We start from the raw sequence: 57,671 nt of genomic DNA, 5'->3' as shown, positions 1-57,671 counted from the left end.
TGCTGCGTCTGCAGGACGGCACCCAGGAGCGGGACGCCGGCTCGCCGGGCGGCGGCACCGAGGGCAACGCGGGCAGGATCGTCACGCCGAAGCAGGTGACGCTTACCTTCGAGGGCAACCCGCGCAGCAAGGTCACGGCCATGCCGCGCTTCCTGCGCATCATCACCGGGGACGCCAAGGCGTTCGTCAACGGCCCGGCCAACGCCAACGCCTCCTGGAGCTGCACCGGCTTCGAGGACCGGCAGTTGAAGGACAAGTACCCGCTGTGCCCGCAGGGCAGCAACGTGGTCCGCACCTTCCGGTTCCAGAGCTGCTGGGACGGCCGGAACATCGACAGCGCCAATCACCGCACACACGTGGCCTTCGCCGACGCCGACGGCAACTGCCCCGACGGATTCCGGGCCATCCCGCAACTGGTGCAGCGCATCGTCTACGACGTCGCCGCGCCCAGCCTGCAGGACGCCGGCCGCACGACGCCGCTGTTCGCCGTGGACTCCTTCCCGGAGCAACTGCACAAGCCGGTCACGGACCACGGCGACTTCATCAACGTGTTCGACGAGAACCTGATGAATGAGATGGTCGACTGCATCAACGGCGGCCGGAAGTGCGGTTCGGATGCGGGCCAGGGCGGATCGGCCCCGAGCGAGCAGCCGCAGCCGCCACAGCAGTCCCAGCAGCCGCAGGACCCCCAGGGGCAGCCGACGGCCGGTGCCTCCGAGGGCGGCAGCGGCGGTGCGGGCACCGGTGACAACGGCGGCGCGGGCACCGGTGACAACGGGGCAGGGCAGTCCGCCGAGCCCACGGCCGGTACGCCCGACGCCCCGTCGGCTCGGCCGTCGAAGGGCTCCCAGGACGGTTCCGCCACGGTCCCTGGCCCGGCCCCCGTCACGGTGCAGCCCAAGTCCTACACCTCTCCCTCGGCGGCGAAGGGGTCCGCCGGTGCCGCGTCCGCGGGCGGCTCGGACGGGAAGAGCGGCGGCGAAGTGGGCACGCCCACCCAGACCCCGGTCCCCGGTGGGAACGGCCAGGCGGCAGGGTCCGGAACCGAACCGCAGACGGCCGGCGGCAACCTGGCCGAAACCGGTGCCCAGTTGTGGCCGGCGGCCGCCGGTGCGGTTCTCGTACTCGTGGGCTTCCTGCTGCTGCGCCGGATCAGGCGCGGCGCCATGTGACGTTGCCCGGACCGGGACCGGGACCGGACCTGGACCAGAACAACAGCGGCGGCAGGCCCGGCCGATTGTGCCGGTCCCGCCGCCGCTCCTTTGTCATCTGGGGTGGGCGAGGCCTCTGCGGGCGTTGTTGTACACGCGTAGCAGGTGCTTGGCCACGGCGCACGGAACGGCGTCCACGTGACACTGGCGGCAGGTCTGCATGTGGTGCTGATAGTCGGAATGCGCTTGCTGCAGAGCATCGTCCTGCGACGACATGGGGAACCTCGCACGGGGATGTTGGAAGCCACGGGAACCACCCCACTTGACTGTAGGGGGCATTCAAGCCAGAGTTGATCATGTTACTGGCGGTAGTGGAAAGCCCCTGTCCGACCACAGAGGGCGACAATCGGCCGTCGGCTGTCGGCCGGCCGCCTCACGCCCTCCTGGGGCCTCCGTCGTACGGAGTGCACCCACCAGTGGCCCTACGTCCTTCCCGCGCCGTTGCACCCAGCAGCGCCCGGCACCCGCGCCCAGCGCGCAGTGCTCTCCGGGCCGGACCGTCCGGCCGATCTCACTCGGGGGGACGGAAGCAGGCGATGACGGTCTTGCCGTGCGGGCAGGGGCGCGTCTCCCAGGTGTCGGCCAGCGCGTCGACGAGGAACATGCCCCGGCCTCCGATGCGTTCGGTGCTCGGTGTCCGGGGCGCCGGCACCTCGCTGGAGGAGTCGTGGACGGCGATGTGCAGGCAGCGGTTGTCCCAGGTGAGGATCAGCTGGGCGCTGCTGTGGGCGTGGGTGTGGGCGTTGGTGACCAACTCGGAGACGGTCAGCAGCACGGCGTCCACCGTCTGCGGGGCGCTGGTCGTCCAGCCCAGGGTCTCCAGATGTGCGCGTGCCCAGTCGCGCGCCGTCTTCACTTCGCTGTCCATCGGCAGCGAGCGTGCCCAGCCCACCGCTCGAAGCGACGTCTCGTCCACTGTCAGCCCTTCCCTGTCGTGTCCGGCGCGGTGTGCCGGTGGTGTCACGTCTACCCACGGGGCGGGAGGCGACGCAGGAGGGGGGCACGGCCGGTGTCCTGTCATGCAGGCGGAGGGCACGGTCGCCGGTGTGACGCAGCCGGACGGCAGGGCCGAACCGGTGTGACGCAGCCGACAGGGATTCGGGGGGCATGCGTGGCCGGAACGGGGGTACGTGCGTGCCGTGAACAGGGTGGTGAAGGCGGTTGCGATGGATGTCCTCCTCGGAGGTGCAGGAAGGGCCTCGGATGCCGAAGTGATACGGGCAGCGGCGGCCCTGGACGGGGACGGCACCTGCATCGCCGAGGCCCGTCATCTCGCGGCCGGTTTTCTGACCCGGGTGCAGGCCGAGTACGGGCTGCCGGTCTCCGACCGGGCCATGGACTTGACCCAGCTGGTGGTCAGCGAGCTGGTCACCAACGCCCGCAAGTACGCGTCGGGTCCCATCCTGATGGATCTGCGGGTCGTCGGCGACGCGGTGGAGATCGAGGTCTGGGACAGCGATCCGGTGCTGCCGGTGGCCCGGGCCGCCGATCCCGGCCGGGTGGGCCAGCACGGTCTGGAGATCGTGATGGCCGTGGTGCAGGCGTTCGAGGTGCGGCGGGAGCCGGTGGGCAAGCGCATCACCGCCCGCATCGCCCTGCTCGACGTCCCGGGCGGCGACGTCACGGCGAACCGCCCGAATCATCCTTCGTAGCCGGCGACACCGGCCGTGCAGCCGTGCAGCGGTGCGGAAGTGCAGCCGTGCTGCCGTCAGGCCTTGAGTTCCGCAGCGTCCCCCATCACCACGACCGGGTGCTGCCGGGGATCGAGGGTGCGCAGCAGGTACCGCATCGCCGGCTCGGACATGCTCACGCATGCCGAGGTGCCGCTGCCGTGGTCCATGTGCAGCCAGATGCTGCCGCCCCTGGACTGCCCCAGGGGTCGCGTCGGGTCGTTGGGCGCGGTGCCCCTGACCCGGTTGTAGTCGATCGCGATGACGTAGTCGAAGTCGTGCCAGTAGGCCTTGTTCCAGTAGTGGGGCGCCTGGAACGAGCCGGACTTGCTGTACGGCAGCTTCGCCCCGGGGTCGTTCAGCACCCCGCCCGCGTCGCTCAGCGTGAACACCCCCACCGGGCTGCGCTGGTCGCCCTCGTGGTGGTCCGTGGTCCAGCCCTTCCTGCCGTTGTGCGCCGCCCAGGAACGCGTGCGCTCCCACGTGGAGCCGTGCTTGGTGAAGAGCTCGACGGTCGAGTCGGGGGAGTGCGGGCCGGCGCCGTAGACGGCGACGACCTGGCGGGAGCCGGCCGGCACGCGCTGCCACAGCCGGTCGCCTATGCCCGGTATCCGCTTCCACACCGTGGACTGTGGCGGTGCGTCGTCCGTTCGCCGGCCGTTCCCCGCGGCGCCCGTGTCACCCGAACCGCCGCAGGACGTCAGGGACATCGCCACCGCACCAAACGCCGCCACCATGGCCGCCGTCCGTATCGCACCGCTCTTTCGCATGGGCGCCATGATTCCATCGCGTCCCCGCCGTCCGGCCCCCGGCCCCCGGCGGAGCCTTGCCGGCCGTGTCACCCGAATGGTCGTCCGTGGCTGCGTGGCTGAGGCCCATTCGGTGTCTCCTGGAGTAAGAGAGGCGTCCATCAAGGGAGCCGATCATGTATGAGATGTGTGCAGGAGTCGAAAAGCCCGGCGGCGCCCTGGTGTGGCACGTCATGGCCAAGCACACGGCCACCACCTTGTGCGGCCAGAGGCTTGGCCGACACGTCGACGGGGCGAGCGCACAGCGGGCTGGTCACTGTTCCACCTGCATGGCCTTGTTCGGGAAGCTGATGACCGCACCACCTGTCGTCACCTCCTCGGCCGCCACGGACCGCTAGCGGTCCCGGCGGAAAGGTCACCTCATCAAGAAGGCCTGCTCGTCCGGGCGTCGAAGTACCGTGGCGCCCACGACGAGCAGGCCTTCGGGTGCTCGGCGCGGATGACCGCCGGACGTGGACGGCCGCGGGGCGCGGATGGGCGTGCGACGGCTGTGACCGCGGAGCGTGGTGGGGCCGTTGCCGGTCAACGATTCGACCATGTTTTGGCAACATGGCCCCATATCGCATTCCGGCAGCGGGCGATGGGTAACACTGAGCGGCGGAGGGGGGACGAGTGCGCGGCGCTGCGCCGACGCACCCATCCCGAAGTGTCGCGCCGATCTTGGGGAAGGCGGCGCGGGGACCAGCGGGGGGATGCATGACGCAGTCGCTTCCGGGGCAACACCCTGCCCGCGGGGAGGCGTTCAACGGGCACGCCGGGCTTCCGGTCGTGGTGGTCGGCGCGGGCCCCTACGGGCTGTCGGTCGCCGCGCATCTGCGGGCCGCGGGAGTGCCGGTGCGCATTTTCGGGGAGGTGCTGGGCAGTTGGCGGCACGCAATGGCGACCGGGATGTTCCTCAAGTCCACCCCGGCGGCCACCGACCTGTCCGCGCCGGAGCCGGGCGGGCGGCTGGCGGACTTCCTCCGGGAGCACGGCGAGCCGGAGCTCACCGAGCTGACACCGATCCCGTGCGACGTGTTCGTCCGCTACGGGCAGTGGTTCCAGAAGCGCTACGTCGGTGAGGTGGAACCGGCCCGCGTGTTGGCCGTCGACCGGGCGGCGACGCCCGGCTCCGCCTTCACCGTACGGCTGGACGACGGGCAGGAACTCACCGCCGGGGCCGTCGTCGTGGCCACCGGCCTGAACGGACTGGCCCACATTCCCGGAACACTGCGACGACTGGCGCCCGAGGGCCCGGGCACCGGAGCGCTGGTGTCCCACACCAGCCACCACACCGACCTGTCCCGTTACGCGGGCCGACGCGTCGCCGTGATCGGCGGCGGCCAGTCCGCGCTGGAGAGCGCCGCACTGCTCCACGAGGCCGGAGCCGAGGTGCGGGTGCTGGTCCGGGAGCGGCGGGTGCTGTGGGGTACCACTCCTGACCTGGTGCGGCCCTGGTCGCAGCGGATCGCCAAGCCGGCCTCGCCGCTGGGTACCGGCTGGATCCTGGCCGCGGTCTGCGGGGCCCCGGGCGGTGTCCGGCTCCTGCCCGCCGCGGCCCGGCTGCTGCTCTTCCGGCGCGCGCTGGGACCGTCGGGCGGGTGGTGGCTGCGGGAGCGGGTCGAGGGCGTCGTACCGGTGCGCACGTCGTGCCGGGTGATCAGGGCGGAAGCGGCCGGGGCCGGAGCCGGCGTCCGGCTTGACGTCGCCGGACCGGGCGGCGCGGTGGAGTCCCTGGACGTGGATCATGTGCTGGCCGCCACCGGGTACCGACTGGACCTGGACGCGGTTCCCTTCCTCTCGCCGGGGGTGCGCGGCGCGCTGAGCTACGTTCCCGGCTCGAAGGCGCCGCACCTGACGGGGAGGTTCGAGTCGTCGGTGCCCGGCCTGTACTTCACCGGGTCACTCGCAGCCCCGATGTTCGGCCCGATGATGCGCTTCGTCGCCGGCACGGAGTACGCCGCCACCCGCATCGCCCGGGGCGCTGCGGCGTCGGCAGCCGCCACGCACCCATGACCGTGGCCCGCGGCGCGGAAGAAGGAAGAAGAAGGAGTAGGCGGAAGAAGGAAGAAGAAGGAGCGATGGAGAAGGAGTGACCGGGGCCCGGCGGTGTGTCTGGGCCCCGGGCGTGCTGCGGTGGGCCGCCGGTCCCGGGCGTGCTGCGGTGGGCCGCCGGTCCAGGCGTAGTCGTTGTCGGGGAACGAGGACCCCTGGCAGGTGCCGGCGCAGGAGCGGTCCCGGCCGCTCGGACCGGCGCCGGGCTGCCCGCAGTGCCCGGCGGTGGCGAAGCCGCCGTGCGCCGAGAAGCCGATGGAGCAGCCGACGTTTCCGGGGTAGTAGGGGACGCCGCCGACCGTGCCCGCCGCGAGGGCCCGCGCCGCCGAGGCGACCGGGTGCACGGTGGCGGGCCCGGCCGCGCGGGCACGGGTCAGGAAGCGTACGGCATCGTTGTCGGAGCGCCGGCCACGGATGACTTCCACGACGATGTTGTTCGCGTTGCGGGCCCTGGGTCCGGGCGGCCGTGTGGCGGTGCGTTCCGCCGCCGGCCGTGTCTTTGCCCGCCGCGGCGTGAGCCCCGGGTCCCGCTGCATCGCCCGCAGCAGCCCTTGTGAGGTGGACGGCGCGGCGGCGGGTGCGGCCGGGGTGGCTGGGGTGGTGGGGGTGCCGCCCGGACCGGCGCGGTTCCCGTGGTGGCCCGGCCGCCGGGCAGGACGGTTGCGGCAGGGCGACGTGCCACCTCATGCGTCTCTCGTCGCCGATGCCGCGAGGTCGGCGCCGAGCCTCTCGGCGATCGCTCGGTGATCGCTCGGCGATCTTGCCGGACCGGTCCGGCGGTCCGGGAGTCGGTCACCGGGCTCCGGGGATCGGAAGCGGCGAAGATCCGGTCGGCAGGTCCCGGCGACAACCTTGTCAGGGCTGTGTCGCCAGGGCTTTCGAGGCGTCCCGGCGCTGTCGGAAGTGGCCCCCCCGGGGAAGGATCATTAGAAGGAGTCGTGACGATTTGGTCCTGGCAATGCTAGAAAGGCCGGATGGCAGACCGTTTCTCCCGTCTTCGACGTATATCGTCGCGGGCGCTGCTGGGAAAGAGCCTGCGGAGCGTCGCCGGACAGGTGTTCGTTCTGCAGGTGGCGCTGGTCGTGCTCCTTGTGGCCTTCGCCGTCTTCGCCCTCCTTCTGCAGTCGGAGCGGGACACCGACGCCGAGGCCAAGCGCCGGTCCATAGCCGTCGCCCAGACCTTCGCGCACTCCCCGGGCGTCCTGACCGCGCTCCAGGCCCCCGCGCCGTCGAAAGTGCTCCAGCCGCTGACCGAGGCGGGGCGCAAGTCCGCGGGGGTCGACTTCATCGTCGTCATGGACACCAAGGGCATCCGCTACACCCACCCTCTGCCGAACCGGATCGGAAAGCGCTTCGTCGGCACCATCGGGCCGTCCCTGGCAGGCCGGGTCTACACCGAGAGCGTCCACGGGCCGCTGGGCCACGAGGTGCAGGCGACCGTCCCCATCAAGAACGCCGGCGGCCGTGTGGTGGCCCTGGTCTCCGCCGGGCTGAAGGTCAAGAACGTGACCAGCCAGGTGGACCGGCAGATCCCGCTCATCCTGACCGTCGGGGCCGCCGCGCTCTGCGTGTCCACCACCGTGACGGTGCTGGCGGGCAGGCGCCTGCGCCGCCAGACGCACAGCCTCTGCCCCGACGAGATGACCCGCATGTACGAGCACCACGACGCGGTGCTGCACTCCGTGCGCGAGGGCGTACTCATCGTCGGCGGCGACGGACGGTTGCTGCTGGTCAACGACGAGGCCAGACGGCTGCTGGACCTTCCCCCGGACGCCGAGGGCCGGCACGTGGCACAGCTGCCTGCCCTGGAAGCCGAGACGGTCGCGCTGCTCACCTCCGGCCGTGAGGCCACCGATGAGGTCCACCTCGCCGGCCCCCGGCTCCTCGCCGTCAACCAGCGTCCCACGGACCGTGACGGAGGCCCCAAGGGGACGGTCGTGACCTTGCGCGACTGCACCGAACTGCAGGCCGTGTCCGGCAGGGCAGAGGTCGCCGGGGAGCGGCTGAAACTCCTCTACGACGCCGGACTGGGAATCGGCACCACCCTCGACGTGGTCCGCACGGCCGACGAACTCGCCCAGGTCGCGGTCCCCCGCTTCGCCGAATTCGTCACCGTGGACCTCGCCGACGCCGTACTGCACGGAGAGGAGCCCGCCGCCACGGCCACGGGTGTGCGCCGCGTCACCGTGCACGGCGTGCGTGACGACCATCCGCTCTACGAGAAGGACCGGCTGATCGACTTCCTGCCCTCCACCCCGCAGGCGCGCGGTTACGGCACCGGCCACTCCGAGGTGGTGACCGACCTGTCGACCGAGATGGGCTGGCGCGCACAGGACCCGGAGCGCGCCGCGCGGATCGTGGACTACGGCATCCACTCCCTCATCTCGGCGCCCATCCAGGCCCGCGGCGTCGTGCTCGGCGTGGCCAATTTCTGGCGCTCCAAGGAACACGGCCCCTTCGACGAGGAGGAGCTGTCGCTGGCGGAGGAGCTGGTGGCGCGGGCCGCGGTCAGCATCGACAACGCCCGGCGCTACGCCCGCGAGCACGCCCTGGCGGTCACCCTCCAGCGCAGCCTGCTGCCGCGGGCGCTGCCGGAGCAGAGCGCCCTCGACGTCGGCCACCGCTATCTCCCCGCCCAGTCGGGCGTGAGCGGAGACTGGTTCGACGTGATCCCGCTGCCGGGAGGCCGGGTCGCGATGGTCGTCGGCGACGTGGTCGGACACGGGCTGCACGCAGCCGCCACCATGGGGCGGCTGCGCACCGCGGTGCACAACTTCTCCACCCTCGACCTGCCGCCCGACGAACTGCTCAGCCACCTCGACGACCTGGTCGGCCGCATCGACCAGGACGAGGCGTGCCCGGAGGTCGCCGCGGCCATCGTCGGTGCCACCTGTCTGTACGCGGTCTACGACCCCGTGACGCACCGCTGCGCCATGGCTCGCGCGGGGCACCTCGCGCCCGCGCTGGTCAGCCCGGACGGCAGCGTCACCTTCCCCGATCTGCCGTCCGGACCGCCGCTCGGCCTCGGAGGCATGCCGTTCCAGACGGCCGAACTGGACCTGGCGGAGGGCACCCAGCTCGTCCTGTACACCGACGGCCTCATCGAGGACCGCACGCGTGACCTGGACGAGGGCATGGAGCTGCTGCGTCAGGCCCTCGCGGGCCATCCCGACCGGCCGCCGGAGGAGAGCTGTCAGGCCGTCCTGGACACGCTCCTGCCGCCGCGCCCCAAGGACGACGTCGCCCTGCTCATCGCGCGGACCCGGGTCCTGCCGCCCGACCGGATCGCCGACTGGGACGTGCCGCCCGACCCGGCCGCCGTCGCCGGGATGCGCCAGGCCGCCTGCGAGAAGCTCGAGGAGTGGGGCCTGCCCGAGCTGGCCTTCAGCATGGAGCTTGTCCTGAGCGAGCTCGTCACCAACGCCATCCGCTACGGCTCCGCGCCGATCCACGTGCGGCTGATCCGCGACCGCACACTGATCTGCGAGGTGGCCGACGGCAGCAGCACCTCCCCGCACCTGCGCTATGCCGCCACGACCGAGGAAGGCGGCCGGGGCCTGTTCCTCGTGGCGCAGATGACCGAACGCTGGGGCACCCGGTACACCCCCCAGGGCAAGGTGATCTGGGCCGAACTGGCCCTGTCGGGGACCGCCGAGGACTGCGACCCGGCGCTGGCGCTGGCACTCGCGGGCGCGGATATGGACGCGGACCTCTAGGCCCTGTCGAAGGCGATGCCGGTGGCCGGACAGCGCGGCACCCCAAGCGGGATCCGGTGCCGGAGGCCTTGACGCCCGAAGGACGCTCTGGGCTCGTCGGCGACGGTCTGCTCGTTGATGTGGACCTTGCCGGAGTCGATCCGGCCGGCGGCTTCATCACCGTACCGACGTCGCCGAGGATGCCGACGGACAGCCCGTACTCGCAGTCGTTGACGATCCGAACGGCCTCCTGCGGCGTGGGGAAGCCGATGACGGGCGCGACGGGACCGGAGATCTCCTCGCGCCGGGCCGGCATGTCGGTGGTCGGGCCGCTCAGCACGGTGGCGCGGTAGCCGGCGTCGTCGATCTCGCCGCCGCCGGCGACGGTGGCGCCCGCCGCGACGCTGTCGGTGACGATGCCGTGCACCCGCTCCAGCTGACGCCGGTCGATGATGGGGCCGAGCGCCACGTCCTCACGGGCCGGATCACCGACCGGGAGGGCCTCGGCCTTGGCGCGGGACGGCGATGTACTCCCTCGAAGTGGCGCACGACCCGCTGGGCACCGTGCCGACATCGGCACCAATAAGTGATCCGCTAAGTGGATCCGCCGCCCCGATACAGGCTTCCTCGACATGAGGAGCTTCGACCTCAACCTGGCCCGCGTCTTCGTGCTGCCGTACGAGACCGGCAGCGTGACGGCCACCGCCGACACGCTCCACGTCGCACGGTCCACCGTGAGCTACAGCCTGGCCGAGCCCCGCCGGCACTTCGACGGCGGGCTGTTCCGGCGCACCGGACGCGGGCTGACGCCGACCGCCGGCGCCCGCCGGCGGTACGAACCGCTGCAGCGTGTCCCGGCGGAGATCGACGGCACCATCCGGCAGGCCGACGCCTTCGAGACCACGGGACCTTGCCGGGCCGTTTCACGCCGGCCCTGTCCGAGCTCGGCGAGGCGGCGTTGCTGCCCCGCCTCCCGGCGGCGGCACGCGAGCGCGCGCCGCGGGTGTCGTCCACCGCCCGGCCGCTCGACGTGGACGAGCCGAACACCAGCTGCACCGCGGCGGTCTGGACGCGTTCGTGGCCACCCCGGCGCCAGCCTCACACCGGACCGTACGCATCCCGTTGTTCCACGAGCGCTGCGTCGGCATGGTCGCCGCCGACCACCCCCGTGATCGTCCCCGAGTACGTCGGCGAGGTCTGCACCGCCTCCCGCCGGGTGCGCCTGGTCCGGCTGCCGTTCGGGACCGAGCCCGTCGAGGTGGCCCTCCACGCCCGGCACGAGTCCTCGCGCAGCCCTTCCCGGCGGTGGCTGGTCCAGTTCATGGCCGAGATGCTGGGCGAGCGGGTGAGCGCCGCCCAACTGCCGCCCTACGCCGACCGGGTGCATTGGGCCGGGTGTTGCTCCGTCCTGGCTAGCGCAGCCGCCGCTTCGGGTGCGGAAGACGCAAGGATGGTGCCGGGCCCTGCGGGACACCGCGTGGACCTCACGACCCATCTCTTGAGAGAAAGCGTGTGACGGGCCGCATGACAGACGTTCAGCACATCACGCGGGAAACCGTCGGTCCCCGTCGTCCCCTGCGGCCCGGCGCCGTGGTGGTGAAATGGGCGACGACGACCGATCACAAGACCATCGGTTCGCTGTACCTGATCACGTCGTTCGTGTTCTTCCTGGTCGGCGGCGTCATGGCGCTGCTGATGCGCGCGGAGCTGGCCCGTCCCGGTCTGCAGATCGTGTCGAACGAGCAGTTCAACCAGGCGTTCACGATGCACGGCACGATCATGCTGCTGATGTTCGCCACCCCGCTGTTCGCCGGCTTCACGAACTGGATCATGCCGCTGCAGATCGGCGCCCCGGACGTGGCCTTCCCGCGGCTGAACATGCTGGCGTACTGGCTCTATCTGTTCGGCTCGCTGATCGCGGTCTCCGGCTTCCTGACTCCTCAAGGGGCTGCCGACTTCGGCTGGTTCGCCTACTCCCCGCTGACGAGCGCCGTGCACTCCCCGGGCCTGGGCGGCGACCTGTGGATCATGGGTCTGGCCTTCTCCGGGTTCGGCACCATCCTCGGCTCGGTCAACTTCATCACCACGATCATCTGCATGCGCTGCCCGGGCATGACCATGTTCCGCATGCCGATCTTCACCTGGAACGTGCTGCTCACCAGTGTTCTGGTGATCATGGTGTTCCCGGTGCTGGCCGCCGCGCTGTTCGCGCTGGAGGTGGACCGCAAGTGGGGCGCCCAGGTCTTCGACGCGGCCAACGGCGGGGCGCTGCTGTGGCAGCACCTGTTCTGGTTCTTCGGGCATCCCGAGGTGTACATCATCGCGCTGCCGTTCTTCGGCATCGTCACGGAGGTCATCCCGGTCTTCTCCCGCAAGCCGATCTTCGGCTACATGGGCCTGATCGGCGCGACCATCTCGATCGCGGGGCTCTCCGCGACGGTGTGGGCCCACCACATGTTCGTCACCGGCGGGGTCCTGCTGCCGTTCTTCTCCTTCATGACCTTCCTGATCGCGGTGCCGACCGGGGTGAAGTTCTTCAACTGGATCGGCACCATGTGGAAGGGCTCGCTGTCGTTCGAGACCCCGATGCTGTGGGTGGCGGGCTTCCTCGTCACCTTCCTCTTCGGCGGTCTGACGGGCGTCATCCTGGCCTCGCCGCCGATGGACTTCCACGTCTCCGACAGCTACTTCGTGGTGGCCCACTTCCACTACGTCGTCTTCGGCACCGTCGTCTTCGCGATGTTCTCCGGCTTCCACTTCTGGTGGCCCAAGTGGACCGGCAAGATGCTCGACGAGCGCCTGGGCAAGATCACCTTCTGGACGCTGTTCGTCGGCTTCCACACCACGTTCCTGGTGCAGCACTGGTTGGGTGCCGAGGGCATGCCCCGCCGGTACGCCGACTACCTCGCGGCCGACGGCTTCACCACACTCAACATGGTCTCCACGATCGGCTCCTTCCTCCTGGGCCTGTCGATGCTGCCCTTCCTCTACAACCTCTGGAAGACCGCCAAGTACGGCGAGAAGGTCGAGACCGACGACCCCTGGGGCTACGGCCGTTCACTGGAGTGGGCGACCTCCTGCCCGCCGCCGCGGCACAACTTCGTCACCCTGCCGGTGATCCGCAGCGAGTCCCCGGCGTTCGACCTGCACCATCCGGAGGTCTCGGTCACGGACAAGCGGGAAAACCTCGGCCTGCCGGGATGACGGACGCAGCGGGGCACCGGCACCGCAAGCCGGTCGAATCCGCCCACGTGGTCAACCAGGTGGAGGGCTATCTGCTCTGGCAGGCCCGCGTCGCCGAGGCCGAGGAGCGGGCCCGGGCCTTCACCGAGCCCCTGCAGTGGCTGACCACCGCGCAGCGGGAGGAGATCGAACAGCACTACGTCCGTGAGTGCCTCCTGCGCGCCCGGGCCGATCTGCAGCGGGTCGCCGACCGGTGCCGGGAGCTGCGCGGCGAGTACGAGGAGCGGTACCACCAGCTGCGCGCGCGGTGCCTGGCTCTCGTGCTCACCGCCCTGGCCGTCCTGGCCACGGCCGCCGTCCTCGCCGTGATCCTCGAGCGGTCCTGAAGGTGCCCCGAGAGGCCCTGCCCCGACCCACTGCCTGAGACAGGTCTGTGACATTCGGCGGACACGGCTGTGAAGTGGCGGGGTCAGGCTTATTGATAACGGACAAATCGAACTATTCGGGTCTTTTGTCCTACTGCTTACGAGGGTGTGAGCAGCGCCGACCGGAACGATCCGCTGGAGGAAAGTCCCATGAGCCTCACCCTCGCCACGCAGGCCACCGAAGCCCCCGCGCCCGCCCCCGCGCTCGCCCCACGAGAGCGGGAGACGCTGCGCCACATCGCCGCCGGGCGCACCTATCTGCAGACGGCCCGCCACATGGGTCTGTCCAGGCACACGGTCGACGAGTACCTGCGCCGCATCCGGGCCAAGCTCAACATCAACAGCACGGCGGAGCTGACCCGGCTGGCCATCTCCCTCGGCATGTGACCCCCGGCGTCGTTGCGCGCCGAGGGCCTCACCGCCACCGGGCGTCCGCGGGCGGCTCCGGCCGCCGGCCGGAGCCGGGTGGCAGCAGGCAGGCGGGAGCGGGTGAACCGCGGGAAGGGTGCCGTCGCGATTGGAGGCCGGGGGAGCGGGCCGTGCGCCGGCGGGCTCGCGTTACGCCGCGCGGCCCAAGTCGCCGCCGGGCGGGCGTAGCGTCCGACAGGTGGCGGGTAGGCACCGTACGGAACCGGGGCACGGGTGCCCAGCGACTCACGGAGGTGCGTACGGTGCGGACAGGACTCCTGCGAACGCTCGGGGCGGCGACGGCGGCCTACGGCCTTGCGACCGCGTACCGGCCGAGCCTGCTGGCCCGCCCCACGGGTCTGGTGGATGCGGACCGGCGCACCGAGCCGCACACCGCTCTCGCGCTGCGGCCGCTGGCCTGGCGCGACGCCGCGAGCGGCCTGGCCATGCTCCTCGCCCCGCGGGGCCCGGCCCTGGTCACGGCCACCGCCGTACGCATCGCATCCGACCTGGGCGATGCGTATCTCCTCGGCACCGCACTGCCCAGCCGCCCCCGCCGTCTGGCGACGGCAGTCATGGCCTCGGGCTGGGCCGCTCTGGCGGTGGCCGGTCTCGTCGGGAACTGCCACGCCGGGAAGCCGGCCGCACAGGAGGCTGACGCCTAGGAGCCAGTCGGGTCCGTCAGGTCTGTCGCTTCCGCCGGGTCCGGCTGCAGGCCGTGAGTGCGTCTCGGTCTACCTCGGGGCCGAATGCCGGGTCGCCTGTATCCGGCTGACGTTGGCGGCGGACGCGGGCGTTCCGTCGTTCACACCCTCGTCCCCTGGCGGCCGGGTCGATGGCCCCACCGCCGGGAGGGAGCCGGGGCGGCCGGGTTACCCGCTGTCGTTCACCGTCGAGAGGTCCAGGGACCACCGCTCCTGGACCGGCGTGACCCGCACCATGGCCGGCATCGGTGGCGTGGTGAACATTCAGCCGGCGTCGCCGGTGACGGCCCGCCGGGTCCGAATGACGGCCCGCCGGGTCCGAATGACGGCCCGCCGGGTCCGCATGACGGTGGGGCGGGTCCGCATGACGGTGGGGCGGCGCTCCGGCCGGAACCTGCTCGGCCTCGACGGATTCGAGGTCTGCAGCCGCCGTTGACAAGTTAGTGATTGAGTACTAACTTACTCTCATGGTCAGGATGAGCGCAGAGGAGAGGCGCGAGAGCGTCGTCCGCGCCGCGACGAGCGAGTTCGCGCGGGGCGGTTACCACGGCACGTCCACCGAGGCGATCGCCCGGCGGGTCGGCGTCTCGCAGCCGTATCTCTTCCGGCTCTTCCCCGGCAAGAAGGCGATCTTTCTGGCGGCGGCCGACCGGTGCATGGAGGACACCGTCCGGACGTTCCGGGAGGCCTCCGAGGGCCTGGAGGGCGAAGCGGCCCTGCATGCCATGGCGAACGCCTACACCAGGGTCATCGCCGAGCGGCCCGAACTGCTCACGATGCAGATGCAGATGTACGTCGCCGTGGCCGCCGCGGAGGCCGAGGGCGACCGCGAGTTCGGCGAGGCGGTCCGGGCCGGCTGGATGCGGCTGTGGGACACCGTGCACCTGCCGCTCGGCGCGGATCTCAACGAGACGACGACCTTCATGGCGTACGGCATGCTCATCAACTGCCTGGTGTCCATGGGGTTTCCGCCCGGACACCGGGTCTGGGAGGGGCTGTACCCGTCGGCCCGGCTCACGGGGCGGCTGGAGAAGTAGCGGCACGGCGCGGGCATGCGAAAGAGGCGGTGGCGCGTCTTTTTCATGGCCGCGAAAGTTAGTCAGCAATAACTAATAAGCATTGACGGAAACCATTCGTCCTCTGGGGGAGCGATGTCACCGCATCACGCACCGACCGGCGCCGACACTCCGACCGCACATCGCGGAGGAGTGGTCTGGGCCCTTGTCATCACCAGCGTCGCCGGATTCATGGCGGCCCTCGACAACCTCGTCGTCACCACCGCCCTGCCCTCCATCCGCCGTGACCTGGGCGGTGCGCTGGACGACCTGGAGTGGACCGTGAGCGCCTACACGCTCACCTTCGCCGTGCTGCTCATGTTCGGCGCGGCCCTCGGCGACCGGTTCGGCCGCCGCCGGCTGTTCCTGGCCGGGCTCACCGTGTTCACCGGAGCGTCGGCCGCCGCGGCCATGGCGCCCGGCATCGACTCCCTGATCGCCGCCCGTGCGGTCCAGGGTGTCGGGGCCGCCGTCATGATGCCGCTGACGCTCACGCTGCTGACCGCCGCCGTGCCCGCCCACCGGCGCGGACTGGCGTACGGCATCTGGGGCGCCGTCAACGGGCTCGCCGTTGCCTCCGGACCGCTCATCGGCGGCAGCCTCACCGAGCACGTGTCCTGGCACTGGATCTTCTGGCTGAACGTCCCGCTCGGGCTTGCCCTGCTGCCGCTCGCCCGGCTGCGTCTCGCCGAGTCGTACGGCACCGGCGCCCCGCTCGACGTCACCGGCACGCTGCTCGCCAGCGGCGGCCTGTTCGGGATCGTCTACGGCCTGGTCCGCGGACCTGCCGACGGCTGGACCGACTCCCCGGTCCTGCTCGGTCTGTTCGCGGGCAGCGCCCTGGTGGCGGCCTTCGTCCTGCACGGCATGCGAGCCGAGAACCCCATGCTGCCCATGCGGCTGTTCCGCTCCCGCGCCTTCTCCGGCATCAACGCGGCCAGCCTGCTGATGTTCCTCGGGATGTTCGGCTCGATCTTCCTGCTCAGCCAGTACATGCAGGGCGTGCTCGGCTACTCGCCCACCGAGGCGGGCCTCAGGATGCTCCCGTGGACCGGGATGCCGATGCTCGTGGCCCCGGTCGCCGGGATCCTCTCCGACCGGATCGGGGGCCGGCCCGTCGTCGCCGCCGGGCTGTTCCTGCAGGCCGCCGGGCTGGGCTACATGGCTCTCGTGGTGTCCCCCGACGTCTCCTACGCCACCCAGCTGCCCGGTCTGATCGTGAGCGGCGTCGGGATGGCCCTGTTCTTCGCACCCGCCTCCAACCTGGTCATGTCGAGTGTCGGCGCCCGGGAGCAGGGCGTCGCCTCCGGCGCCAACAACGCGCTGCGGGAGGTGGGCGGTGCGCTCGGCATCGCGATCATGTCGTCCATCTTCACGTCCCGTGGCAGCTACGAGACCGCCCAGAGCTTCGTCGACGGGCTGCGGCCTGCCCTGGTCGTCGGGTCCGCGGCGGTCGCCCTCGCCGGGGGCGTCGCCCTGCTGATCCCGGGCCGGCGCCGAGCGCTGCGAACCGTGGGTGTGGCGGATGGCTCCGCGGCGGCACCGCAGCGCGCGACTTCCGCGAAGCGCCCTGCCCAGCAGGTTGGTTGACGAAGCCGGAGCGCCCCCCGATCCATGAACGGCCGGCCCGCCTCACTCCGCACGTCCGGGAGGGAGGCGGGCCTCGTCGACATCGGCGACCCGGTCGCGTCGGTCTCCCGCCCGCCCGCTCGCGTCGACGGCCTTCGCCGCCCGTGGTGCTTCGGCCGTGCGAGCTGCGTCTGCGGCCAGGGCGTGGCGGGGGCCGGCGTCAGGCGTCGCGCTGCGCGAACGGGCCACCAGCGGTGAAGGCCAGCTCGGCGAAGCGTTCGCCGATACGGCGGTGGGCGGCGGCGTCGGGGTGGAGCGCGTCGGGCAGGGGCAGCTCGGCGAAGTCGGCCGTGCCGTAGAGGTCGCGTCCGTCGAGGTGGTGCAGGTTCGGGTCCTCGGCCGCCCGCTGGGCCACGATCCGGGCCAGCTCGTCCCGGATGACGGTCAGGGTCAGTTTGCCGCTCGCGCGCTCCGCCGGATCGCCCGCGGCCCGGAACCGCAGCTGTCCGGCGTCCGTGGCGCTGAGGTCCGGGACGCTGGGACCCGGCGTGTCCTCGTGGATCGGGCACAGGATCGGCGAGACGACCAGCAGCGGTGCGGAGGGACGGCCCTCGCGAACGGTGTCGAGGAAGCCGTGGACGGCGGGGGTGAAGGCGCGCAGCCGCATCAGGTCGGTGTTGACCAGGTTGATGCCGATCTTGACGCTGATCAGGTCGGCGGGGGTGTCCCGCAGTACGCGGGCGGTGAACGGGTCGAGCAGGGCGCCGCCGCCCAGTCCCAGGTTGACCAGTTCCACCCCGCCGAGGGAGGCGGCCAGCGCCGGCCAGGTGGCCGTGGGGCTCGCGGCGTCGGAGCCGTGACTGATCGAACTGCCGTGGTGCAGCCACACCCTGCGGCCCGCGGCCGGTGCGGGCTCGACGGGGGCGTCGGTGCGCAGGGCGACGAGTTCGGTGGTCTCGTTGTGCGGCAGCCAGATCTCGACGTCCTTGGCCCGGTCGGGCAGGCCGGTGAATCGGAGGGTGCCGACCGGACCGGTCTCGTGCTCGACGGCCCCGGTGGTCATGTCGACGGTCAGGGTGTTGCCGCCGCTCACGCGGGCCTGGCCGGCCGGGCGGCCGTCGACCAGCAGGTCGTACAGGCCGTCCGGGCGGGGCGGGGCGCCGGCGTAGACCCGCTTGGTGGGCAGCGTGTCCAGTTCGACGGCGGTGGCCCGGGTCCGGAAGACCAGCCGTACGCCGGAGGGCTGGGCCTCCGCCACGGCCAGTTGCGGGTCGGCGCACTGGGCGCGGGCCCGGGCGGGCAGCCGGTGTGGCAGCACCCCGTGCGCGGTGCGCTCCACTTCGAGGGCGCCGCGCAGAAGGTCCGGGGTGAGGGGAGTGGTGATCCAGTCGTACGGGACGGTGTGGATCGTCTCGGCGTGTCGCTCGATGGGTGCGGATCGTTCGCGGCGGGAGGTGTGTGTCACGGCGCTGGCCAGTTCCGCAGCAGGGCGTCGAGAGCGTCCAGGATCCGCGACCAGGTTTGCTGCGTGTCGGGTGCGCTGTGGCTGAACCCGCCTCCCATCTCCAGGCTGACGTAGCCGTGGAAGACGCTGCCCAGCAGCCGGACCGCGTGCGTCTGGTCCGGCTCCGCCAGGTCGTAGCCGCGCAGGATCGCCCGGGTCATCTGGGCGTGCCGCACGCCCGCGCTCGCCGCCGCGGTCTGCGGGTCGAGCCGGAGCTGGGCCGCGGCGTAGCGGCCGGGATGCTCGCGGGCGTAGTCGCGGTAGACGTTGGCGAACGCGGCCAGGGCGTCCTTGCCGGCCCGGCCGGCCAGGGCGTCGCCGGCCCGGTCGGCCAGTTCCTCCAGGGCGAGCAGGGCGATCCGGGTCCTGAGGTCCTGGGAGTTCTTCAGGTGCGAGTACAGGCTCGCGACCTTGACGTCGAACCGTCGGGCGAGCGCCGAGACGGTCACCTGGTCGAAGCCGACCTCGTCGGCCAGTTCCGCTCCCGCCCGGGTCAGGCGTTCCGGGGTCAGCCCTGCGCGCGCCATCACTCTTCCTCCCGTTCGGCCAAATCGATTATGTATTTGCCTAAAGCTTTTAGGCAAATACAAACCTGCTTCAATCTGGCGACGTGCGGCACCGGCGTGCATGCAGCGCACGGGAGCGGTCGGCGGCAGGACGGGGGTGTGCCGGTCGGCGGCAGGACGGGAGTGGGTGGACGGGCGTACCGTCCGGCTCATGACCGGCCTTCCTACCGCTCGCCGCCGCGCCGTTCCCGCCGGGTGGGTGCGGTGCGCGACGTTCAACGTGCTGCACGGCCGGCTGCTCGGGCAGGACGGCCGGCCGCCGTTCGCGGCCGCCGGCGGCGTCCGGGTGCCCCTGGCCGAAGCGGTCGCATCCCTGGACGCCGACGTGCTGGCGTTGCAGGAGGTGGACCGGCTCCAGGAACGCTCGGGGCTGCTCGATCAGGCGGCCGTCGCCGCCGAGGCGATGGACGCACGGGACTGGCGCTACGCGTCGGCGCTGCACGGCCGCCCCCTGCCGGGCCAGGACTGGGTGGTGGAGCGAGCCGGACCGGGACTGCGGGTGTACGGGCCGCGGCACCGCGCCCTCGGGGACGGCACCCCGTCCCACGGCGTGGCCCTGCTGTCCCGGCTTCCGGTGCGCCTCTGGCGGGCCCGGCGGCTCGCTCCGGCGCCCTGCGGCCTTCCGCTGCGGGTCGCCGGACGGCCCGGCCTGACGACGGTGCGGGACCAGCCGCGCGCGGCGCTGGCCGCCGTACTGGAAGGCCCGGCCGGTCCGTTCACGGTGGTGGCGGTGCATCTCTCCTTCGCCCCGGGCTGGAACATCCGCCAACTGCTCACCGTACGGCGCTGGATCGGCGACCTGCCGGGCCCGCACGTGCTGCTGGGGGACTTCAATCTGATCGGCGCGCTGCCGGCGGCCGTGCTCAACACGGCCGATCTGGTGCAGTCCTGGCCGCACGCGCCCGGGCGGCGGCGACCCGGTGCCGGCTGGCGGGACCTGGCCCGGACACCGACCTACCCGGCGCACCGCCCGGTCGTACAGTTCGACCATGTCCTGACGTCGGGGATCGGCGCGGCCGCCGTCGCCGCGGTGCGCGCGCCGCGGACGGCCATCTCCGACCACCGGCCCCTGGTGGCCGAGCTGAGGCTCACAGCGAGCGCTCCATGCACACCAGTTGGTCCCGCTCGTCCCACGACTCGGTGACGGCGAAGCCGAGTCGCCCGTACAGCGCGAGGGCGTCCGTCCGCCAACCCCACACCGACAGCCGCACCGAACCGGCGCCGCTGTCCGCGGCCTCGGCCAGTGCCGCGCCCACCAGGGCGGAGGCGACTCCCCGGCCCCGGAACTCCGGGTCGGTCCACAGCCGTTTGAGCTCACAGCGTCCACCGGCCGGGGCGGTCAGCACCAGGCACCCCGCTGCCGTGCCCCCGCACAGGGCCATCAGGACACGGTCGCCGGCGAACGCCGTCCGCGGGTCCAGGACCTCTGCCCGGTAGCGCGCGGGGAGCTCCGCCACGTCGGCCACGGGCTCACCCTTCTCCGCCTGCGTCCGCAGGTGGTAGGCGGCCAGCAACCGGGCCAGTTCTTCCTCCCGGGACACCGGGGAGTCCTCGGAGCTCCGCGGGCCCCCGGGCGCGCCCGCTCCGATCACCCGGCGCACGACGCGCACCTCTCGCCGAACACTCACGGCCTGGCTCCCCTTCCGAGGCGTGTCATGAGTCCGGCCAGGGCCGAACGGGACGGCACCGACGTCTTGCGGTAGATCGCGCACAGGTGCGTCTCCACGGTGCGACGGCTGAGGTGGAGCCGGGTGGCGATGTCCTGGTTGCTCAGGCCCTGTGCCACCAGCCCCGCCACTTCGAGTTCGCGTGCCGACAGTTCCGCCAGCTCCGGCGGAAGCGACGGCGTCCCTCCCATCGGCTGCGGCCGGAGCAACTCGGCCAGGTCCACCAGCAGCCGCGCGCCGCCGTCGAGGGCGAGCCGGTGGGCGCGGTGCCACATCGCGGCGGCGCGCGGCCCCTGCCCGGCGCACTGTGCCAGGGGAGTGGCCCGCAGCAGCGAGTACGCCTCCCACAGGGTCTGGCCGCCACGGGCGTGTTCCTGTGCGGCCGAGTCCAGCAGGCGTACGGCTTTTCCCGTGTCGCCGCGGTGCTCGGCCAGCGCCGCCTCGGCCCGCAGGGCTGCCGCACGCTGACCGCCGAGGCCCAGCCGCCTTGCCTCGCGCGCCGCCTGTGCGGCCCAGCGTGCGGCCTGGTCGACGTCACCGGTGGCGAGGGCGACGTTGGCGAGGGTGTCGAGCTGGCCCGGGCGGATCGACGGCTGCAGCAGGGGCAGTTCGCGTCCGCCGCCCGCGGTCGTGATGGCCTCCCGGGCACGGTGCGGATCACCGCTCACGTACGCGGCGTGGCCGAGCATGCACCAGGCCAGAGCCGACCACCAGCCCTTGCTGCCGCTGGTCGCCGCGACGGCCTCCTCGCCGGTGGCCAGGGCGCCGGCGTCCCCGAGGGGCCGGGCCACCAGCAGCACCAGCGTCTTGATGGCGAGGGTGAACGCCAGGAGGTCGTCGCTGCCCGTGACCCGGGCGAGGGACTCCGCCTCCTCGGCCGCTTCCAGCGCGGCGGGCAGGCGGCAGGTGTTCAGCAGGACGAAGGCCCTGCTCGTGAGCAGGTGCGGCAGGACGTGGAGCTGTCCGCTGCGGCGGGCGATGTCCAGGCCCCGGGCGCCGTGCCGTTCGGCGTCGCCGTGGCGCTCCAGCAGCGCCTCCGCCCAGGCCAGCCAGACCAGTGACTCGCACTGATCCATGAGGTCGGGGTCGGTCAGCGCGTCCGCGAGCCGGCGGGCGTCGCCGGCGAACCGGGCGGCCGCCTCCGTCTCGCCCTCGTACGCCTCCCCCAGGGCCGCCAGTGCCAGCGCCGCCGCCTCGCCCGTGGGGCCGGCGTCACGGCGCGCGACGGCGAGCGCCTGGGCGACCTCCGACCGTACCTGGGGATAGGACCCGGTGACCAGGGCAGACATGCCCAGCGCGAGCCTGAGGGAGACAGCCTGGCCGGGGGACGGGCCCGGAGACCTGGACAACTCCCGGCGCAGCAGTGCGGTGGCCTCGGGGGAGTGGCCGAGGTGCCGTTCCATCACCGCGCACTGCGCGACGGCCTCCGTGCGCAGGTCGGGGTGGTCCTTGCCCGACCAGCCGATCAGCGTGTGCAGCAGGTTGCGGCTTTCCCGGAGGCTCCCGCCGACGCCGAGCGCGCGGGCCCGCGCCAGGAGCAGTTCGCCGCGCCGCCGCGCGTGGTCTGGCGTGTCCGGCATCCGGGTGAGGACGACGTCCAGCAGGTGGGCGGCGGTGGCCGGCGCGGTCGAGGCGAACTGTGCGGCGGCCTCGATCAGGACGGCGGCGGCCCGCGGATCCCATCCGGTCAGCGACCGTTCGACGTGGTGCGCCCGCTCGGTGGCCGGGGCGCCGCTGCGGGCGAGTTCGCGTGCGGCGAGGCGATGGACCTCGGCGCGTCGCGCGGTGGAGGTGTTCTCGTAGACCAGCGCCCGTACCAGTGGATGGCGCAGTGTCCACCGGCCGCCCGGTCCGGGGCGCAGCAGATCGCGCACCCCCAGGGCGCCGGTCTGTTCCTCGACGTCGTGGACCGGGAGTCCGGTCGTCACCGCCAGCATGGCGGTCGTGGCGTGGTCGCCGAGGGCCGCCACCGCCTCCACGACGCGGCGCTGCGGCTCGGTCAGTGTGGTCAGCTCGTCGAGCAGCAGCGCGGCCAGCCCCGCGGGCACGCCGACGGCACCGGTGGCGCCCGGACGAGAGGTGTTGCCGCCCAGCGGCTCGCCGCCGCGGTACGCGTGCACCAGCGAGAGCAGATAAAGGGGGTTGCCCTCGCTCGCTGCGTAGAGCCGCTTCGCCTGCTCCCGGGGGACGTCGGCGGCCAGCACCCGTATCGACTCCGGCTCGGGGAGCGGCGCCAGCGGGAGGTGCAGCACCGCGCCGCTGTCGGCGCCGCGCGTGAGCGCCGCGGTCAGGGACGTGGGGGTCTGCCGGGACCGCCTTGCCACGGCCAGGAGGACCCGCCCGCGCAGAGGGTGCCGGACCAGGTGGTCCACGAGTTCCCGGCTGGCGGGATCCGCCCAGTGCAGGTCGTCCAGGGCCAGCACCAGGCCCTGCTCGCCCATGCGGGTGAGGAACGCGCGGATCGCCCGAGGCAGCCCGAAGCGGGCGGCGGCACCCGTGTCCGCCTCAGACGCGCCGCCCGGAGTGTGCAGCATGCCGTGCAGCACCGCCGCCGCTTCGGCGGGCGAGGGAGGGCCGCCGCACGCGTCCGGGACCGCATCGGCGAGAGCGTCGGTGAACGCCTGGAAGGGAACGTGCTGTTCGTACTCCGTGGCCCGGCCGCGCAGCACCGTGAACCCGGATTGCAGGGCCCGTGCGCACACCTCGCCGAGCAACCGGCTCTTGCCGATGCCGGGTTCGCCTGCGATGTCGACGACCGCGGGCGCCGTCGGTCGCCCCAGGCCCGCGAGCACTGCGTCGAGCCGTTCCAGTTCCGTGGATCTGCCCACCAGTTGTGCCACGCTCGCGTCCCCCACCGGCGTCCCCGCCCGCCCCGTCGATCTCCGTCCCCATCGCCCACCCTAAGGTCGGGCACTGACACACCGGTGCCCGAGGGGTGTCGGAAGACGCCCGGACGCGTACGAAATAGGGACCCCGGCAGGCGTAGGGCACGTGCCGGGATTACGTCACCTGCCGGTACTGGCCCAGACAGCGAAAGCGCCCCCCGGACGCCTGGAAGAGATTGAGCGCGTCCATGTTGTATCGGGTGCTGGAGGCCGTGCAGTGCAGCCTCTTGGTGATGCCCCGGTAGTCGGTTTCGCGGAGCCCACCATGCCGCTGGGCACGAGCGCGGTGTCCTCCGGCGCCCGGGCGATGCCGAAGTCGATCACGCGTGGTCCGTCGAGCGCGAGCAGGACGTTGCCGGGCTTGACGTCCCGGTGCACCAGTCCCGCCCGGTGCACCGCGCCCGGCGCCTCGGCGAGGCGGGCGCCCAGGAAACGGACCGGGCCGTGCGGCAGCGGGCCGCACTCCTCGACGGCCTCGGCGAGCGGGGGGGCCGGACACGAAGGCCGTGGCCAGCCACGGCGATTCCGCGTCCGCATCGGCGTCGAGCAGCGGTACCAGGCCGAGCGGCCCGTGATCCGCTCGTCGTCGCGTGGCTGCTGGTCCGGGCAGCGCAGCGCCTCCTCCAGGGTCGTGCTCAGCTGTTCGTCGGAGCCGAGCACGGAGGCGTGCACGATGGCCGCGGCCGTCACCTGCACGGTGCCCTTGCCGCCGGCGCCCGGCAGCCGGCTGTACCGGGACTTGCTCGCGAGCACGAACCGCCCGCACCTTCCGTACAGCCGGCCAGCAGACTCCCCGCCAGCAGGAGCGTCACCCAACGGGCCCTGCTTCCACCGGTGTTGGCTCTCACTCGGTCCCGTCGCCCCCGCCTGTGTCCGACTCACCGAACGTAGCCGGTGGTGCGCGAGGCGGGCCTCGGCGGAACACGCAACGGACTACGTATTCCTTCGCGCCCTCCGCGCCCTCCGCTTCCTCCGCGTGCTCCGCGCCCTCCGCTTCCTCCGCGTGCTCCGCGTGCTCCGCGGAGGTCCTCCGGGGCAGGCCCTGGCGGAAGCCGGAGAGGGGGTGCCGGCGTTGACATCGGTATGGGTGATCAGTCCGGTGACCGAAGTCCGACCTCCGGCGAGCGTGAGGCGGTGCGCGAGCTGCTGGTCGGCGACCGTGCGGGCACGCTCGCGCAGATCGCCGCGCTCAGCCGCGAGTTCGACGGGATCGTCGAGGCGAACGCCCTGGTGGCGATCGACGACGAGCACGATCCGGAGGGGTCCAGCACCGCCTTCGAGCGGGCCCATGTCGCAGCCCTGCTGGCGCGGACGCGTGAGCACCTGGCCGAGCTGGACCGGGCACTGGAGCGGCTGGAAGGCGGCGACTACGGACGGTGCACGGTGTGCGGCGAGCCGATCCCGCGCGAGCGCCTGGAAGTCCGCCCCGCGGCGACCACCTGCGTACGGTGCGCCGGGGCGGCGCCCCGCTGAGGCCCGCCGGGGCCTGCTGCGGCCTGCCGGGGCAGGCAGGCCTGCTGCGGCCGGCCGAGGAGGGACGCCCGCGCGTGCCTTGGCGAGGGCGTCCCCGCCCGGTGGGCCCGGCCCGACCCTAGTAGCCGCCGCCCGAGGAGGAGGTCCCGGTCGGGGCGCTGCCCCCGCCACTGCCGCCGACGGTGATGTTCGTCTTCATCCCGAGGTCCTTGTGTCCGTCCACGGGGCAGTACAGCTCGTAGGAGCCGTTCTTCAACGTGACCTTGAGCGAGGCGGACTGGCCCGGCTGGAGGCCGTGGGGCAGCCGTGCGTCGCCGCCCGGGCCCTCGATCTCCAGCGAGTGCAGGGTGTGCCCGTCGTTCTTGGCGACGAAGGTGTAGTCACCGGCCTGGAACGTCTTCGACGACAGGGCCAGCTTGTACTCGGTCATGTCCACCGTCACGGTCGTGGACGTCGCCTGGCCGCCCTGTGAGGGAGTGGAGGCTGACGTCCCCGCGCTCCCCCCGCCCGACCCCGAGTTCCCGCACGCCGCGAGCAGCGCGGCCAGCCCCACCGCGCACACGCCGGCCGCAGCCCTGCCCCCACTGAACCTTCCCGCCATGGCGACTCCTCCTCACTGCCCGGGCCACCGCCTGGCCCACTTCCCCGGTCGGCCCTCGGTCCAGGTCGGCCCATGGTCCTGGTCTCCCGCCTGCTTCGCGCCGTCCGCTCCGTATCGCCTCGCAAACGGATACGGCCCCGGGCGGCCAATGGATTGGGGTGGCCGCCCGGTTCCCGGGCCCCGGCCCGCTTCAGGCGGTAGCCTGCTCAAGAGGCAGCCATGGCCGATGAGGTACGTATCCGGCTCCTCGGCGGTTTCGCTGTGGCGGTCGGGGACCGTCCGGTCGCCGCCGGGGCGTGGCGGCTGCGCAAGGCGCGGAGCCTGCTGAAGCTGCTCTGCCTGGCCCCGGGCCACCGGATGCACCGGGAGCGGCTCTACGACCTGCTGTGGCCGGAACTCGACCGGACGGCCGCGTCGAACAACCTGCACCAGGTGCTGCACGCTGCCCGGCATGCCCTGTCCGCGACGGGGGCGCCCGGTGACGTGGTGGTCCTGCGCGACGACATGGTCGTGCTCGGCCCCGAGGGCGGTGTGCGCATCGACGTCGACGACTTCGACGACGCGGTCCGGGACACCCGGCACGACGGCGCCCCCTCGGCCTACCGCGCCGCGCTCGCCCTGGCCGGGCCCGGCCTGCTGCCCGAGGACACGTACGAGCCGTGGGTGCGCGAGGCGGCCGCGGCCCTGGAGCTTCGGCGCGCCACCCTCAGGCTGGGACTGGCCGAGTCGCTCGAGCGCGATCACCGCACGGCCGAGGCGATCGAAGTGCTGGAGGACCTGATCGTGCAGGATCCCCTGCACGAGCCGGGCCATCGCGCGCTGATGCGGACCCTGGCCGGCTCCGGGCGGCGCCGGGACGCGCTCGCCGCCTATGAGCGCCTGCGGGAGTCACTGCGCCGGGACGCCGGCACCGACCCCGACCCGCAGACGCGCCGCCTCTACCGCGCACTGCTGGCCGGCTCGGTCGACACGGGCGATGCGGGCGGCCCGAGGGACACGAGCGGTCCCAGTGGCCCAAGTGACGCGAGCTACGCACGCGACACTGGCAACACGAGACAGCGGCGGCGGGACGCCCCACGGCACAACCTGCCGGCGCCGGCGACCGCACTGATCGGCCGGGAGCGCGAGACGGAAGAGGTGGAGAAACTGCTCCTGCGCAGCAGGCTGCTCACCCTCACCGGGGCCGGCGGCTGCGGCAAGACCCGGCTCGCGCTCGCCGTGGCGGCCCGGCGGGTCGACGCCTTCCGCGACGGGGTCTGGTTCGTGGACCTCGCCGCGCTGACCGAACCGCACCTGGTCCCGGACGCGGTCGCCGCCGTCCTGGGACTGCAGCTCCCGCCGTCGGGCGCGGCCCGCCAGGCGCTGGTCGGACAGCTCGGCGGCCGGAAACTGCTGCTGGTGCTGGACAACTGCGAGCACCTGGTCGACGCGTGCGCCGCCCTCGTCCGGGACATCATGGCCCGCTGTCCGGGCGTCGCCGTACTCGCGACCAGCCGGGAGCCACTGCGCAGCTATGGGGAACGGACCTTCCGGGTGCCGTCCCTGGCGCTGCCGGACCCCCGGCGGCTGCCGCCCCTTGAAGACCTGGGCCGGTTCGCGTCGGTACGGCTGTTCACGGAACGGGCCGCCGACGCCGCGCCGCAGTTCCGGCTGACCGAGGACAACGCGGCGGCCGTCGCACAGATCTGCTTCCGGCTCGACGGCATGCCCCTGGCGCTGGAACTCGCGGCGGCCCGGGTGCACATGCTCGCCCCGCGCCAGATCGCCGAACGCCTCGACGACGCCCTCGCCCTCCTCGGCCGGGGCAGCCGGCGCGGCGCGACCCGCCAGGAGACACTGCTGGCGACCCTGGAGTGGAGCCACCGGCTGCTCGACGACGAGGAACGGCGTCTCTTCCGCCGCCTCGCCGTGTTCGCGGGCGGCTTCTCGCTGGCCGCGGCCGAGGAAGTGTGCACGGACGCCACCGCCCGCGCTCCGGTCCTGGACCTCCTCGGCCGGCTGGCCGACAAGTCCCTGGTCTGGGTGGAGCCACCGGAGCCCCGGCAGGAAGAGGCCCGCTACCGGCTGCTGGAGCCGGTCCGGCAGTACGCGGCGGAACGCCTGCGCGCCGCCGGGGAACGAGCCGCCGTCGAGGCCCGGCACCGGCGTTTCTACCTGGAACTGGCCGAGGCACGGGACCACGAGCCGCCCACCGGCATCTGCGGGCCGACGTCGCTGGAGCTGGAGGCCGACTACGGCAATCTGCGCGCCGCCCTCGGGTCGTACCTGCGCACCGACCCGGACAGCGCGCTGCGCCTGGCGGCCGCCCTGCGGTTCTTCTGGTCCGAACGCGGGCACCTCGCCGAGGGGCGGCGCTGGCTCGACGACACCCTGGCCGCCGCGCCGGACCCGACCCCGCAGCGTGCGACCGCGCTGATGGGGCAGGGCGTGCTCGCGATCCGCCTGGGCGACGCGTCTCCGCTGGAGGACATCGGCGCCCAGATCGTGGACATCCACCGGCGGCGGCCGGACCCGGCGGCACTCGCGTACGCCTGCTACCAGCAGGCCGTCCTGCTCTGGATGCGCGGCACGTGGGACCGCGCCCGCACGGCCCTGGACCGGGCCCGCGCCCTCGCCCGGGAAGCGGGCGCGCCCTCCGTCCTCGCCGCCGTCGCGTACCACGAGGGCGTCGGGGCCGTGTGCCGCGGCGAGGGCGCCGCGGCCCGGGAGGCCTGCGCGGAGAGTCTGCGGCTGCTCGACGAGGTGGGGGAGGGAGCCCACCCGTTCTTCCCGGTCATGACACCGGGATACGCGGTCGAGGAGGGGGATTCGGCGGACCCGGAGGTGTCGCTGTTCTTCGAGGAGACGGTGCTCGTCGGCAGGACGGTGGGCGCGGCCCGGGCACGTGGCTACGTCCTGGCCAACCTCGCCTGGGCGAGCCGGGTGGAGGGTGACACCGGCGGCGCCGCGGAGGCGGCCGAGCGCAGTGCCGACTGCTTCCGTACGCTCGCCGACCCGTACGGGGAGTCCCTGGCCCTCAACGCCCTCGGCAACGTGTGCCGGACCCGGGGCGAGCACGACGCGGCGCGGGAGTACCTCGAGGCAGCCCTGGCGATCAGGCGCCGGCTCGGCGACCGCCGGGAGGAGGGCATCACCCTCGGCTGTCTCGGCCTGCTCCGCCTGGCCGCCGGGGACACCGAGGGCGCGCGGGCCACCGTCGCCCGCGTCCTCGCGGGCTTCGAGGAGACCGACGACATCCCCGGCACCGTCAACAGCCTGCTCCATCTCGGTCTCGTGGCCCGGGCCGCGGGCGACGGGAGACGGGCACGCGCCCTGCTGAACCGCGCCCAGCGGCTGGAGCAGGTCGCCGGTTCGCCCTGCGCCGCCGGCTGGGTCGCACTCATGCAGTCGCAACTGGCGTGGCAGGCCGGCGACCGCGACGCCGCCGGGGCATGCGCCACCCGGGCTGCGGACCTCTTCGCGCGTCTGGGCGACACCCGCGGTCCGGCCGTCCTGCGGCGCATGACGCGGGCGCGCAAAGCGACTGCTGAGTGAGTGCTAAGAGGCCCCGCCTACGGTCGTGAACGTCAGAGCTGGAGCACCCCTACCAAGGAGCCGATCATGTCGATCGACACGGCGAAGGGCGTCCTGGGGGACGCCACCGTAGCTGAGCTGGAGGCAGACCTGCGCGGCACCGTCGTCCGCCCGGGCGACGCCTCCTACGACCAGGCCCGCGCGGTCTGGAACGCGGCCCACGACAAGCACCCGGCGCTCGTCGTGCGCTGCGCCGGGACCGCGGACGTGATCCGCGCCGTGGAGTTCGCCCGCAGCCAGGACCTGCTCGTCGCGGTACGCGGTGGTGCCCACAGCATCGCCGGGTTCTCGACCTGCGAGGGTGGCATCGTGATCGATCTGTCGGCCATGAAGGGCGCCTACGTCGATCCCGTACGGCGCAGGGCGGTCGCCCAGGCCGGCCTGACCTGGTCCGACCTCGACCACGAGACCCAGGCGTTCGGCCTGGCCGTGACCGGCGGCCTGGTCTCCTCCACGGGAATCGCCGGGTTCACCCTCGGCGGCGGCGTGGGCTGGCTCCTGCGCCGCTACGGCCTGGCCTCCGACAACCTGACGGCGGCCGAGGTCGTCACGGCCGACGGCCGCGTGGTGCGCGCCGACGAGAGCGAGCACCCCGAGCTGTTCTGGGCCCTGCGGGGCGGCGGCGGCAACTTCGGTGTCGTCACGTCGCTGGAGTACCAGCTGCACCCGGTCGGGCCGCAGGTTCTGGCCGGACTGATCTTCTACCCCCAGGAGCAGGCCCGCCAGGTGATCACCCGCTGGCGGGAACTGACCCGGGACATGCCCGACGAGCTGACGACCATGGTCGTCCTCACCACCGCGCCTCCGTTGCCCTTCCTGCCCCAGGAGGTCCACGGCACCCGCGTCGTGGTGCTGGCCGGCATGTACGCGGGCGCTCCGGAGGCCGGGGAGGCGGCCGTCGCACCGCTGCGCACGCTGGGCACCCCGATCGCCGACCTGATGGGCCCCATGCCGTACCTCGGCATGCAGTCCCTGCTCGACCCGCTGTGGACCGCCGGCGCCCACAACTACTTCACCTCGGCGTTCATCGAGCCGTCCGACGCGGCGATCGACGCGGTGCTGCGGCACCATGCGGCGACCCCCACCCCCTTCAGCGAACTGCATCTGCACCAACTGGGCGGTGCCTTCGCGCGTGTGCCCGCCGACGCCACCGCGTTCAGCCAGCGGGAGGCGGGCGTGCTGTGCAACGTGATCGCCCGCTCTCCCGACGCGACCGACTTCGACGCCCATGTCGCGTGGGCCCGCGGCGCCCGTCAGGAGATCTCCCGGCACGGCCGCGGCACCATGTACGTCAACTTCACCGGCGACGCCGCCGAGGACAAGGTCCGCGCCTCGTATCCGGACGCGGTCCACGAACGGCTGGTGCGGGTCAAGGACGCCTACGATCCCACGAACATGTTCCGCCTCAACCAGAACATCCGGCCCTCCGCGCAGAAATGACACCTACTCAGCCCCTCGGGACACCGGCGAAGTTTGCCGCGGTCCCGAGGGGCAAGGCGGAGTGCATGAGTGAACCGAACGGCAGCACGCATCAGAAGGCCGAATCCCGGCGGACGACCGCGAAGGCGCGGCGGACCGCGGACAAGGCGACCGCTCCGGCCTCGCGAGCCGCGGCAGGGGCCGCGGACAAGGCGGACGACGCCGCGTCGGCGGCCACCTCGGCCGCCGGGCGCGCCGCCGGGAAGGCGAGCGGTGTCGCGCACAACGCGGCGAAGGGCGTGGAGGCGGGCCGGCAGGCGATCGTCACGGCCTCCGGCCATGTCGCGGCCACGGCCCGGACCGCGTGGACGGTCGTCGCCCGCCGCAAGCTCGTCGCCGCCGGGCTGGGCGGCGGTCTCGCCGCGTTGAGCGCCGCGTCGTACACGGTGGGCCGCCGGGCGGGCCGCCGTACGCAGGGTCCCCTGACCCGGCTCACCGGCGGGCGGATCTGACCCGACGGCAAGAACAGACGCCCCAACCGGCCGCTGAGCAGCGGCCGGTTGGGGCGTCGTCCTCGTCGCGCTCCTCCTGCGGTCCCGGTGCGCCTCCCCCTCGGCACCGCCATCGTGCGGGCCTGCTGCCCCAGCCGGGCCGGGCGGTGTCCAGGACGCCGCAGGGCGACGGCGGCGGCGCCGCGGCGCGAGAGGGAGTGGCGCATGACTTTTCCGTCCCGGAGACGCACCTGAGTGATTGAGTCGTTCCGATCGGCCTCGACACGGGTGCGCCAGGACGGCGGCCCGGCCGTATCCGTGGTCAGGATCCGTGACGGGGCGGGCGGTCGAGATCCGTGACAGGGGTGGGCGGGACTCGTGGCGCCCTGGCCGGGGCGCGTCAGGAGACGCGGGCCGCGGCGGCCCCGCCCGAGCTGCCGGGCCGGCCGGGCGGCCCCTTCGGGCGGAGCGGATGAACCTGATCGGGCGCACGGGGGAGGCGGCGTGCGCCGGCGGATTCTAGATTGGGCTGAGCGGGCGACAACGGCGGGACGGTACGACGATGACATCCCAGGTCAATCACGCGGCGCTATTCGCGGCCACTCCCAGCCCCTACCTGGTCCTGGGACCCGACCTGGTGATCGTGGACGTCAACGACGCCTATCTGGAGGTGACCCGGCGGACCCACGACGAGCTGGTCGGTCAGCACGTCTTCGAGGCGTTTCCCGACAACCCCGCCGACCCGGACGCGGACGGTGTGCGCAACCTGAGCACCTCCCTGCACCGGGTGCTGGCCACGTGCCGGCCGGACACGATGGCACTGCAGAAGTACGACATTCCCGTGTCCGGCCGGCCCGGTGTCTTCGAGGAACGCTGGTGGTCCCCGGTGAACACTCCGGTACTCGGCACCGACGGACAGGTGGCCTGGATCATCCACCGGGTGGAGGACGTCACCGCGTACATCAAGGCCCATCAGGCCGACCACCCGGGCGCCTGGCTGGGCAACCGCCTCGAGGCCACCGAGGCGCTCGAGGCCGAGCTGTACGCGCGGGCGCGGGAGCTGCAGCGCCTCAACGAGGAACTGCGGCAGGCCCACGCCCGTGAACGGGAGGTCGCCGTCACCCTGCAGGAAGCCATGCTGCACGCCCCCGACCTGGCCCACCACCCGCACGACGTGGTGGTGCGCTACCTGCCCGCCATCGGCTCGCTGAACGTCTGCGGCGACTGGTACGACGTCGTGGACATCCCACCGGACCGGCTGGCCCTGGCCGTCGGCGACGTCATCGGCCACGGACTGCAGGCCGCGGCCGTCATGGGCATGCTCCGCAGCGCCCTGTCCGCCGCCATCCGCGCCCAGGAACGCCCCGCCCAGGCACTGGAGGTCCTCGGCCTGTACGCACGGTCCGTCGAGGGGGCCCTCGGCACCACCGCGGTGAAGGCGATGGTCGACACACGCAGCTGCCTGATCACCTACAGCAGTGCGGGCCATCCCCCACCCGTCCTCGCCCACCCCGACGGGAGTGTCGAGCTGCTGGACAAGGCCACCGATCCGCCACTGGGCGCACGCCCGCAGCACGTTCCGCGTCCCCAGGCCAGCATCCACTACAAACGGGGCGACACCCTGGTGCTCTACACCGACGGCCTGATCGAACGCCGGGGCGAGGACATCGACGTCGGCCTGAACCGGCTGAAGGAGGCCGCCGGCGCCTGCGCCCGGCTCGGCACCGAGCACTTCGCCGACAGCCTGCTGGCACGCCTCGGCGTCGCCAGCGGAAGCCGCGACGACATCGCCCTGGTCGTCGCGCGGCTCTGACGCCGTCTCACCGGCCGGGCCGGCAGCGCGGGTTCAGCGCACGGGGAAGCCGAAGGAGTACCCCTGCTGCTTCAGCCAGGGCAGCACTTCGCGCAGGGCGGCCACGGTCTGGGAGCGGTCTCCGCCCGCGTCGTGGAAGAGGACGGTCGGGCCGTTCGCGATCTCCCTCCTGACGGTGGCGACGATGGCGCCGGTGCCGGGACGCTCGAAGTCCTTGGAGTCGACGTTCCAGCCCAGCGGCCGCATCCCGTGGGACGCCGCGAGCCGGCGGCTGTAAGGGGTGAAGGCGCCGCCCGGGGCACGGTAGTACACCGGCTCCACACCTCCGGACGCCTGGGTGATCATGCGTTCGGCGTCCAGGATCTGCTGGGACTGGTACCCCTGGGACTTGGTGTCCATCGCGGTGTCGTGCGAGACCGTGTGGTCGCACAGCCGGTGCCCGGCCGCCACGACCGCCTTCACCAGGTCGGGGTGCGCCTGGGCCTGCGTGCCGACCATGCAGAACGTGGCCTTCACGCCGTAGTCCTTGAGCACCTTCAGCACCTGGGGCGTCCACACGGGGTCCGGTCCGTCGTCGATGGTGATGTTGACGCCCCGGGCACCGCGGTCCGAGGCATGGGCGATGTCCACCGACACCGCCCCCGCCGCCTTCCGGGGCCCGGACCCGGGGGCGCCGGGATGCGCCGAGACGCTCGCTCCGGCCTCCCTGCCGCCGGCGGGATCGGCCTGTGCGGTCCACACCGAGGTGGCCGCGGCCACCGCCGTCACCCCAACCGCCGCCGCGAGTACCCGGCCGTGCCACCCTCGTCCGCCACGCCGCACCATGTCCGCCCCGTCCTGTTCTCTTCGCCGCACCGTGCACTGGTCAGGACGGAGAAGAGCCGCCGGGGGATCCGTTCGTTACAGATCACGGACGATTCCGGGGGTAGTTGGCGACAGACGGACCGTCGGCCGGCCGCCTGCATCTGGCCCGCCCGGGCGATACCTGGGTGTGAGTGGCCCGGCTCACATGGCGTGAAAGGGATGTCGCCGACACCATGGTCCTCGTCACCGGCAGGCCGAAGGGATCCAGGATGTTCCGCAAGGTACTGGTCGCCAACCGCGGCGAGATTGCGATTCGCGCGTTCCGCGCCGGATATGAACTGGGCGCGCGAACCGTCGCTGTCTTCCCCCACGAGGACCGCAACTCGCTGCACCGGCTCAAGGCCGACGAGGCCTACGAGATCGGCGAACCTGGGCACCCGGTGCGCGCCTACCTCTCCGTCGAGGAGATCGTCCGCGCCGCGCGCCGCGCCGGAGCGGACGCCGTCTACCCGGGCTACGGATTCCTGTCGGAGAACCCGGAACTGGCCCGCGCCTGCGCGCAGGCGGGCATCACCTTCGTCGGACCGGACGCCGACACGCTCGAGCTGACGGGCAACAAGGCCCGCGCCGTGGCGGCCGCCAGGGCGGCCGGCGTGCCGGTGCTCGGTTCCTCGGCACCCTCCACCGATCTCGACGAACTCGTCCGCGCCGCCGACGACATCGGCTTTCCCGTCTTCGTCAAGGCGGTCGCGGGCGGCGGCGGGCGCGGCATGCGCCGGGTCGAGGACCCGGCCGCGCTGCGCGAGTCCATCGAGGCGGCGTCCCGAGAGGCGGCGTCCGCCTTCGGTGACCCGACCGTCTTCCTGGAGAAGGCCGTCGTCGATCCGCGCCACATCGAGGTGCAGATCCTCGCCGACGGGCAGGGCAACGTCATCCATCTCTTCGAGCGCGACTGTTCGGTGCAGCGCCGTCACCAGAAGGTGATCGAGCTGGCCCCCGCGCCCAACCTCGACCCGGCGCTGCGGGAGCGGATCTGCGCCGACGCGGTGCGATTCGCGCGCGAGATCGGCTACCGCAACGCGGGCACCGTGGAGTTCCTCCTCGATCGCGACGGCAACCACGTCTTCATCGAGATGAACCCGCGCATCCAGGTCGAGCACACGGTGACCGAGGAGGTCACCGACGTCGACCTGGTGCAGGCCCAGTTGCGCATCGCCGCCGGCGAGACGCTGGCGGACCTCGGTCTCTCCCAGGAGACGGTCACCCTGCGCGGCGCCGCCCTCCAGTGCCGTATCACCACCGAGGACCCGGCCAACGGCTTCCGCCCGGACACCGGGCGGATCAGCGCCTACCGTTCGCCGGGCGGCTCGGGCATCCGCCTGGACGGCGGAACCACGCACGCCGGTACGGAGATCAGCGCGCACTTCGACTCGATGCTCGTCAAGCTCACCTGCCGGGGCCGGGACTTCAGGGCCGCGATCGGCCGGGCCCGCCGTGCGGTGGCCGAGTTCCGCATCCGCGGTGTCGCCACCAACATCCCGTTCCTGCAGGCGGTCCTGGACGACCCCGACTTCCAGGCCGGGCGGGTCACGACGTCGTTCATCGAACAGCGGCCCCACCTGCTCACCGCGCGTACCTCCGCCGACCGCGGCACCAAGCTGCTCACCTACCTCGCCGACGTCACGGTGAACAAGCCGCACGGCGAGCGCCCGGAGCTGATCGAGCCGGTCACCAAGCTGCCGCCGCTGCCCGCCGGTGAGCCGCCCGCCGGCTCCCGGCAGCGACTGGTCGACCTCGGCCCGGAGGGCTTCGCCCGGTGGCTGCGCGAGTCGCCGACCATCGGCGTCACCGACACCACCTTCCGCGACGCCCACCAGTCCCTGCTCGCCACCCGCGTGCGCACCAAGGATCTGCTCGCGGTGGCTCCCACGGTGGCGCGGACCCTTCCGCAGCTGCTGTCCCTGGAGTGCTGGGGCGGCGCCACCTACGACGTCGCCCTGCGCTTCCTCGCCGAGGACCCCTGGGAGCGCCTGGCCGCCCTGCGCGAGGCGGTGCCCAACATCTGCCTGCAGATGCTGCTGCGCGGCCGCAACACGGTGGGCTACACGCCGTACCCGACCGAGGTGACCGACGCCTTCGTCCAGGAGGCAGCGGCCACCGGCATCGACATCTTCCGCATCTTCGACGCGCTCAACGACGTCGACCAGATGCGTCCGGCCATCGAGGCCGTACGGGAGACCGGAACGGCGGTCGCCGAGGTCGCCCTGTGCTACACCGCGGACCTCTCCGACCCCTCCGAGCGCCTGTACACCCTGGACTACTACCTCCGCCTGGCCGAGCAGATCGTGGCGGCCGGAGCGCACGTCCTGGCGGTCAAGGACATGGCCGGACTGCTGCGCGCCCCGGCCGCGGCCACACTCGTCTCGGCACTGCGCCGTGAGTTCGACCTCCCGGTGCACCTGCACACCCACGACACCGCGGGCGGCCAGCTCGCCACCTACCTGGCCGCGATCCAGTCCGGTGCCGACGCGGTGGACGGCGCGGTCGCCTCGATGGCCGGCACCACCTCGCAGCCGTCGCTGTCGGCGCTCGTCGCCGCCACCGACCACTCCGACCGTCCCACCGGCCTGGACCTCCAGGCGGTCGGTGACCTGGAGCCGTACTGGGAGAGCGTGCGCAGGGTCTACGCGCCCTTCGAGGCCGGCCTGGCCTCCCCGACCGGCCGTGTGTACCACCACGAGATCCCCGGCGGTCAGCTGTCCAACCTGCGCACCCAGGCGGTCGCGCTGGGCCTCGGCGACCGTTTCGAGGACATCGAGGCGATGTACGCCGCCGCCGACCGCATCCTGGGCCGCCTGGTCAAGGTCACCCCGTCGTCCAAGGTGGTCGGCGACCTGGCCCTGCACCTGGTGGGCGCCGGAGTGGCGCCGGAGGACTTCGAGTCGACGCCGGACCGGTTCGACATCCCCGACTCGGTCATCGGCTTCCTGCGCGGCGAGCTGGGCACCCCGCCGGGCGGTTGGCCCGAGCCGTTCCGCACCAAGGCCCTCAAGGGCCGCGCGGAGGCCAAGCCCGTGCGCGAGCTGACCGCCGAGGACCGGGACGGCCTGGAGAAGTCCCGCCGCTCGACCCTCAACCGGCTGCTGTTCCCCGGTCCGACGCGTGAGTTCGAGACCCACCGCCAGGCCTACGGCGACACCAGCGTGCTGGACAGCAAGGACTTCTTCTACGGGCTGCGTCCCGCCAAGGAGTACGCGGTCGACCTCGAACCCGGCGTACGGCTGCTCATCGAGCTGCAGGCCGTCGGAGAGGCGGACGAGCGCGGCATGCGCACCGTGATGTCCTCCCTGAACGGCCAGCTGCGCCCCATCCAGGTGCGCGACGCCGCGGCGGCCTCCGACATCCCGGTGACCGAGAAGGCCGACCGCACCAACCCCGGACACGTGGCGGCGCCGTTCGCCGGTGTGGTGACGCTCGCGGTCGCCGAGGGCGACGAGGTGGAGGTGGGCGCGACCGTGGCCACCATCGAGGCCATGAAGATGGAGGCAGCCATCACCGCCCCGAAGGCGGGCCGGGTGACCAGGCTCGCGATCAACCGCATCCAGCAGGTGGAAGGCGGCGACCTCCTCGTCGAGGTGGTCTGAGCGGCCTGGAGCGGATACCGATGCCGCCGGCGGCATCGGCGACTCGGGCGAGGACACACAGGGGCGGGGCGCAACGATATGGCGGTCCGGGTCGCGGGGCCGCGGCCGTCAGGGGACTGAGCAAGGGCCCCGGCCGTGCCGGGTCGTGCCGGGTTGTGCCGGGTTGTGCCGTGCTGGGCCGTGCCGGGTTGTGCTGTGCCGGGTCGGGTCCCCGGCCACCAGTCGCGAGGCTGCTCCTGAAGGCGGTCACGGACGCGGACGACGCCCGGGTGGGTGCCGGTACCGGGCGGCTGGCCCCCGTCGACAGGCCGGTACCGGGCGGCGTGCGCGCCTGACGCCCGCCAACTCGCGCCCGGACCGACGGCCTTCAGGACCCCGGACACGGCGGACCGTCGGCACCCGCTGCCCGCAACCGCGATTGTCAGTGGTGACTGCGAACCTGAACGTCATGGATGAGCAGGAGTTCATGCACGGCCGGGTCTACGGGGCCGATCACGACGACGCCGGCCCCCGGCCCGACCGTACCTACGCGCAGCTGGTCGGCGGTCCACTGGACGGGCTGCTGCTGGACGTCACCGGCTGGGCGGACGACGCGCTGGGGGAGCAGGTGTCGCTGGTGACGGAGATGGGCCGCTACGGCCCGGGCGGCCGCGCTCTCTACGAGCCCCGGCCGCGTGACGGCCGCCGCTACGACTGGCGCGGCGACACTCCACCCTGACCGGTGTGGTGGACGCCGTCCCTCGGTCGCTTCCCGGGCGCCCACCGGCCGTGGAGCCGGGCGGACCGCCGACTGCGGAGCCGGACCGCGCCGGGCGTCGCCGCCTGCCGGCGGACGCACCGGAGCGGGCCGCGGATCCGTGCCCGCGGGCATCGGCGGCGTGATCCTCCCACCGGCCGCCCCGGCGTCACCGGTTCCGCCGCCGCGCAGCCAGGGGCCCGGACGGGGCGGAACGCTGCGGGACGGCCCGGGTGACCCGCCGGCCCGGCGTGCCGCCTGTGACCAGCGTCCGATCGGCCGGAGGCTGAGCCGTCACCGCACACGGCCGCTACCCGCCCGGACAGGATCGCCGGTGCACGCCGGCTCTTGCGGACCCGCACGCGGACCGCGTTCCGGGCGGCCGGGCGGCCGGTGGGCCGGCCGGTCACGGCTCCGGGCCGGCCGCGGGACACGCGACACGCCAAACTTTGATGGTTCGCTTTCTTGAATCAGTCGTGTTTACGGCGGTAGGTTCGGCACCATGACCGCGTCGCAGAGTCCGACCACCGCCGAGGAGCTGCGTGGTGCCGGCCTGCGGGTGACGGCCGCCCGTGTCGCCCTGCTGGAGACGGTCCGGGCCGGCGACCACCTCGGCGTCGAGGCGATCGCCGCCGGGGTGCGCGACCGTGTCGGCCACATCTCCCTGCAGGCCGTGTACGAGGCACTCCACGCGCTCACCGCGGCGGGACTCGTGCGCCGCATCGAACCCGCCGGCAGTCCGGCCCGGTTCGAGGGGCGCGTGGGGGACAACCACCATCACGTCATGTGCCGGTCGTGCGGTGTCGTCGCCGACGTCGACTGCTCGGTCGGCGAGGCCCCCTGTCTGACCGCGTCCGACGACCACGGCTTCGCGATCGACGAGGCCGAGGTCATCTACTGGGGCCTGTGCCCCGACTGTTCCACCGCCCGTAGTTCAGCACCGTGATCCGCCCAGTTCGGAAGGATTCCCATGTCTGAGAACCACGACGCCATCGTCACAGACCCGAAGACGGAGGACGGCGGCGGCTGCCCGGTCGCGCACGGGCGTGCCCCGCACCCGACGCAGGGTGGCGGGAACCGCCAGTGGTGGCCGGACCGGCTCAACCTGAAGATCCTGGCCAAGAACCCCGCCGTGGCCAACCCCCTCGGTGAGGAGTTCGACTACGCCGCGGCGTTCAGGACGCTCGACCTCCCCGCCGTCAAGCGGGACATCGCCGAGGTGCTGACGACCTCGCAGGACTGGTGGCCGGCCGACTTCGGCCACTACGGCCCGTTCATCATCCGGATGGCCTGGCACAGCGCCGGCACCTACCGGATCAGCGACGGCCGCGGCGGCGCCGGCGCGGGTCAGCAGCGCTTCGCGCCCCTCAACAGCTGGCCGGACAACGGCAACCTGGACAAGGCCCGCCGCCTGCTGTGGCCGGTCAAGAAGAAGTACGGTCAGTCCCTGTCCTGGGCCGACCTGATGATCCTGGCCGGCAACGTCGCCCTGGAGTCGATGGGCTTCAAGACCTTCGGCTTCGCCGGCGGCCGCGAGGACGTCTGGGAGCCCGAGGAGGACGTCTACTGGGGTCCTGAGTCCACCTGGCTCGGCGACGAGCGCTACACCGGCGACCGGGAACTGGAGAACCCGCTCGGCGCGGTCCAGATGGGTCTCATCTACGTCAACCCGGAGGGCCCGAACGGCAACCCGGACCCCATCGCCGCCGCCCGCGACGTCCGCGAGACCTTCCGCCGTATGGCGATGAACGACGAGGAGACGGTCGCCCTGATCGCGGGCGGCCACACCTTCGGCAAGACCCACGGCGCCGGCCCGGCGGACAACGTCGGCCCCGACCCCGAGGCCGCCCCCATCGAGGAGCAGGGCCTGGGCTGGAGGAACTCCTTCGGCACCGGCAAGGGCGGCGACGCGATCACCAGCGGCCTCGAGGGCATCTGGACCAACACCCCCACCACCTGGGACAACGGCTTCTTCGAGATCCTGTTCGGCTACGAGTGGGAGCTGTTCCAGAGCCCCGCCGGCGCCCACCAGTGGCGGCCCAAGGACGGCGCCGGCTCGGACACCGTCCCCGACGCCCACGATCCGTCGAAGCGGCACGCCCCGACGATGCTCACGACCGACCTCTCGCTCCGGTTCGACCCGGTCTACGAGCCGATCTCGCGGCGCTTCAAGGACAACCCCGAGGAGTTCGCGGACGCCTTCGCCCGGGCGTGGTTCAAGCTCACCCACCGCGACATGGGCCCGGTCGTGCGCTACCTCGGCCCGGAGGTGCCGACCGAGACCCTGCTGTGGCAGGACCCGCTCCCCTCGGTGACGCACGAACTCGTCGACGCCGACGACGTCGCCGCCCTCAAGGGCAAGGTCCTCTCCTCGGGACTCACGGTGTCCCAGCTGGTGTCCACCGCGTGGGCCTCGGCCTCGTCCTTCCGCGGCAGTGACAAGCGCGGCGGCGCCAACGGCGCCCGCATCCGCCTCGAGCCGCAGCGCGGCTGGGAGGCCAACGACCCCGACCAGCTGGCGACGGTGCTGCGCACCCTGGAGGGGATCCAGGAGTCCTTCAACGCCGAGCAGACCGGCGGCAAGCAGATCTCGCTCGCCGACCTGATCGTGCTGGCCGGCGGCGCGGCCGTCGAGCGTGCCGCCAAGGAGGCCGGCTTCGGCGTCGAGGTGCCCTTCACGCCGGGCCGGGTGGACGCCTCGCAGGAGCAGACGGACGTGGAGTCGTTCGCCGCGCTCGAGCCGACCGCCGACGGGTTCCGCAACTACCTGGGGAAGGGCAACCGGCTGCCGGCCGAGTACATGCTCCTCGACCGGGCGAACCTGCTGACCCTGAGCGCCCCCGAGCTGACGGTCCTCGTCGGTGGCCTGCGTGTCCTGGGGGCGACGTACCAGCAGTCGCAGCTCGGCGTCTTCACCTCGACCCCCGGCTCGCTGACCAACGACTTCTTCGTCAACCTGCTCGACCTGGGCACGACGTGGCAGGCGATGTCCGGGGACTCGAACACGTTCGAGGGCCGGGACGCCGTCACCGGTGAGGTCAAGTGGGCCGGCAGCCGTGCCGACCTCGTCTTCGGGTCGAACTCCGAACTGCGCGCGCTCGCGGAGGTCTACGCGAGCGACGACGCCAGGGAGAAGTTCGTGAAGGACTTCGTCGCGGCGTGGGACAAGGTGATGAACCTGGACCGGTTCGACCTCGTCTGACCCCGGCGTGCGGGCCGGCCCGAACCGGGCCGGCCCGCACGTGTGTTGCAGGCGCGGGCCGGGCCGCCGTGTCAGCCCGGCGCCGGAAGTCCCTGCCCGGCCGGCCCCCCGGCGGCTCCGCGGGCCAGTAGCAGCAACGCGTCCACCAGGTCGTCCGCCGGGCTGCCCGTTGCCAGGCGGCGGAGCTGGAGGCCCATCACCAGGGCGACCGTGGCCGCCGCCAGGCGCTCTGCGTCCGCAACCCCCAGTGCGGTGAGGATCTGGGCGGCGAGCCGGTCGTAGGCGGCGAACGCCTCCGCCGCCGCCTCCCGCAGCCGCTCATCGCGCCCGGCCTGTACGTACAGCTCGAACGGCGCGATGTGCGCGCTGTCCAGCGCCGTGCCCGAGGCCACCTGGCCGGCCAGGGACGCCGCACCCGGGACGTCGAGACCCTCGCCCTGGCACCGGTCGGCCAACTCGGTGAAGTGGCGCGTCTCCTCGCGCACGAAGTGCAGCAGACTCTCCCGCAGCAGATCGTGCTGGGTCTCGAAGTGATAGGTGACCGAGCCCAGGGAGACTCCGGCTTCCTGGGCGATCCTGCGGTTGGTGACCGCCGCGACTCCGCCCTCGCCGATGATCCGCAGGACGGCTGTGATGATGCGCTGACGGGTCGGGGCGGAGCGGGCGGCCTTGGACATGCCGTTCATTGTCCCACCAGCGGTCCCGCGCTGATCACGGTGGCCGCCCGGCCGCCCGGCCGCCCGGCCGCAAGGGCCCGGCCCGCCGCCTGCCCGCCCGTGATGTGCGCACCTGCCCCCATGGCCGTACGGAGTCCCGTGCCGGCTCGGCCCGGCCGGCCGATGCGGCCGGTGGACACCGGCGGCCCGTCTCTCTATCGTTCGTTCGAACGAACAATACCGGAGGGTGACCATGCGCATTGCCGGAGCAACCGTTCTGCTGACCGGAGTCACCGGCGGCATCGGCGGGGCGCTCGCCGCCGGGCTGTCCGCCCGGGGCGCCGACCTCGTCCTCACGGGCCGGCGCCGCGAGGCGCTGGAGCCGCTCGCGGAGCGCTACGGCGCCCGCACGGTCCTCGCCGATCTGGCCGACCCCGACGACGTGGCACGCCTCGCCGAGGAAGCCGCCCGCACCGACATCCTCGTCGCCAACGCGGCCCTGCCCTCCAGCGGCGCCGTGCTCGACTACACGCCCGAGCAGATCGACCGGGCGCTCGCGGTGAACCTGCGCGCGCCCGCGATGCTCGCGCGGCTGCTCGCTCCGCGGATGGTGGCCGCGGGGCGGGGACACATCTGCTTCGTGGGGTCGTTGTCGGGGATGGCGGCCACCAGGTCCTCCTCGCTGTACACCGCGACGAAGTTCGGGCTGCGCGGATTCTCCCTGGCCTTCCGCCAGGACCTGCACGGCACCGGAGTGGGTGTCTCGATCGTCCAGCCCGGATTCGTCCGCGAACTGGGCATGTTCGCGAAGACCGGCTCGCCCACGCCCGGCGGCGTGCGCACGGTCGGGCCGGAGCAGGTGGTCAAGGGCGTGGTGCGGGCGATCGAACGCGATGTCGCCGAGATCAACGTGGCTCCCCCCGAGTTGCGGTTCCTGACGAAGATCGCGTCGCAGTTCCCTGGTTTCGCGGAGCGGGTGCAGCGCAGGGCCGGGGCGGAGCGCACCGTGGAGGCGATCGTGACGGCACAGCGGTCGAGGCGGTGATCGGACCCGGACGGCCACCCGGCCTGCCCGGCGGGCCGTCGGCGTCCGGGATGCCCGACGAAGGGCCGTCGGTGTCCTGTCTGCCCTGGGACGAGGCCGCCGAGTTCATGACCCGGCTCGCCTGCGGGGTGCCCCGTGGCCACGACGGTCCGCCGGCGCAGCCCTGAGGATCCGGTCCGGCCTCGTCCCGGGTGCGGGGCGTCTTGGACCTGAACCTGCCCACCAGCCGCCCCGGCCGACCGCCCCGCCCGGCCCACCCCCGTGGTCGTCAGTCCTCGACCGCGCGCCGCACACGCCGGGACGGGGAGAACTCGTACAGCTCGAGGATCTCCGGCGGATCGGCGAGCCCCGGCCCTCCCGCCCTGACCCATGCGGTGATGTCGCTCGTCGCGTCGGGGTCGTTGACCAGCCCGAGCCAGACCGGCCGCCCGCCCATGGCCCGGCCGGCCGGTGAGGGCTGTACGACGACGACGTTGGCCTGCTCGCAGGCGTCGAGGCAGTTCACCGCCCGGACCCGGGCGAGCGGGCCCAGCTCGGCCCTGAGCGCGGCGAGTTGGGCCGCGTGGTCGACGCCGGGTACCTTCGGCGTGCCGCAGCAGCACCCCCGGCACACGGTGACCGTGCACCGGGGTGCCGTATCGGCGGCGGGCGTCCTGCGGCGGCTCATGCGGCGGCCCGCTTCCAGACGGCCTCGCGCGGCAGCCGCAGTCCGTTGAGGCCGGCGATCACGGTGGAGCCCTCGTGACCGGCGGCGCCGAGCGGCAGCGGAAGAGTGCCCGCCAGATCCCAGGCCACCAGGCTCGCGATGACGGCCCAGCGCGCCTCGGGCAGGGCGAGGACACGGGTGCGGCGTGTTGCCGCGCCGCCGCCGTCCGAGGGCGTGGCCCGGTCGGGCGGGGCCGGAACGAGAGTGGCGGTCATCGACAGACGTCCTCCGGGCGGGCACGGGACGGGCCGGGCAGCCGGGACGGCGGCCGTACGCCTCACACCGTACAGGAACGAATGAAGACCCATTCATGTGTTCAGGGGTCTCTCCGTAGGATGAAGGTCATGGGCCACGGAGCTGACGCCAAGACCACCGCCACCGCGCGCGAGCGACTCGAGGCCGTGGGCGCCCCCGACGTGGCCGCCACCCTCCAGGCCCTCGCCACGCCGTCCCGGTTGCGGATCCTGGCCCGCCTCCGGGAAGGCCCGTGCGCGGCGACGGAACTCGCCGACGCCGTCGGCATGGAGCAGTCCGCCTGCTCCCACCAGCTGCGCCTGCTGCGCAACCTCGGCCTGGTCACCGGCGAGCGCCGCGGCCGCTCGGTCATCTACGCCCTCCACGACAACCACGTGGCCGAACTCCTGGAACAGGCCCTCTACCACGTCGAGCACCTGCGCCTGGGCCTGCGCGACACACCGGCCCTCGGCACCGCCGCGGCCGCCCGCTGACGGCGCCGGCTCCTGCCCGCGCCGGCCCGCCGGGCGTGCCGGCCGCTGGATCTGCCATCAGTTGACATGCAGTCAGTTCCTGCCAGCCACCGGGTACTTGAAGGCGATGTTGATCACCTGTGCGGCGGACGGGCCGTTCCTCGCGGCGACCCGGTACCCGTCTTCACCGCGGCGGGTTCATGGCCCAGCGGATGGTGCGGGTCAGCGCGTGCCCGGCCGGGCGTACGGCGATGTCCTCGACCAGCGGCACGCGGGGCAGCCACAGCAGACCGCGCGCCCACGGGGGAAGGAGGGACACCGCGTTCGCGGCGAGCACCCCGTAGAACGGGCGTGCCGCGATCGGTAGGGGCGGCTGGAACAGCAGGAAGCGCGCGGCGGCGCGAGCATCGGGCGTGGCCCGCAGCTCGTGCCGGTAGGCGGCCAGCCGCTCGGACAGCGCCCGGCGGTCGCACGGCGGGTCGATCACGCCCAGCGCCCGGGCGACCCGCGCGGTGTCGGCGACGTAGGCGTCGTAGCCGGCGGCGTCCAGGGGACGGGCGCCGTAGAGCTCGTGGGCGCGCAGGAAGCTGTCCGTCTCGCAGAGGTGCACCCAGGCCAGCAGGTGCGGATCGGCCGCGTGGTACGTCCCGCCGCCGGCCGTCGTCCCGCGGATCCTGCGGTGGATGCCGCGGACGTGGTCGACGGCCTGCTGGGCGTCGGCCGCCGTGCCGTAGGTCGTGACGGCCAGGAACGTGCTGGTGCGCTGGAGCCGTCCCCAGGGGTCACCCCGGTAGCCGGAGTGTGCCGCCACGGCTGCCATGGCCAGCGGATGCAGGGACTGCAGCAGCAGTGCGCTCAGCCCTCCGACGAACATGGAGGCGTCGCCGTGCACGGTGCGGATGGGCCGCTCGGGCCCGAACCAGCGCGGGCCGGGGGTGCCGTGGATCCGCGCGCGGCGGGCCGGCCCCTCCGGGCCCGCGACGCGGCTGAAGAGGGTCCTGCCCAGCTGTTCCCGGACGTCCCACAGCACGGTCGCCTCCCGTTGCGTGCCCAGGGTCCGACAGGCCCCCAAGGTACCCGCCCGGACGCCCCGGCGCCCGGCCGGTCCTGTACCCCTCCCGGTTCCCGTCCGGGCGGCGGTCACACGGTCACACCACTGCGGTCCTGCCCTGAAGTGGTGCGTTCATCCTTCTGTGCTCCTTGTCCGTGGCGCCCGCCGTTCGTCCGGGGCGCTGAGTGAGGCGTTGCGTGCCGTGGTCGTCGTACGTGGCACGTTGAGAAGCCGGTGGCCGGTGGCCGGTCCGCGAGACGGAGGAGGAGTGGTCCTGGCCCCTGATGCCCTGGTGGGCGAGCCGCTGCGGCACGAAGTCGGCGGCGACGGCCCATCAGTGGTCGACGACCAGGTATCGGCCGCGGTGAGGGAACTGCTTGAGTTCGGTGACGGCGGGGGAGTTGCCGTACAGCTTGTACGCAGAGCAGGTCACCGCGTGAGAGGAAGAGCCGGGCTTCGGTGCCCGGTCGCTCGGTCCGGCGGCGGCCGGCTCGGCGACCCGCCGCTCCTGCGCGGTCAGCGCGGCTCCCCGGCGGGAAGCCGGCCTCGCCGCCGGCGGAGCAGGGGGCGTGCAGCTCGTGGCGGGCCTGCCGGACCCAGGGCCCGGCGCCGAGCCGATCGAAGGCGCCGGCGGCCCGGGCGAGGACGGCTCGGGCCGCCGGGTCCTTGACCCGGCGCGGCCACGTGCCGTGGGCCGGGCGGACCCGGGAACGAGCGGACCCGGGCCGGGAACGAGACGGGACGGCTGACGACTGACGGCTCCGCCGGTTCGGCCCCCGGCAGACGAGCGGAAAGTGCCCCATGAGCGCGCCTCCCCCGTCCTGCCGCCCAAGGAATCACGCGCGGCGGTACGCGCGAATCACGCGCGGCGGCACACCGCAAGCACGTCGGGGACCTGGGCGGCCGTCGCCCCCGCGGTGAGGCCGTGGCCCCGAGCGCGTCACGCCGTGTCCGGAAGCGGGCGGCCCGGGCGGCGGACGGAGGCGATGGGCAGTGGCGGCGGACGGAGGCGATGGGCAGGCGCGCTCGGTTCGACGGCCGTGGGCCCGCCGGGCCCGCGAATCGCCTCAGCGCGGCCCGGTCGGCAGCAGCGTCCGCCCATGCGTGTCGTTGATCACGGCGGCCGCGGAGGCGTACCAGGCGACCAGGCCCGTGGCGATCCCGAACCAGCCGCCGACCTGTGTCATCACGTGCGGGGGCGCACCGGTCTGGAACGCGCCGATCGCCAGGAAGACGAAGGTGAGCGTCAGCAGCACGAACACCGCCAGCACGGCGAGGTTGGTACGCGTCGCGGCCAGCGTCATATAGGCCGTGAAGATGCCCCAGCCGAGCAGGAACAGGCCCAGCGCGTTGTGCGTGTCTCCGAGGGTGCTCAGGTGCGGAACGAGCCACCAGTAGGTGAGCCAGAACGCGCCGAAGGAGCCGAACGCCGTCGCGCCGAAGGTGTTGCCGCGGCGGAACTCGAACACTCCCGCGACGAACTGGGCGAGACCGCCGTAGAACGCCGCGAGGCCCAGCACCAGGATGATCGCGCCGGTCTCCTTGAGGAGGTTGGTGTTGATGACGGACAGCATGAGAGTCGTCAGCGCGAAGCCGGCAAGCCCCAGCGGGGCGGGGTCCGCATAGGTCGCCGGCCGCGGGTCCGCGGCGCGCGCCTGCTCGGGGACGGGGCTGCTCGTGTCCTCAGTCATGACCGGAATCCCTTCGACCGGAGGTCAGCAGGACCAGCCAGGGACCCGACGGGCGCAGGCACACGACGTCCACGGGGCCGAACCCGCGGGCAGCGCCGGCGCCACCCGGGTCTTCAGCTGTATCTGTTCACGACACGCATACCCGTTTTGCACCAGTATAAGTCGTCCTTCGGGCCCGGCCGCGGGCGCAGGCATGCTCGTACTCGGCCGTGGGCGCGCAGCCGAACAGCGGCACCGGGGCCGGGTCGTTGAAGGCCCGGGCGCACGCCGCCCTCAGCACGGGTGCCGTGTGCGTCGAGCTGTTCCCGCGCGTGGTGGAGGACGCCGAGCACGCCGGTGCCCGCGGTGGCGGGCCCCGCGGCGATCGCAGGCGAAACCGCGGCGCCGGCACCGGTGACGGCGGTGGGGTGGGTTCAGGTGTCGGTCACCAGTAGTGGCGGTGGCCGGCCACCGCGTGTCCCGTGGACCCCAGGACCCACAGAACGGCGCCGACCACGGCAAGGATGATGCCGATGGTCCACAGGATCGAAATGCCGGTGACGAAACCGACGACGAGCAGGATTACACCGAGGACGATCATGATCGCCTCCCGTTGCGGACAGTTCTCCTTCCACTGTGCACCCAAAGCGGCACCACAGCGCCTCACCGAGGACGCACTTCCATGTCCGTTCACCACCGGCATGGCGGCCGACCGGACGGCCGGCGGCCAGGGCCTGGGTGCGCGACCGCTTGGTCGCGGATGCACGGGTCCCGGTGTGCCGCGGTGCTCGGCGCGCTTCATGGGCGCGGAGGCGCCGGTGGGTGCCGGCGCAGCAGGAGCAGGGCGCAGTCGTCGGTGATGGGGGTGCCGGCGAGGCATCCGGTGACGATGTCGTCCAGCGCGGTGTGGCCGGGGAGGGCGGCGGCTCGGCGGAAGGCCCGGCGCAGCCGTTGGCGGGAGCGGTTCGCGTCGGTACCGGGACGGTCGGTGAGCCCGTCGGTGTAGAGCAGCAACTGGGCGTTGTCGGCCAGGATGTGATGCGTGCTCGGATAGCGGTTGTCGGCGAAGGTGCCCAGTGGCAGCCCGCCTTCGACCGCCAGCTCGCGGGCGGGGTGGGAGGGGGAGTGCACCAGGGGGCGTGGGTGGCCGGCCACCGCACAGCTCATTCGGGCGGTGACCGGATCGAGGCTGATCAGACAGCAGGTGGCGGTGCGGGCGCGGTGGGGGTCGTCCGTGTTGTCCTCGGTGAGCAGCCGGTTGGTGTGCCGCAGGAGTTCGGCGGGATCGTCGGTGAGGGCGGCGTAGGCACGGATGGCGGTGCGCAGCCGTCCCATGAGGGATGCGGCCGGTGTGTCGTGGCCCTCGACATCGCCGATGGCCAGCAGCAGACGGCCCGTTGAGGTGGGGAAGGCGTCGTACCAGTCGCCGCCGGCGTACGCGCCAGCGGCGGCCGGGAGGTAGGAGGCGGTCAGTTCCAGTCCGGGCGGCGTGGGCAGGGCTGCGGGCAGCAGGCCCTGCTGGAGCTCGACGGCACGGGCGTGTTCGAGGTCCCAGGAACGGCAGCGGTCCAGGGCGCGTCCCAGCAGACCCGCGGTGGCCATGAGCAGGGCCTGGTCCTCGGGGGTGAAGGCGTGTGGCCGGGTGAAGGAGAGCATGCAGGCGGCCGGCCGTGCCTCCGGGTTGGAGACCGGGATGGGCAGGGCGGCCCATGCCTGGCGGTCCAGCCGGGGCGTGGTGTTGGCATAGTGCGGATAGGCGGCCACGAGTTCCTCGTGGGAGGCGGTGAACACCGCGCGCCGCTCGCACAGTGCGTCGGTGAGGGGACTGTCGGCGCTCAGCGCGACCTGGTCGATGGCGGCGAGGTGGTGTTCGGCCTGCCCGTGACTGGTCAGTACGTGGATGCGGTCACCGGCGGCCTCCGCCAGCACGACCGCGTCGGCGCCGAAGACGGCCAGCACGTCGCAGGCCGCCGCGGCCAGTTCGCGGGTGCCGGTGGCCGAGGCGCAGGCCGAGGCCAGGGCGTGCATCTGCTCGGCCCGCTGCTGCTGACGGTGCATGCGGTCCTCACGCCGGGCGGCGCTGTCGGTGTCGCTGGTGATGTCGGTGACGTGACCGGTCAGCAGGCTCGGACCGGAGCCCACCGCCAGACGGGCGCAGCGTGCCTGCAGGTGACGGACTCCCTCGAAGGAGGAGACCCGGTAGACCACCTCGTATGTGCCCGACCGGTCGCGCAGTTCCCCCAGCAGCAGCTGTGCGCGCGGAAGGTCCCCGGCCGGCAGGGCGGCGAGCACCTGGGTCAGCGGGTAGCGGCCGGGTGCCGGCAGCCCGTGCTGCCGGGCGAACACGTGGTCACAGGTGATCTCGTCACGGGTCAGGTCGAGAGCGAACGCCCCTCGCTCCACCTCGCGCAGCCGTGGCACCATCTTCTCGCGGTCCGCCCCGACCAGCTCCAGCAGGCAGTCGGAGACCTCCTCGGCCACCTCGGCCAGGAAGACCCGCTCCGCCGCGCTGAACGGGTGCCGCCCGGGACGCACGGCGACCAGCGTGCCCTGGGACTTGCCCAGCGGCAGCGCGGCCGCCGCGGCCGGCCCGGAGGCCAACGGCATCGGGTAGGGACGCTCCAGGTCGCGGCCCGTCCACATCCGGCCCAGCGCGGCAAGGCACGCCGGCCAGTCGCCGCTGCTCTCCAGCGGCCGGAACGGCGGCTCCCACTCGGCGGCCAGCCCGCTGATCCCGCACGGAAAGAGGTGGCTGCCGTCGTCCTGGAGCAGCATCAGCGCCCACCCGACCGCGCCCATCCAGCCGCACAGTCCGGCCAGCGCCCCGGTCAGCTCCCAGGCACTGCCCGCCTGGCGCACGCCGGCCCTGACCCGGGCCAGCGCATCAGATGGCACGATCATGAGGTGTCTCCCGGTCCTGCCATGTTCAGACGTCGACCGTACGGCCCGAGCCGCGAGAGGAACGGAGAAGCACGTAAAACGCCCTTCTCTGGCAGAAGTTGAACATTCATGCACGGCTGGGACAGGCGGCCCGGCGCCGGGCCGGGGTGAGACCAGCGGCGGGAGTTCGCCGTTCTCCCCGGTGCCCGCGCCACGGAGACGATGGCCGGCTCGATCCCCCCGAACAGTTCGCCGTGCGCCGAACATCTCCCGCGTGCCGGACCGTTCCGTCTTCCGGGCGCACCGTCCTCGTCGGCGTACGGCATGGTGGACCGCTCGCCGGTGGGCACCACACCCCCTGCACCGGCGAGGGCATGGACCCATGGCGGTGCGTCACACGGCGTCCAGGTCCGGCCCCGCGGCGGTCTTCGCGCGTGCCCCGCTTCGTACCGCCATGTGGTGCGGGAACCCGATGCCCAGCACGCCGGCGGCCGCGGCGGCTGCGACTGGACCGGGCCGACGACCTGTGGCTGCGTGCGCGCCGGCTCGCGGGATCCGGTGCCCGCCGGGCCGGAGCCCGCAGTCGGTGCCGGGCCGCTGGTTCGCCACCTGGCGGACCCCGCTCTCCCCGAGCCGCCGGGCCGGCAGCTCGAACCGGTACGGCTCGGCTGCGTCAACTGGCTCCGCGCGGACCTGATGGAACGCACGTCCGACGGCGCCCAGGTCCACGTCGACGCATGGATCGCCCCGTCGCACGCCCAGGCCGCCCGGGTCGCCGACGGCAGCCCGGACCTCGCGGTGTGCTGGGTGCGCGCCGAGGACCCGGAGCAGCGCAACCCGTGCGCCCGGCTCGTCGGCACCGACCGGCTCCACGCCGTCGCCCCCGGCACCGACCGGCTCCACGCCGTCGCCCCCGGCACCGACCGGCTCCACGCCGTCGCCCCCGGCACCGACCGGCTCCACGCCGTCGCCCCCGGCACTGACACGGGTGACGTGCCCGCCCGGGACACCGTCGTCCTCGTGGACGGCGACACCGCCTCCTGGTCGTCCTGCGGGATGCCTCTGCTCTTCGCCTGTCACCCCCTGACCGGTGACGAGCCTTGTGCCCAAGGTGGTGACGGAGTGGGGCGGGTCATCGCGTCACGTCGGGTCCCGTATCGCCTCGCCGTTCGTCAGGACGGTGGTAAAGCTTGGGAAATGGAACACGAGATCGACTTCGGTCATCGCGCGCCCACGGCGCGACCCCTGGACGCCACATGGATCCACGGCTCGCCCTCGGCCAAGCACAACACCGACCCCGACATCCAGGTACACGCCTACGACGAGCACACCTACATCCTTCGGCAGAACAAGGCGGTGCACTACGAAGCCCCGTTCCTTTTCCTGCTGTTCGGAAACGAGCGGGCGGTGCTCATCGACACCGGCGCCACCGAGGCGCCCGAGCACTTCCCGCTGCGCCGGGTCGTCGACGGCCTGATCGGCACATGGCGCGCATCCCACCCGCGCGACCGGTACCGGCTGCTGGTGCTGCACACCCACGGGCACAGCGATCACGTCGCCGCCGACGGCCAGTTCGCGGACCGCCCCGAAACCGACGTGATCCCGGCCGGTATCGACGAGGCGTGGACCTACCTGGGCCTGGCGGCCGATCCCGACCGCACGGTGCGGCTGGACCTGGGAGGACGCGTCCTGGAGTGTCTGGCCACGCCTGGCCATCACGAGGCCGCCGTGACCTACTACGACCCCTGCACCGGCATTCTCCTCACCGGGGACACCGTCTACCGCGGACGCCTGTACGTCGACCGGTGGGACGACTTCCGGCGCACGGTCCACCGCCTGGCCGACTTCGCCGACACCCACCCGGTCACCCACGTCCTGGGATGCCACATCGAGATGAGCACCACGCCCGGTCGGGACTACCCGGTGCGCACCACCTACCAGCCCGAGGAGCCGCCGCTGGAGATGACCGCCGGGCATCTGCGGCAGCTGCGCGACGCGGTCGACGACATCGCCGGCCGCGAGGGCGTTCATGTCTACGACGACTTCATCGTCCACAACCGACAGGGCTGACCCGCGCCCTGCGCGCTCTCCCTAACCCCTGACCCACCTCCCGTCAAGTAGCGAACAGCCGTGGCTGGGGCGCCTGCCCCATGCCGGGTCACGGTGGCAGTCGACTGCCCGCGCGTACCGCTGGAGCGGAACGCCGACCGGACCGGACTGGAGGCTGGATGTACCGCTGTCTGGGTAGCGCTGCGACCCGTCGTCCTCGGCTGGTGCTCCTAGCGGCGCTCGGCTTCCTCGTCCTGTCGGTGGTCTTCGGTGCCGGAGCGACGGGCCGGCTGAAGACGCAGGGGTACGACGATCCCTCGTCCGACTCCACCTTCGCGGCCCGAATGGCCTCCGAGTACCGCGGAACGGCCCCGAACCTCGTCGTGGTCGCACAGGCCGCGCGCGGCAGCGTCGACGCCCCCGCCGCCCGCGGCGCGGGACAGGACCTGACCCGGCGCCTCGCCGCCCAGCCGCACGTGGGCGACGTGTCCTCGTACTGGAGGGGCAAAGCGCGCGAGCTGCGCGGCAGGGACGGGCACTCGGCGCTGCTGCTCGCGCACATCGACGGTGGGGGTGACATCCTCGGAGCCCGTGCCGAGCAGGTGCGCGCGGCCCTGGCCGCCCAGCCGGCCGGCGGGCGGCCCGCCCTGACGGTGCACGTGGGCGGGAGGGCGCTGGTCGACGCCGAGATGCAGGACATCACCGCCTCCGACCTGAAGCGGGCCGAGGCCGTCGTCCTGCCGGGCACGCTGGTCCTGCTGGTCCTGGTGTTCGGCAGTGTGGTGGCCGCGGCGCTGCCCCTGCTCATAGGTGTCCTGGCGATCAGCGGGACGCTGCTGGCGCTGAACCTGCTCGGTTCCGTCACCGATGTGTCGGTGTTCGCGCTGAACCTCACCACCGCGCTCGGCCTCGGCCTGGGTATCGACTACGGGCTTCTGGTCGTCTCCCGCTTCCGGGAGGAACTCTCCCAGGGCCACCCGTCGCGCGACGCCGCCCGGCACACGGTGGCCACCGCGGGCCACACCATCTTCTTCAGTGCCGCGACGGTCTGTGCCGCGCTGGCGACTCTGCTGGTCTTTCCGCCGTACTTCCTGCGCTCCTTCGCATACGCGGGCATCGCGGTGGTGGCCGTTGCGGCGGTGGCGGCCACCACGGTCCTGCCGGCACTGCTGGCCCTGCTCGGCAGGCGCGTGAACGCGTGGGCGGTGCCGTGGCGGCACGGGGCCCGGGCCGGCTCCGCGTCGCGGTTCTGGGAGCGGCTGGCGCGCGTCGTCGTACGCCGCCCGGCGCTGGCCGCGCTGCCGGTGCTCGGCCTGCTGCTCGCCCTCGCCGGACCGTTCACCCACGCCGGCTTCGCGACGCCCGACGACCGGACACTGCCGCACAGCGCGTCCAGCCGGCAGGCCGGGGACCTGGTCCGCGGCGAGTTCGACGCGAGGGACGGCGGCGCACTCACGGTGTTCACCACCAGCACCAGGCCCGAGACCACGCTCGACTACGCGCCCGAGCTGTCCGCCCTGCCCGGCGTGGCCGAGGTCAAGGGCCCGACCGGGGTATGGCGGGACGGCGCTCTGGTGGCCGCCGCGCCGAGCCCTGCCACGTCCGGCCGGGCCCCGTCGGACCTCGGCCGGCCGGCCATGTGGACGGTCGTGCCGTCCGTGGATCCGCAGTCGGATGCCGCCCAGCAGCTCGTCCGCTCCATCCGGCGGACGCCGACTCCCGCGGACACCGCCATCCACGTCGGCGGTCCGAGCGCGGTGCTGGTCGACGCCAAGCACACGATCGCCCAGCGGCTTCCGCTGGCTCTGTCCCTGATCACCGCGAGCACGTTCGTGCTGCTGTTCCGCTTCTCGCGCAGCGTGCTCCTTCCACTGAAGGCGATCGCGCTGAACGGCCTGAGCCTCGCTGCGGTCCTCGGGGCCATGGTGTGGATCTTTCAGAGCGGGCACCTGCGGTCCCTGCTCGGTTTCACGCCCGGACCGCTCAGTACGACCATGCCGGTGCTGCTGTTCTGCATCGTCTTCGGGCTCTCGGTCGACTACGAGGTCTTCGTCCTGGCCCGCATCAAGGAAGCGCACGAGGCGGGGCACGACACGTCCGAGTCGATCGTCATCGGTGTCGCCCGCACCGGCGGCATCGTCACCACCGCCGGCGCCCTGCTCGCCTTCACCCTCCTGAGCTTCGGCACCTCCAAGGTGGCCCTCCTGCAGTTCTTCGGCATCGGCGCGGGCTTCGGCGTCCTGCTCGACGCGACCCTCGTGCGCGGCGTACTCGTACCGGCGCTGATGCGGCTCGCCGGCGGCCTGAACTGGTGGGCGCCGCGTCCCTTCGGCGGCAGGACGCCAGTACCCCCGGCGACCTCGCGGCGCCCTCCGCCTCCGCCTCCCCCTCCGCCACCGCCTCCCCCTCCGCCTCCACCGCCTCCTCCAACCCTTCCGGTCCCGCCGGCCGGCACCCCACCGGACCCCTCCCCGGAACCCCTGGGGCCCCCGCAACCCCCGGGGCCCCCGCAACCCCTGGGGCCCCCGGGACTCCCGGAACCCGTCGTCCCTCTTCCCGCTCCAGCCGCCCGTACCGGGCACCAGAACGAAAGCAGGTCCCCCCATGCATGACATCGCCATCGTCGGACTCGGCTGCCGCTTCCCCGGGGCCCGGGACAGCCAGGCGTACTGGAAGCTCCTGCTGAGCGCCGAGCGGCAGTTCACCTCGGTACCGAAGGACCGCTGGAACCACGACATCTTCCACGAGCCCGGTGACCGGCGCGCCCCCGACACCGCATACACCGACCAGGTCGCCTTCCTGGACGGAGTGGACCGCTTCGCCGCCCTGCACTACGGTGTGCCGCCCCGCCGGGTCGAGGCCATGGACCCGCAGCACCGGCTGATGCTCGACGTCACCCGCGAGGCTCTCGACGACGCGGGGCTGGGCCGCGGCGGCTTCGACCGGGAGCGGACGGGCGTCTTCATCGGCATGTCGGTGGCCGACTACAGGGAACTCGTGACCGCCCGTGTGAGGGCCATCTCCCTCGCCGACGGACCGCTCGCCGACGGACCGCCCGGCGGCGCGGTGGACGACGACGCCCTGCGTGCCCTGAAGACCCTGGCCGCGGAGCGGCTCGCCCCCGTCGAGGCGTTCACCCTGCCCGGAAGCCTGCTCAACATGGCGCCCGCCACCGTGAGCCGCCACTTCGGCCTCGGCGGCCCGAGTTTCGCCGTCGACGCCGCGTGCTCCAGTTCGCTGATCGCCCTCGACCAGGCGGTCCTCCACCTGCGCCAGGGCACCTGCCGGACGGCCGTCGTCGGCGGTGTCCACCTCAGCCTCACCCCGGACGGCCTGGTGGGCTTCTCACGGCTCGGCGCCCTGTCGGCCAGCGGGGTGTGCCGCCCCTTCGACGACCGGGCGGACGGCTTCGTCCTGGGCGAAGGAGCCGGCGCCGTGGTCCTCCGGCCGCTTCAGGACGCACTCGCTGACGGCGACCGTGTCTATGCCGTCGTCACGGGCATCGGCTCGGCCAACGACGGCGCTGCCCCCGGGCCGCTGTGCCCCACTGCCGAAGGCCAGTTGCGTGCCATGCGCCGGGCCTTCGCCGACGCGGGCGTGCCGCCGTCCGCCGCGGGCTTCGTCGAGGCCCACGGGACGGGCACCTCGGTCGGCGACCGCGTCGAGGTGGAGGCACTGCGCCGGCTGCGGGCCGAGCACCCGGACGAGGACCCCAGTCTGTGTTACCTCTCCTCGGGCAAGGCACTCATCGGTCACTCGCTGTCCGCCGCGGGCATCGCGGGGCTGATCAAGACGGCCCTGGTCGTGCACCACCGCACGATCGTTCCCCAGCCGGACACCACCCCCCACCCGGGTCTGGGACTTGAGGCCGCCGGACTGCGCCTCGCCGACACCGTTCGCCCCTGGCCCGACGGCGACGCCCCGCGGTGCGCCGCGGTCAGCTCGTTCGGCTTCGGCGGCACGAATGTCCACGTGGTACTCCAGGAGGCGCCCACCCCGGTCGGCGGACGGCCCCCGGCCCGGACCGCAACGCACACCGAACGGGCCGCTCGGCCCCAGCTCGCCCTGCTCTCGGCCGGCTCCCCGGAGCTGCTGCAGGAGCACATCGGCGAGCTGCTCGACACCCTGGAGCACACGCCGACGCCGTCGATGGCGGCCCTGGCCCACACCCTGGGCGGTCGCGAGCCGCTGCCGAGCAGGCTCGCGATCGTGGCCGCCGACGCCGCCGAGTTCACGCAGCGGCTGCACCGGGCCCGCCGCCAACTGGCCGACGGTGCCCGGGGCGATCTCGCCGACGGTGCCTTCGCCGCCGACGCACCGCTGCCGCCCGCCGAACTCCGCCTCGCCTTCGTCTTCCCCGGCCAGGGCAGCCAGCGACCCGGCATGCTGCGGGACCTCCACGAGCGCTTCCCCGAGTTCCGTCAGGCCCTCGGCACGCTTGGCGCCGTGGCCGGGCAGTACGTCGGTGCCGACATCGCCGGCCTGCTGTACGGCGGGGCGGCCGCGAGCCCCGAAGAGGACGAGGAACTGCGGCAGCGGCTGGCCCGCACGGAGGTCTGCCAGCCCCTGCTCGGTACCGTGCAGATCGCCGCCACCCGGCTACTGGCCGCCTGCGGCGTCACTCCCGACCTGGTCCTCGGTCACAGCGTCGGGGAGTTCGCCGCGGCCGCCGCGGCCGGCGTCCTCGGCGACGTCGAGACCGTACGGCTGCTGGCCCACCGGGGCGCGGTCCTCCGGGATGCCGAGGCAGAGCCGCGCGGCGGGATGCTCGCAGTGCAGACCGACACGGAGACCTGCCGACGGCTCCTGCAGGACATCGACGACGTGTGGCTCGCGTGCTTCAACCAGCCGCGGCAGATCGTGATCAGCGGCAGCAGGGAAGGGCTCGCCACCCTGCGCGGCGTCTGCTCGCAGGCGGGTATAGCGACGGCCGCGCCGGAGGTGTCGAACGCCTTTCACTCGCCGCGGCTGGCGCGGGCCGACGACGCCATGCGCGCCGACCTCGTACGGCGTCCTCTCGCCTCTCCCCGGCTGCCGTTCGTCTCGTGCGTGAGCGGCGCGGTGTGCGGCGAGCCCGAGCGGCTGCGCGCGCTGTGGGCGCGCCACGCGTCCGCGCCGGTCCGCTTCACCGATGCCGTGCGCAGCGCCTACGACGCGGGCGCCCGCGTCTTCCTCCAGGTGACCGGGGGCGGTTCGCTCCTCACCGCCGTCCGCCGCAACCTCACCGACTGTGTCCGTGACGGAGACCGCGACCGAGACCGAGACCGAGACCGTGACCACGACCGAGATTACGACGACGTCCACGTCGTCGCCGTCGAGGGCGCGGCGCCGGACGACGGGCGCGGCTTCCTGCGGGCGCTGGCCCGGCTGGCGGTCCTGGGGGTGCCGGTCGATCCTCGTGCGCCGGCGGTGCGGGAGCCGGACCGCGGGCTGCTGGATCTGCCGCCGGCCCGGCTGGATACACAGTCCTACTGGGTGTCCTTCCCCGGGTCCGTCCAGAACGGGACTCGCCGGTCCGGAGCCGTTCCGCCGCAGCCGTCTCCGGACCGGCCCGAGTGGCACCCGGCGCCCGAGCCGCCCGGCCCGCCCGCCGACGCGCCCGCGCGCATCACCCTCGGCGTCACGCCCGCCCGCTCGACGACCAGCCCCCCGGCGAACGACCACCCGTTGAACGACCACCCGTTGAACGACCACCCGTTGAACGACCACCCGTTGAACGACCACCCGTTGAACGACCACCCGTTGAACGACCACCCGTTGAACGAC

42 protein-coding genes and 4 pseudogenes (1 of these 46 cut by a window edge) are annotated in these 57,671 nt (G+C 73.0%); 29 read left to right on the top strand and 17 right to left on the bottom strand.

Annotated features, from left to right (window positions below; all coding sequences use genetic code 11):
- Window positions 1-1,172 carry the 3' portion of a DUF1996 domain-containing protein gene (locus ACH4UM_RS32140; RefSeq protein ID WP_398187294.1) on the top strand. It extends 865 nt beyond the left edge of the window, so the window shows 1,172 of its 2,037 coding nt (coding positions 866-2,037); its start codon lies off the left edge, out of view; the stop codon is at window positions 1,170-1,172.
- Between the two features lie 550 nt (window positions 1,173-1,722).
- Here ACH4UM_RS32140 and ACH4UM_RS32135 read toward each other — a convergent pair.
- Window positions 1,723-2,127 (bottom strand): ATP-binding protein, encoded by a 405-nt coding sequence (locus tag ACH4UM_RS32135; RefSeq protein ID WP_398187023.1) that lies wholly within the window; start codon window positions 2,125-2,127, stop codon window positions 1,723-1,725.
- 250 nt (window positions 2,128-2,377) lie between these two features.
- Between ACH4UM_RS32135 and ACH4UM_RS32130 the strand changes: the two genes are divergently transcribed.
- Entirely contained in the window at window positions 2,378-2,863 is a 486-nt protein-coding gene (locus ACH4UM_RS32130; RefSeq protein WP_398187020.1) for an ATP-binding protein, read from the top strand.
- A gap of 56 nt (window positions 2,864-2,919) precedes the next feature.
- Here ACH4UM_RS32130 and ACH4UM_RS32125 read toward each other — a convergent pair whose 3' ends face one another.
- Complete coding sequence (locus ACH4UM_RS32125) at window positions 2,920-3,651, bottom strand: L,D-transpeptidase family protein (RefSeq protein WP_398187017.1); 732 nt, start codon at window positions 3,649-3,651, stop codon at window positions 2,920-2,922.
- 155 nt (window positions 3,652-3,806) lie between these two features.
- Between ACH4UM_RS32125 and ACH4UM_RS32120 the strand changes: the two genes are divergently transcribed.
- The 3 genes from ACH4UM_RS32120 (at window position 3,807) to ACH4UM_RS32110 (ending at window position 9,440) form a co-directional block, all read left to right on the top strand.
- On the top strand, window positions 3,807-4,028 hold the full coding sequence (locus tag ACH4UM_RS32120) for a hypothetical protein (RefSeq protein ID WP_398187016.1): 222 nt from the start codon (window positions 3,807-3,809) through the stop codon (window positions 4,026-4,028).
- A 358-nt stretch (window positions 4,029-4,386) separates the two neighbouring features.
- The gene (locus ACH4UM_RS32115) at window positions 4,387-5,685 is read left to right on the top strand and encodes an FAD-dependent oxidoreductase (RefSeq protein WP_398187013.1); all 1,299 of its coding nucleotides are present in this window, start codon (window positions 4,387-4,389) and stop codon (window positions 5,683-5,685) included.
- Window positions 5,686-6,698: 1,013 nt separating this feature from the next.
- Window positions 6,699-9,440 carry a SpoIIE family protein phosphatase gene (locus ACH4UM_RS32110; RefSeq protein ID WP_398187010.1) on the top strand — a complete coding sequence of 914 codons (2,742 nt, stop codon included), beginning with the start codon at window positions 6,699-6,701 and terminating at the stop codon, window positions 9,438-9,440.
- Between the two features lie 100 nt (window positions 9,441-9,540).
- Here the strand turns inward: ACH4UM_RS32110 and ACH4UM_RS32105 are convergent.
- Window positions 9,541-9,993 (bottom strand): annotated as a pseudogene (locus ACH4UM_RS32105) (aldehyde dehydrogenase family protein); the annotation flags it as partial.
- A gap of 58 nt (window positions 9,994-10,051) precedes the next feature.
- On the opposite strand from ACH4UM_RS32105, the pseudogene ACH4UM_RS32100 reads away from it, so the two are divergent.
- From ACH4UM_RS32100 to ACH4UM_RS32065, 8 genes and pseudogenes are all read left to right on the top strand, one after another.
- Window positions 10,052-10,794, top strand: a pseudogene (locus tag ACH4UM_RS32100) (LysR family transcriptional regulator); the annotation flags it as partial.
- A gap of 149 nt (window positions 10,795-10,943) precedes the next feature.
- Complete coding sequence (gene ctaD, locus ACH4UM_RS32095; protein ID WP_398187007.1) at window positions 10,944-12,623, top strand: cytochrome c oxidase subunit I; 1,680 nt, start codon at window positions 10,944-10,946, stop codon at window positions 12,621-12,623.
- Window positions 12,620-12,988, top strand: a complete 369-nt coding sequence (locus ACH4UM_RS32090; RefSeq protein WP_398187004.1) for a cytochrome C oxidase subunit I — start codon at window positions 12,620-12,622, stop codon at window positions 12,986-12,988. The genes ctaD and ACH4UM_RS32090 overlap by 4 nt, the downstream gene beginning before the upstream one ends.
- A gap of 189 nt (window positions 12,989-13,177) precedes the next feature.
- Entirely contained in the window at window positions 13,178-13,414 is a 237-nt protein-coding gene (locus ACH4UM_RS32085; protein ID WP_398187001.1) for a response regulator transcription factor, read from the top strand.
- Window positions 13,415-13,698: 284 nt separating this feature from the next.
- Entirely contained in the window at window positions 13,699-14,100 is a 402-nt protein-coding gene (locus ACH4UM_RS32080; RefSeq protein WP_398186998.1) for a hypothetical protein, read from the top strand.
- A 262-nt stretch (window positions 14,101-14,362) separates the two neighbouring features.
- Window positions 14,363-14,575 (top strand): hypothetical protein, encoded by a 213-nt coding sequence (locus ACH4UM_RS32075; RefSeq protein WP_398186995.1) that lies wholly within the window; start codon window positions 14,363-14,365, stop codon window positions 14,573-14,575.
- Window positions 14,576-14,606: 31 nt separating this feature from the next.
- Window positions 14,607-15,176, top strand: a complete 570-nt coding sequence (locus ACH4UM_RS32070; protein ID WP_398186993.1) for a TetR/AcrR family transcriptional regulator — start codon at window positions 14,607-14,609, stop codon at window positions 15,174-15,176.
- A gap of 114 nt (window positions 15,177-15,290) precedes the next feature.
- The gene (locus tag ACH4UM_RS32065; protein WP_398186990.1) at window positions 15,291-16,784 is read left to right on the top strand and encodes a DHA2 family efflux MFS transporter permease subunit; all 1,494 of its coding nucleotides are present in this window, start codon (window positions 15,291-15,293) and stop codon (window positions 16,782-16,784) included.
- 199 nt (window positions 16,785-16,983) lie between these two features.
- Here ACH4UM_RS32065 and ACH4UM_RS32060 read toward each other — a convergent pair whose 3' ends face one another.
- Entirely contained in the window at window positions 16,984-18,171 is a 1,188-nt protein-coding gene (locus ACH4UM_RS32060) for a GDSL-type esterase/lipase family protein (protein WP_398187292.1), read from the bottom strand.
- A gap of 53 nt (window positions 18,172-18,224) precedes the next feature.
- The gene (locus ACH4UM_RS32055; RefSeq protein WP_398186989.1) at window positions 18,225-18,794 is read right to left on the bottom strand and encodes a TetR/AcrR family transcriptional regulator; all 570 of its coding nucleotides are present in this window, start codon (window positions 18,792-18,794) and stop codon (window positions 18,225-18,227) included.
- Window positions 18,795-18,984: 190 nt separating this feature from the next.
- Here ACH4UM_RS32055 and ACH4UM_RS32050 point away from each other — a divergent pair, with 190 nt between their 5' ends.
- On the top strand, window positions 18,985-19,977 hold the full coding sequence (locus tag ACH4UM_RS32050) for an endonuclease/exonuclease/phosphatase family protein (RefSeq protein WP_398186986.1): 993 nt from the start codon (window positions 18,985-18,987) through the stop codon (window positions 19,975-19,977).
- Here the strand turns inward: ACH4UM_RS32050 and ACH4UM_RS32045 are convergent.
- From ACH4UM_RS32045 to ACH4UM_RS32035, 3 genes and pseudogenes are all read right to left on the bottom strand, one after another.
- On the bottom strand, window positions 19,922-20,461 hold the full coding sequence (locus ACH4UM_RS32045) for a GNAT family N-acetyltransferase (RefSeq protein ID WP_398186984.1): 540 nt from the start codon (window positions 20,459-20,461) through the stop codon (window positions 19,922-19,924). The genes ACH4UM_RS32050 and ACH4UM_RS32045 overlap by 56 nt on opposite strands.
- On the bottom strand, window positions 20,458-23,340 hold the full coding sequence (locus ACH4UM_RS32040; protein WP_398186981.1) for an ATP-binding protein: 2,883 nt from the start codon (window positions 23,338-23,340) through the stop codon (window positions 20,458-20,460). Before ACH4UM_RS32040 ends, ACH4UM_RS32045 begins: the two co-directional genes overlap by 4 nt.
- 306 nt (window positions 23,341-23,646) lie before the next feature.
- Window positions 23,647-23,941: pseudogene (locus ACH4UM_RS32035) on the bottom strand (phosphotransferase); the annotation flags it as partial.
- A 527-nt stretch (window positions 23,942-24,468) separates the two neighbouring features.
- Between ACH4UM_RS32035 and ACH4UM_RS32030 the strand changes: the two are divergent.
- Window positions 24,469-24,858: a TraR/DksA family transcriptional regulator gene (locus tag ACH4UM_RS32030; RefSeq protein ID WP_398186979.1), complete on the top strand. Its 390-nt coding sequence runs from the start codon at window positions 24,469-24,471 to the stop codon at window positions 24,856-24,858.
- Window positions 24,859-24,976: 118 nt separating this feature from the next.
- Here the strand turns inward: ACH4UM_RS32030 and ACH4UM_RS32025 are convergent, their stop codons facing one another.
- A complete protein-coding gene (locus ACH4UM_RS32025) occupies window positions 24,977-25,459 on the bottom strand; it encodes a copper-binding protein (protein WP_398186977.1) in 483 nt (160 codons plus the stop codon).
- 219 nt (window positions 25,460-25,678) lie between these two features.
- Between ACH4UM_RS32025 and ACH4UM_RS32020 the strand changes: the two genes are divergently transcribed.
- The 4 genes from ACH4UM_RS32020 to ACH4UM_RS32005 all read left to right on the top strand — a co-directional run bounded on the left by ACH4UM_RS32020 (window position 25,679) and on the right by ACH4UM_RS32005 (window position 32,755).
- Window positions 25,679-28,993, top strand: a complete 3,315-nt coding sequence (locus ACH4UM_RS32020) for an AfsR/SARP family transcriptional regulator (protein WP_398186974.1) — start codon at window positions 25,679-25,681, stop codon at window positions 28,991-28,993.
- Window positions 28,994-29,059: 66 nt separating this feature from the next.
- Window positions 29,060-30,472, top strand: coding sequence for an FAD-binding oxidoreductase (locus ACH4UM_RS32015; protein ID WP_398186971.1), 1,413 nt, complete (start codon window positions 29,060-29,062; stop codon window positions 30,470-30,472).
- Window positions 30,473-30,537: 65 nt separating this feature from the next.
- Entirely contained in the window at window positions 30,538-30,963 is a 426-nt protein-coding gene (locus tag ACH4UM_RS32010) for a hypothetical protein (protein WP_398186969.1), read from the top strand.
- A gap of 541 nt (window positions 30,964-31,504) precedes the next feature.
- Entirely contained in the window at window positions 31,505-32,755 is a 1,251-nt protein-coding gene (locus tag ACH4UM_RS32005; RefSeq protein WP_398186966.1) for a SpoIIE family protein phosphatase, read from the top strand.
- A 33-nt stretch (window positions 32,756-32,788) separates the two neighbouring features.
- Here ACH4UM_RS32005 and ACH4UM_RS32000 read toward each other — a convergent pair whose 3' ends face one another.
- Window positions 32,789-33,580, bottom strand: a complete 792-nt coding sequence (locus ACH4UM_RS32000) for a polysaccharide deacetylase family protein (RefSeq protein ID WP_398186965.1) — start codon at window positions 33,578-33,580, stop codon at window positions 32,789-32,791.
- Between the two features lie 248 nt (window positions 33,581-33,828).
- Here ACH4UM_RS32000 and ACH4UM_RS31995 point away from each other — a divergent pair, with 248 nt between their 5' ends.
- The 4 genes from ACH4UM_RS31995 to katG all read left to right on the top strand — a co-directional run bounded on the left by ACH4UM_RS31995 (window position 33,829) and on the right by katG (window position 41,141).
- Window positions 33,829-37,203 (top strand): pyruvate carboxylase, encoded by a 3,375-nt coding sequence (locus ACH4UM_RS31995; protein ID WP_398186962.1) that lies wholly within the window; start codon window positions 33,829-33,831, stop codon window positions 37,201-37,203.
- A gap of 448 nt (window positions 37,204-37,651) precedes the next feature.
- The gene (locus ACH4UM_RS31990; RefSeq protein ID WP_398186959.1) at window positions 37,652-37,921 is read left to right on the top strand and encodes a hypothetical protein; all 270 of its coding nucleotides are present in this window, start codon (window positions 37,652-37,654) and stop codon (window positions 37,919-37,921) included.
- A 520-nt stretch (window positions 37,922-38,441) separates the two neighbouring features.
- Window positions 38,442-38,885, top strand: coding sequence for a Fur family transcriptional regulator (locus ACH4UM_RS31985; RefSeq protein ID WP_398186956.1), 444 nt, complete (start codon window positions 38,442-38,444; stop codon window positions 38,883-38,885).
- A gap of 24 nt (window positions 38,886-38,909) precedes the next feature.
- Window positions 38,910-41,141, top strand: a complete 2,232-nt coding sequence (katG, locus tag ACH4UM_RS31980; RefSeq protein ID WP_398186953.1) for a catalase/peroxidase HPI — start codon at window positions 38,910-38,912, stop codon at window positions 41,139-41,141.
- A 71-nt stretch (window positions 41,142-41,212) separates the two neighbouring features.
- Here katG and ACH4UM_RS31975 read toward each other — a convergent pair whose 3' ends face one another.
- On the bottom strand, window positions 41,213-41,818 hold the full coding sequence (locus ACH4UM_RS31975) for a TetR/AcrR family transcriptional regulator (protein ID WP_398186950.1): 606 nt from the start codon (window positions 41,816-41,818) through the stop codon (window positions 41,213-41,215).
- A 232-nt stretch (window positions 41,819-42,050) separates the two neighbouring features.
- Here ACH4UM_RS31975 and ACH4UM_RS31970 point away from each other — a divergent pair, with 232 nt between their 5' ends.
- The gene (locus tag ACH4UM_RS31970) at window positions 42,051-42,842 is read left to right on the top strand and encodes an SDR family NAD(P)-dependent oxidoreductase (RefSeq protein WP_398187289.1); all 792 of its coding nucleotides are present in this window, start codon (window positions 42,051-42,053) and stop codon (window positions 42,840-42,842) included.
- Between the two features lie 268 nt (window positions 42,843-43,110).
- Here the strand turns inward: ACH4UM_RS31970 and ACH4UM_RS31965 are convergent, their stop codons facing one another.
- On the bottom strand, window positions 43,111-43,509 hold the full coding sequence (locus tag ACH4UM_RS31965) for a (2Fe-2S) ferredoxin domain-containing protein (RefSeq protein ID WP_398186947.1): 399 nt from the start codon (window positions 43,507-43,509) through the stop codon (window positions 43,111-43,113).
- Window positions 43,506-43,763 (bottom strand): hypothetical protein, encoded by a 258-nt coding sequence (locus tag ACH4UM_RS31960; RefSeq protein ID WP_398187311.1) that lies wholly within the window; start codon window positions 43,761-43,763, stop codon window positions 43,506-43,508. Before ACH4UM_RS31960 ends, ACH4UM_RS31965 begins: the two co-directional genes overlap by 4 nt.
- Window positions 43,764-43,892: 129 nt before the next feature.
- Here ACH4UM_RS31960 and ACH4UM_RS31955 point away from each other — a divergent pair, with 129 nt between their 5' ends.
- Window positions 43,893-44,276 carry an ArsR/SmtB family transcription factor gene (locus tag ACH4UM_RS31955; protein ID WP_398186945.1) on the top strand — a complete coding sequence of 128 codons (384 nt, stop codon included), beginning with the start codon at window positions 43,893-43,895 and terminating at the stop codon, window positions 44,274-44,276.
- 163 nt (window positions 44,277-44,439) lie between these two features.
- On the opposite strand, the gene ACH4UM_RS31950 is transcribed toward ACH4UM_RS31955, so the two are convergent.
- From ACH4UM_RS31950 to ACH4UM_RS31935, 4 genes are all read right to left on the bottom strand, one after another.
- The gene (locus ACH4UM_RS31950; RefSeq protein WP_398186942.1) at window positions 44,440-45,285 is read right to left on the bottom strand and encodes an oxygenase MpaB family protein; all 846 of its coding nucleotides are present in this window, start codon (window positions 45,283-45,285) and stop codon (window positions 44,440-44,442) included.
- Between the two features lie 1,088 nt (window positions 45,286-46,373).
- Window positions 46,374-46,997 carry an acetate uptake transporter gene (locus tag ACH4UM_RS31945; protein WP_398186939.1) on the bottom strand — a complete coding sequence of 208 codons (624 nt, stop codon included), beginning with the start codon at window positions 46,995-46,997 and terminating at the stop codon, window positions 46,374-46,376.
- A gap of 424 nt (window positions 46,998-47,421) precedes the next feature.
- Entirely contained in the window at window positions 47,422-47,577 is a 156-nt protein-coding gene (locus tag ACH4UM_RS31940; protein WP_398186936.1) for a DUF6131 family protein, read from the bottom strand.
- A gap of 197 nt (window positions 47,578-47,774) precedes the next feature.
- Window positions 47,775-49,877 carry a PP2C family protein-serine/threonine phosphatase gene (locus ACH4UM_RS31935; protein WP_398186933.1) on the bottom strand — a complete coding sequence of 701 codons (2,103 nt, stop codon included), beginning with the start codon at window positions 49,875-49,877 and terminating at the stop codon, window positions 47,775-47,777.
- 630 nt (window positions 49,878-50,507) lie between these two features.
- Here ACH4UM_RS31935 and ACH4UM_RS31930 point away from each other — a divergent pair.
- The 4 genes and pseudogenes from ACH4UM_RS31930 to ACH4UM_RS31915 all read left to right on the top strand — a co-directional run.
- Window positions 50,508-50,906 (top strand): annotated as a pseudogene (locus ACH4UM_RS31930) (hypothetical protein); the annotation flags it as partial.
- Window positions 50,907-50,912: 6 nt separating this feature from the next.
- Window positions 50,913-51,926: an MBL fold metallo-hydrolase gene (locus ACH4UM_RS31925; RefSeq protein ID WP_398187286.1), complete on the top strand. Its 1,014-nt coding sequence runs from the start codon at window positions 50,913-50,915 to the stop codon at window positions 51,924-51,926.
- A gap of 203 nt (window positions 51,927-52,129) precedes the next feature.
- Window positions 52,130-54,517, top strand: a complete 2,388-nt coding sequence (locus ACH4UM_RS31920; RefSeq protein WP_398186931.1) for an MMPL family transporter — start codon at window positions 52,130-52,132, stop codon at window positions 54,515-54,517.
- A partial coding sequence (locus tag ACH4UM_RS31915) for a type I polyketide synthase (protein WP_398186928.1) occupies window positions 54,510-57,671 on the top strand: 3,162 nt, incomplete at its 3' end. The genes ACH4UM_RS31920 and ACH4UM_RS31915, both read left to right, overlap by 8 nt.

The organism is Streptomyces sp. NPDC020801 (assembly GCF_044334385.1).
Lineage (GTDB): Bacteria > Actinomycetota > Actinomycetes > Streptomycetales > Streptomycetaceae > Streptomyces.
The sequence above is the reverse complement of the archived record's forward strand: the minus strand, read 5'-3'. Positions and strand labels throughout refer to the sequence as shown.

Bases quoted from the DNA above. Each gene is read 5' to 3' on its own strand.
- ACH4UM_RS32130 (WP_398187020.1), top strand. From the start codon at position 2,378: ATGGATGTCCTCCTCGGAGGTGCAGGAAGGGCCTCGGATGCCGAAGTG.
- ACH4UM_RS32125 (WP_398187017.1), bottom strand. From the start codon at position 3,651: ATGCGAAAGAGCGGTGCGATACGGACGGCGGCCATGGTGGCGGCGTTT.
- ACH4UM_RS32120 (WP_398187016.1), top strand. From the start codon at position 3,807: ATGTATGAGATGTGTGCAGGAGTCGAAAAGCCCGGCGGCGCCCTGGTG.
- ACH4UM_RS32115 (WP_398187013.1), top strand. From the start codon at position 4,387: ATGACGCAGTCGCTTCCGGGGCAACACCCTGCCCGCGGGGAGGCGTTC.
- ACH4UM_RS32110 (WP_398187010.1), top strand. From the start codon at position 6,699: ATGGCAGACCGTTTCTCCCGTCTTCGACGTATATCGTCGCGGGCGCTG.
- ctaD (WP_398187007.1), top strand. From the start codon at position 10,944: ATGACAGACGTTCAGCACATCACGCGGGAAACCGTCGGTCCCCGTCGT.
- ACH4UM_RS32090 (WP_398187004.1), top strand. From the start codon at position 12,620: ATGACGGACGCAGCGGGGCACCGGCACCGCAAGCCGGTCGAATCCGCC.
- ACH4UM_RS32085 (WP_398187001.1), top strand. From the start codon at position 13,178: ATGAGCCTCACCCTCGCCACGCAGGCCACCGAAGCCCCCGCGCCCGCC.
- ACH4UM_RS32070 (WP_398186993.1), top strand. From the start codon at position 14,607: ATGGTCAGGATGAGCGCAGAGGAGAGGCGCGAGAGCGTCGTCCGCGCC.
- ACH4UM_RS32065 (WP_398186990.1), top strand. From the start codon at position 15,291: ATGTCACCGCATCACGCACCGACCGGCGCCGACACTCCGACCGCACAT.
- ACH4UM_RS32055 (WP_398186989.1), bottom strand. From the start codon at position 18,794: ATGGCGCGCGCAGGGCTGACCCCGGAACGCCTGACCCGGGCGGGAGCG.
- ACH4UM_RS32050 (WP_398186986.1), top strand. From the start codon at position 18,985: ATGACCGGCCTTCCTACCGCTCGCCGCCGCGCCGTTCCCGCCGGGTGG.
- ACH4UM_RS32030 (WP_398186979.1), top strand. From the start codon at position 24,469: ATGGGTGATCAGTCCGGTGACCGAAGTCCGACCTCCGGCGAGCGTGAG.
- ACH4UM_RS32025 (WP_398186977.1), bottom strand. From the start codon at position 25,459: ATGGCGGGAAGGTTCAGTGGGGGCAGGGCTGCGGCCGGCGTGTGCGCG.
- ACH4UM_RS32020 (WP_398186974.1), top strand. From the start codon at position 25,679: ATGGCCGATGAGGTACGTATCCGGCTCCTCGGCGGTTTCGCTGTGGCG.
- ACH4UM_RS32015 (WP_398186971.1), top strand. From the start codon at position 29,060: ATGTCGATCGACACGGCGAAGGGCGTCCTGGGGGACGCCACCGTAGCT.
- ACH4UM_RS32010 (WP_398186969.1), top strand. From the start codon at position 30,538: ATGAGTGAACCGAACGGCAGCACGCATCAGAAGGCCGAATCCCGGCGG.
- ACH4UM_RS32005 (WP_398186966.1), top strand. From the start codon at position 31,505: ATGACATCCCAGGTCAATCACGCGGCGCTATTCGCGGCCACTCCCAGC.
- ACH4UM_RS32000 (WP_398186965.1), bottom strand. From the start codon at position 33,580: ATGGTGCGGCGTGGCGGACGAGGGTGGCACGGCCGGGTACTCGCGGCG.
- ACH4UM_RS31995 (WP_398186962.1), top strand. From the start codon at position 33,829: ATGTTCCGCAAGGTACTGGTCGCCAACCGCGGCGAGATTGCGATTCGC.
- ACH4UM_RS31990 (WP_398186959.1), top strand. From the start codon at position 37,652: ATGGATGAGCAGGAGTTCATGCACGGCCGGGTCTACGGGGCCGATCAC.
- ACH4UM_RS31985 (WP_398186956.1), top strand. From the start codon at position 38,442: ATGACCGCGTCGCAGAGTCCGACCACCGCCGAGGAGCTGCGTGGTGCC.
- katG (WP_398186953.1), top strand. From the start codon at position 38,910: ATGTCTGAGAACCACGACGCCATCGTCACAGACCCGAAGACGGAGGAC.
- ACH4UM_RS31975 (WP_398186950.1), bottom strand. From the start codon at position 41,818: ATGTCCAAGGCCGCCCGCTCCGCCCCGACCCGTCAGCGCATCATCACA.
- ACH4UM_RS31970 (WP_398187289.1), top strand. From the start codon at position 42,051: ATGCGCATTGCCGGAGCAACCGTTCTGCTGACCGGAGTCACCGGCGGC.
- ACH4UM_RS31965 (WP_398186947.1), bottom strand. From the start codon at position 43,509: ATGAGCCGCCGCAGGACGCCCGCCGCCGATACGGCACCCCGGTGCACG.
- ACH4UM_RS31960 (WP_398187311.1), bottom strand. From the start codon at position 43,763: ATGACCGCCACTCTCGTTCCGGCCCCGCCCGACCGGGCCACGCCCTCG.
- ACH4UM_RS31955 (WP_398186945.1), top strand. From the start codon at position 43,893: ATGGGCCACGGAGCTGACGCCAAGACCACCGCCACCGCGCGCGAGCGA.
- ACH4UM_RS31945 (WP_398186939.1), bottom strand. From the start codon at position 46,997: ATGACTGAGGACACGAGCAGCCCCGTCCCCGAGCAGGCGCGCGCCGCG.
- ACH4UM_RS31940 (WP_398186936.1), bottom strand. From the start codon at position 47,577: ATGATCGTCCTCGGTGTAATCCTGCTCGTCGTCGGTTTCGTCACCGGC.
- ACH4UM_RS31935 (WP_398186933.1), bottom strand. From the start codon at position 49,877: ATGATCGTGCCATCTGATGCGCTGGCCCGGGTCAGGGCCGGCGTGCGC.
- ACH4UM_RS31925 (WP_398187286.1), top strand. From the start codon at position 50,913: ATGCCTCTGCTCTTCGCCTGTCACCCCCTGACCGGTGACGAGCCTTGT.